This window comes from Roseobacter sp. MH60115 (assembly GCF_015644665.1).
Classification (GTDB): domain Bacteria; phylum Pseudomonadota; class Alphaproteobacteria; order Rhodobacterales; family Rhodobacteraceae; genus Roseobacter.
Genome location: NZ_JADOBQ010000010.1, coordinates 1 through 57,671, shown reverse-complemented (window position 1 = coordinate 57,671; position 57,671 = coordinate 1). Strand labels below are relative to the sequence as shown.

Here is a 57,671-nt window from a genome sequence, read left to right as displayed (position 1 = left end):
AGTAAATCGTTTGCTGTCATATTCCGGTGCATGATCCGAACGGGGCCACACCTGTCTGCGACGGATGTTTATGTATGAGGACCGCAGAATGAGATTGCCGATGTCGTCCGTGTCTCCCGTCGGAATGGCAAGCGCGCTGGGGCTTGTCATCGTGCTGGCCGGTGCCGAACTGCTGGCCCTTTCGCTGCTCTACCAACATGGGTTCGATTTCACCTGCCGCGCAGCAGCGCCGGTGTGGTTCTGTGCCTTTGCCGGGCGCATTGTGCCGCGTGTCCTGGCCATTCTGGCCGTGCTTGTCATCTTCATCGTGGCGCGCCGCGCGGCCGTTGCCCGGCTTCTGGCGACCCCGGGGCGCCCTTCGGGCGTTGCCCTGAACCTGGCCGGGTTCGCGCTGATCCTCGCCCCCTGGTTCGGCCTGAGCGACAGCAGCTCAAGCGCGATGGTCTCTCTGGCCGCCGCCTCCTGGTCCGTGGGCGGCATTCTGGCGGCCGCGGGCCTCGCCCTGGCGCTGGCGCCGTGGCAGGCCTGGCGGGAACTGATTGCGGGGAACGGTCTTGTCCTGACGGTCCTGCTGGCGGTCGGGCTCGGGCTGCCCGAGCTTTCCGACCAGTTGCAGCCGCTCTGGCGGGTTGAGGCCATCACCGATATCACCTTCTTTGCCACCCTCTGGACATTGGGGATGCTGGGATATGCGGTGCAGGCGATCCCCGCGGATAAGGTCATCGGCACCGAAGAATTTGCCGTGGCCGTCGGGCCGCAATGCTCCGGCGTTGAAGGCTTCATGCTGATCACCGTGTTTCTGGCGCTTTATGTTGGCCTCTTCCGTAAAGAGCTCCGGTTTCCCCATGCGCTGCTGTTGTTCCCGGTGGGCCTGCTGCTGAGCTGGGTCTTCAATGTGCTGCGGATCTCGGTGCTGATGGTCATCGGTTTCGAAGGCCAGCCCGAACTGGCCATCGGCGCCTTTCACAGCCACGCGGGCTGGCTGTCGTTCACGCTGCTGTCGCTGCTGCTGATCATGGCGTCCCGCGCGGTGCCTGGACTGCGGCGCGCGGATGCACCCCGGAGCGCCGTCTCCTTGCCGCCGTTCCTGAGTGATCCTGCGGTTGTGCGCATCCTGCCCTTTATCGTTTTCATGGCCTCTGCCCTGCTGGCCAGCACCGGGTCGCAAGCGCCCGGCACGCTCTATCTCTGGCGCGCGCTGGCGATGGGGGCGGCCCTGGCACTGGTCTGGCCGGGCATCCGCGCCCTGCCTTGGCGTGTTTCCGCGCAGGCGGTCGGGGCCGGCGCCGCGATTGCAGTGCTGTGGATCGTGACCGGGCCGGACAGTGGCGATGCGCCTTATGGCACTCTGGCGGGTACCGCATTTGCGCTCTGGCTGATGGCGCGCATCATCGGCACGAGCGTTTTTGTGCCCATCATCGAAGAGCTGTTCTTTCGTGACTACCTGATCACCCGGATCGCCCCTGCAGGGCGCGGCATTATGCTGGGGGTCGCCCTGATCCTGTCCACGGCGGCCTTTGCCGCGCTGCATGACCGCTGGATCGTCGCGGCCATTGCGGGCGCGGTTTTTGCAGGGCTGTTCTGCTACAGCAGAAATATCACGGATGCGATTGTCGCGCATATGACCGCCAATGGGATCATTGCCGTCTTTGCCCTGCTTACAGGCGCCTGGCACATTCTCTGACCAATACGTCGGGTTTTCCTACACCCTTAGAAGCTTTGTGGATGACAGCCGCAGGGGAGCTTGGTATTTGGGCCGCGAATGGCCGTCGTGTAAGGGTATAAGTGGTGCAGATTGAAAAAACGAAACTGAGCGGTGTTTATATTCTGACACCCAAACGCTTTGGCGATGCACGGGGGTTCTTCAGCGAAAGCTGGAGCAAGCGCCAGATGGCCGAGGCGGGCCTCGACTATGATTGGGTTCAGGACAACCACTCCCTGTCGATGCAGGTGGGCACGGTGCGCGGGCTGCATTTCCAGTCGCCCCCCCATGCGCAGGACAAGCTGGTGCGCTGCGGGCGCGGCGCGCTCTTTGACGTTGTGGTCGATATCCGGCGCGGCTCGCCCACCTACGGGCAATGGGTGGGTGCCGAGCTGAGCTTTGAAAACGGCCAGCAGATACTGGTGCCTGCGGGCTTCCTGCACGGGTTTGCCACCCGGGCGCCTGAGACGGAAATCATTTATAAATGCTCGGATTACTATGCTCCGGAGTGTGACGGCGCGGTGCGGTTTGACTGCCCGACCATCGGGGTCGACTGGGGTCTGGGCGATCTGGAGCCTGTTCTGTCCGAAAAAGATGCTGCAGCCCCGGGCCTTGCCGATTTTGACAGCCCATTTGTGTACGAAGGATAAGCCATGAAATTGCTTGTAACCGGTGGGGCGGGGTTCATTGGCTCTGCCGTGGTGCGGCAGGCCATCGCGCGCGGCCATGAGGTGGTGAACCTCGATGCGCTGACCTATGCCGCCTGTCTGGAGAATGTGGCTTCTGTCGCGGGCAACCCGTCTTATGCCTTTGAGCAGGCCGATATCCGCGACCGCGCAGCCCTTGACCGCATCTTTGCCACCCATAAGCCGGATGCGGTGATGCATCTGGCGGCAGAAAGCCATGTGGACCGCTCCATCGACGGACCGGGTGATTTCATCGAAACCAATATCACCGGCACCTATCAGCTGCTGGAGGCCACACGGGCCTATTGGACACAGGCCGGCAAGCCCGAGAGCTTCCGCTTCCATCATATCTCGACGGATGAGGTCTTTGGCAGCCTCGGCGAGACCGGGCAATTCACCGAAACCACGCCCTACGACCCGCGCAGCCCCTATTCGGCCTCCAAGGCGGCCTCTGATCATCTGGTCCGCGCCTGGGGCGAGACCTATGGGCTGCCCATCGTGATGACCAATTGTTCGAACAACTACGGGCCTTATCACTTCCCCGAAAAGCTGATCCCCGTGGTGATCCTGAACGCGCTGGCGGGCAAGGATATCCCGGTCTATGGCGCGGGCGAGAATGTGCGCGACTGGCTTTATGTGGAGGATCATGCCGACGCGCTGCTGACCGTGCTGGAAAAGGGCCAACTGGGACGCAGCTATAATATCGGCGGCGAGAACGAGGCGAAGAACATCGATATCGTGCGCACGATCTGCGCCATCCTCGAAGAGAAACGCCCGAAAAACAGCCCCTACGTCGAGCAGATCACCTTTGTGACCGACCGTCCGGGCCATGACCTGCGCTATGCAATCGATCCCACGCGCATCGCCACGGAACTGGGCTGGCGGCCGTCGGTGACGCTGGAAGAAGGTCTGGAGAAAACCGTGCAGTGGTATCTCGACAATGAGGATTGGTGGCGCGCGCTGCAGGACCGCGACGGCGTGGGCCAGCGTCTCGGGGCCAAAGCGTGAAGGTTCTGGTCTTTGGCAAGACCGGGCAGGTGGCCAGGGAACTGGCCCGCTTTGACGGCGTGACCTGTCTGGGCCGCGATCAGGCAGACCTGAGTGACCCGGGCACCTGCGAGCGCATGATCGCCGACTGCGATGCGGATGCCGTCATCAACGCCGCCGCCTATACCGCCGTGGACAAGGCCGAGGAGGACCGCGACACGGCGATGATCGTGAACGCCATGGCCCCCACCGCCATGGCTGCCGCCGCCGCCGCGCGCGATCTGCCCTTTGTCCATATCTCTACCGATTACGTCTTTGAGGGCGGCGGCACGGACCCCTGGCAGCCGACGGATGCCACCGGCCCCCTGGGCGTCTACGGCGCCAGCAAGCTGGGCGGCGAAACGGGTGTCGTCGGGGCAGGGGGGCGACATGCCATTCTGCGCACCTCCTGGGTGTTTTCCGCCCATGGCAATAACTTTGCCAAGACCATGCTGCGTCTGGGGGCAGAGCGGGACAGCTTGAGCATCGTCGCGGATCAGATCGGCGGGCCAACCCCGGCGCGCGATATCGCGGCAGCCTGTATGGGGATGGCAAAGGCGCTGAAAGAGGAGGCGGGCAAGGTCGGCACCTATCATTTCAGCGGCGCGCCGGACGTGAGCTGGGCTGATTTCGCTCGTGAAATTTTTGCCCAGGCAGGCTTGAGCGTCGATGTGACTGGCATCCCGACCGCCGATTACCCCACGCCGGCGACGCGTCCGCTGAATTCCCGGCTCGACTGCGCCACCACCGAGGCCGTTTTTGGCATCGCGCGTCCCGACTGGCGCGCCGGGCTGGCAGAGGTTCTTGCAGACCTGAAAACCTGACGAAGGAGACTTCACGATGAAACGCAAAGGTATCATTCTGGCGGGTGGCTCGGGCACGCGGCTCTATCCGATCACGCTGGGGGTCTCCAAGCAGCTGCTGCCGATCTATGACAAGCCGATGATCTATTATCCGCTCTCGGTGCTGATGCTGGCAGGCATCCGCGAGATCGCGATGATCACCACCCCCGCAGATCAGGAACAGTTCCAGCGCATGCTGGGAGATGGGTCGCAATGGGGCATCACGCTCACCTATATCGTACAGCCCTCGCCGGACGGGCTGGCGCAGGCCTTTATCCTGGCCGAGGACTTTCTGGACGGTGCCCCTTCGGCGCTGGTGTTGGGGGATAATATCTTCTTTGGCCACGGTCTGCCCGACCTGATGGCCGCCGCCGATGCGCAGGAGGCGGGCGCCACGGTCTTTGGCTATCAGGTGGCTGATCCGGAACGCTATGGCGTGGTGGATTTTGATGAAAGCGGTGTGGCGCGTGGCATCATCGAGAAACCCGAGGTGCCGCCTTCGAATTTCGCGGTCACGGGTCTTTATTTCGTTGATGGCACGGCGCCTGAGAAAGCGCGTCGCGTGGAACCCTCGGCGCGGGGCGAGGTGGAAATCACCACCCTGCTGGAAATGTACCTGACCGAAGAGACCCTGACGGTACAGCGCATGGGGCGTGGCTATGCCTGGCTCGATACCGGCACCCACGGCAGTCTGCTCGATGCGGGCAATTTCGTACGCACCATCGAAAAGCGGCAGGGGTTGCAGATCGGCAGCCCCGAAGAGATCGCCTTTGAGCTCGGCTGGATCAGCCGCGAGGATCTGCACCGCGAGGCCGCGAAATATGCCAAGAATGACTACGGGACCTATCTGAGCAAGCTTTGACAGCGACAGGGGGGCTGCGCGTGTCCGTCAAATTCGGAACAAGCGGGTTGCGCGGGCTGGTGACAGCCATGACCCCCGATCTGATCACCGCCCATGTGCAGGCCTTTCTGGCGGCTTGTGACACCGGCGGCGTGCTCTGTGTGGGCCGTGATCTGCGCCCTTCTTCCCCGCGGATCGCAGGTGACGTGATCACCGCGGCCCGTGCCATGGGCACCCGCGTGATTGATTGTGGTGAGCTGCCCACGCCTGCACTGGCGCTCGCGGCACAGGCGGTGGGTGGTGGTGCCGTCATGGTCACCGGCAGCCATATCCCGGCAGATCGCAACGGGCTGAAGTTCTATGTTCGGACCGGCGAGATCAGCAAGGCCGATGAGGCCGCGATCCTGTCGCGTCTGGATGCCCCCCATGGGGCCGCGCATCCCGGGACGTTAGAGACGGATAAAGGCGCCAATGATCGCTATATCGCACGCTTCGTCGCAGCCTTTGGGCCCGGTGCGCTCGCAGGTCAGCGCATCGGGCTCTATGCCCATAGCGCCGTGGGCCGCGATGCCCTGGCCCGCATCCTGACCGACCTCGGCGCCGAGGTGATCGAGCTGGGCCGGTCAGACGACTTCATCCCCTTGGATACCGAAGCGGTTGATCCAGAGGTCCGCGTGCAGATTGCAGAATGGGTGAAGACCCATGGGCTGCACGCGCTGGTCTCTACCGATGGCGATTCAGATCGCCCGCTGCTGGCCGATGAAACCGGACGCGTGATCCCCGGTGATATCCTGGGCCAGATCACCGCCGAGACGCTGGGGGCGGAGGTGATCGCGACGCCGATCTCCTCCAACAGCGGCGTGACGATGAAAGGGTTCAGGGACGCGCGCCTGACGCGGATTGGCTCGCCTTATGTCATCGCCGCAATGGAGGCGGCGACGGGCCGGGTGGTTGGCTATGAGGCCAATGGCGGCTTTCTGCTGGGCTTTGAGGCGCAGGGGCCTGCCGGGTCACTGGCGCCGCTGATGACCCGTGACTGCACCCTGCCGATCCTTACCGTGCTTTATGCAGGTCGGAAAGAAGGCATCGCCGTCCGTGTCGCCCAGGAACCCCCCGTGGTCACAGTGGCGGACCGGCTGCAGGAGGTGGATCAGGCCAAAAGCCATGCGTTGTTGGAGACCTGGCAGAACGATCCTGCCGCGCGTGCCGCTTTTCTGGAACCTTTGGGCAAGCAGGAACAGCGCATGGACCTGACAGACGGGCTGCGCATGGAGCTCACAGACGGGGACGTGATCCACATACGACCGTCCGGCAACGCCCCCGAACTCAGGCTCTATATAGAGACAAGAGACCCTGTTTCAGCTGAAAATCTGCTGAGCCAGGCACTGCGCAGGCTCAGGCAGACATTATGAACGGCCAGTCTATTCTGCTGCGCTGAATTGCCGGTCATAGAGGGCGCGGAATATACCGTTTTGCGACAGCAACTCGCTTTGAGTTCCCTGTTCCACCACCTGGCCTTCCTTGACCACCACGATCTTATCCGCACTCAATATGGTGGAGAGCCTATGGGCGATGACAATTGTGGTGCGGCCCTTGGACAGTTTCTGCAGGGCCTCATTCACGAGATATTCGGATTCTGAATCAAGCGCGCTGGTGGCCTCATCCATGATCAGGATCGGGCTGTTGCGCAGGATCGCGCGCGCAATAGCAATGCGCTGACGCTGCCCGCCTGAGAGATTGCCGCCGTTTTCACCCGCATCCATTTCATATTGCTCCGGCATGCCCTGAATGAAGTCATGAGCATTGGCGGCCTTGGCTGCTGCGACAATCTCTTCATCGCTGGCATCTTCACGCCCCAGAGAGATATTCTGCTTTAGCGATCCATCGAACAGAAACGTCTCCTGACCCACGAAGGCAATTTTATCCCGCAGGGATTCAAAGGTCGCGCTGCGCAGATCGAACCCATCAATTTCGATTCGTCCCTCGACAGGATCATAAAGCCGCAAGATCAGGTTGATTATTGTAGACTTGCCCCCGCCGGAAGGGCCTACCAGCGCAGTGGTCTTGCCTGCCTCGAAGGTCACATTAAGATCGCGCAGCAGTGCAGTATTGCCTTCGTAGTTGAAAGTGACATTTTTGAAAGCAACCTCTCCCGGCCCATCAGGCAGAGGATGTGCATCGGGCTTTTCGTTGACTGCAATCGGGGTATCGAGAATTTGATACATCATTCCCACACCGACAAGGCCCGCTTCGATACCAACACGCATGCGAGCCAACCGTTTTGCAGGATCATAGGCCATTAAAAGCGCGGTCACGAACGACATCAGCTCACCTGGTGAAGTCGTGGCATCACCAAAAATGCTGACGGTACTCAACGCAACCACGGAAGCAATTGCAAAGCCGGACAACGTCTCCATCAACGGACTGGTCGCCCCTGACAACCGGGCCATCGCATTTGACCGGCTTTCCACTGTTGTAATCGCCGAATTCATACGTGACGCCATGTGCTTTTCCAGTGCAAAGGCCTTAACCACACGGATACCAGTCGATGTTTCTTGAATAACTTTGATGATTTCAGCGCCTGACATCATGTTTGCTTCAACGATGCCTTGAACGCGTTGGAGGATCTGGCGCACTCCGAGAATTGCCAAAGGCCCGAAGATCAAGGCGAACAGCGACAGGGTCGGCTGCTGATAAATCATGACAACAACCAGCCCGATCAGAGTCAGCAGGTCACGCACAAAACCCATGATCAAAGTATCTATGACACCGCGGGCCGCATGGGCGGAACTGGTCACACGCATCAGGATATTGGACGTATTAAGAGTGTTGAAAAAGGCGACACCATGCTGCAGCAGCTTATCATAGAGCTTGCGTTGCTGGTTCGCTACGATCCGGTTACCTGCCCGGCTGAGGGCAACCACCTGCACGTAGTTTGCAAGGCCTTTGACAGTAAAGATGAGCGCAACCGCTCCCGCAACAGCGAAAACTCTGACACGATCACCAGTCTGCACCATGGAATCGATAATGTCTTTCATGATCCAGGCTGTCAGCGCTGTTGTGACAGCGATCACGACCATGGCAACAATGGCAACGCCGTAGTTGAATGCCTGTGAGCGCAGGTTTTCCTGCAGCAGTCGACCAAGCATTTTGTTGCTATTGTTTGCCCGAAAACTATTGATCATGGTGAAGATGCCCGGATCCTATACAGTCCCTTTACGTAGGGGGGATCACCAAGCCTGTAAAGGACCGTCAAATAAAACCGATACTCCGATCATATAGGCATCCAAAGAACCGATATAGAGCAATTTTTGCGGATAAATCCCCAAAAATCGCGCGCCGGTTGAACCTACCGTGCGATTTTCCTAAGACGGCTTACAGATAAGCTTTGTCCGTTTCAGATTGCTTGTCTCTAAACCTCGTAGAACGCATGTACTAAACCGTGCTGGGCGCGCAATACATAACAGTTGGAAATCCAAATATGCCACAAGTATGGAAAATCAGGCGCGAACTAACCCGTCTGGTTCAGCAGATAGTAGGGTTGCCAAGCGATGCTTTCAGTTATTTTTTAGGATCACGTTACTACGATCTCTTTCTCTCCGGGAAGCGTCGCTCGCTGTCAGGCGCCCAGGGCTCTTCAGAGCGAAAGGCAGTGTATCTTATTTTCCCAGTAAACGGCCTACTACCAACACATATCAGGACACTTGAGTACCTCACCTCCAAAGGTTTGAGCGTCACTGTTGTTTCTAATAGGCCACTTGGCCAGGAAGATGAAATGAAGCTGTTGAAGCTATGCTACCGGTATATCGAAAGATCGAATTTCGGATATGATTTTGGAGGCTACAGAGATGGTATTTTGTCTCTGCGGCAAAACCTTTCAAACACAAAACAGCTCGTTCTGATCAACGATTCAGTGTGGTTTCCAATCAGTTCGGAAACCGATTGGCTGGATGATGTAGACACACTTGGAGTGGATTTCGCGGGAGCTGGCTCCAATTACGGTATCCCCAGGGTAGAGCCGACAACGTTTCGGGATCTGACTTTCAACTACCGGACGGATCACAAGAACTTTCACTATTGCTCCTTTGCACTCAGTTGTGGTGAAAACATCCTGCGCCATCCTGGGTTTTTGCAGTTCTGGCAACATTTCCCGCTCTCCAGCAAAAAGAAAAGAACCGTGCGACACGGCGAAATCGGATTGACCTCATGGGTCCTGAAGCATGGTTTCACACATGGCGAAACATTGGGTGTCGCCAATCTGAGGCAATATCTGGATGCTCTGGATGACGGTCGGCTTTTAGAAGTGGCATCGCAAGTGATTGTCCCGGAAGACCGTCGAATGAAGCGGGTAAAGGATAACTTGCGGCCCCAGATGGAGAGGCTGTCACGTGATGACCTGACGAATTTCATCCTGACGGCAACCGCCCGTCAGGGCGCAAGCTACGCACTTGCCTATTTCTCAATCTTCGAGCTGGGGTATCCGTTTTTAAAAAAATCTCCTCTGTGGCTTGACCTGGAAACTTCCGATATTTCGCTGCGAATTTTGGAAAAGGTTGACACACCCGCCGCGCGAGAAGCCCTAGAAGAAGCCAAACTTCTGAAGCTGCGCGCCTAAAAGGGCCAGCAAACATTCTACACCGGCCCTTCAGGGTCTTTCTAATTGTCGAGACGCTCTGCCCAGTTGGGATGGAATTCCTGCAAGTACTGATATCCTGAATCCAGCCCCATATCCTTGCCTAGAAAAGAAACTTCCGGATGCCTTCCCCAGATACCGGCGTCAATCAGAGCGAGGGGGGCTCTATCCGGATCGGCACGCCATATTTCGGCGACATCGTCATAGTGCTGCTCCAGCGCTTGCAAGGACACACCGCGATTTGAGGAGATAGATACGCGCTCCCCGACGTCGTCTATCATGGGTGTGATGGCAATGACCGTCAGTAAAAGAAATACGCCCGACAAAGCGTACCCAACCCACACATTCGGCCGGACAACATCGTCACGGTGATATGACGTAAGATAGATCAGCGCCGTCGCCGCCAGTACAAAAACAGGCGCATAGTATCTTGGAAAGCCATCCCCGGGCCAACCAGTCGCCGCTGCCCCGGCACATTGAACAAAAGCGGCGCCGCTGACGACCAGGACACCGGGCGCTGTTTCCAGAATGTGACGCCGTCTGAGGAACAGTAAGACACCCAGCAATCCCAGCAAAAGTACAGCTGCAATGACAAATTCATCATCCCTTTTTAAAAGGATCAGGGGGTTGACGATACCTGTCACACGCTGCTGGACGGCAAAGCCCGAAAGATATTCAGAGGGTGAAAGCGCAAAGGACAAGACGGTAGTAGCGATCAAGCCAAGACAAAAGAATGCTCCGATGCGCAAGCTCAGATACCATACGTCACGGCGCGCCTTGTAGGCCAGCAAGGCCAGTCCTAAAATAACTCCTGCAGCCAGAAATGAGATGACCCATTCGTGACGGCCAAGGCCAATAAAAGCCCCGGCAAGGAAAGTACAGAACTGTCGATGCTTGAGGGAGCGTTTCTGGGGGCCAAGCGTGAGCAATAGAGAGGCCAACCCTAGCAGGCAAATACCCAGAGCCCCATCAATCTGCGGTTGAATGGAGGCGCCGACAGCAAGGGGCGTAACACAGGCAAAGAGCACAATCACCATCGGCAGGTAATTCTGGCCTGCGGCTTGACGCGCGCAGCGCCACAGCACGCCGGCCACACCCATGAGATAGAGAGCAAGATAAGCGCTGCGAATAATCACATATCGCCATACTTCAGAATAATGCTGGATGTCCAACGCACGGATGACAGCACCAGGTCCGTTTTCCAAAAGAACGTAGGGTGCGATAGTGCGCTGAAACGGATAAAGAGCCGGAGTGCCGTCTAGCATGCCAATCATCATTTGCGGTAACCCGTCGGGTGTCAGTGTCGAGGAGGCTGGCTGTCCAGCGATAAGATAGGCGAATGAGCCTTCCTCACCAACGAAGGGCTGGGAGAGAAAAGGTATTCTGACCAGTACGACAACGGCAAAGAGGCCTAGAAAAAAAATCCAGATCAAGCGCCGTCTAGGTGCGCTGTGTGATACAGGTTCAGTGCTCTTCACGACCAGAGCCCATGTAGAGGAGCCCGCCCGCCCCCGGCAGGCTGGCAAAGAGGAAACACAATCCAAACAGGATCGATACCGCAAATGCGGTATCTTGTGCTACTCCGATTGAGCCTAGCAGAAAAATAGCTGCAGCTTCACGCGGTCCCCAGCCAGAGATGGAAATAGGGATGACCTGCACAAATGTAATCAATGCTCCCACTGCAAGAATGGCCGAAGGGCTGGCCTCAATCCCCAGACCCTGTGCCAGCACAAGGAAGGCAAACAGCGATAGCGCATGAATCAGCATGGAGATCGACAGGACCGATAGTGCGATAACTGGATAATCCAGAACAACGAGGAGATCGTTAACCTTGCTCAGAAACGTGCGTATCCAGCCTTCAGACATACGTGCGGTCAGTCCTGGCAGAACTTTTCGCGCCACGACCAGACCAATGCACAAACCCGCGGCACCAGCCACGAAAAAAGCTATCACCCATGCTGGCAAATCCACATCAATGAAGGGGGAAAAGGCCGCCATGATCAGAATCAACGCGACCAGTGCAAAGATCCTGTCCAGTACGACAGACCCAATTGCGATGGTTGCGGTTTCGCCGTGCCGGGACAAGGCAAACATCCGTATGGCGTCGCCCCCAACAGAAGCGGGCAAAATCTGATTAGCCGCCACAGAGAACCAGGTTATCCCCACCGCCGCGCGTTTGCTGAAACGGGTGCCGTATAGGCCCAGCAGTACATGCCAGCGCAACCCGATAAGAACCGGCTGGAACAGCAGCAGCGCCGTTGCAAACAATGCATCATCCCGCTCAATCCGGGCAATTTGGCTCAAGCCATCACGAAACTGCCAAAACAAAAGCCCAACCAAGCCGATTGAAACCAGGTATTTGGCAACAGAGCCGACGCTTGACCAACCTGATTTCGGTTTAGCGGCTCGGGTCCCAGGCATGTTTTCGGGCCTCTTAATCTGACCCATCCGTCAAACTTGACTTGTCACGACGCAACTCGGTCCAGAAGGCTTTGATAAAGCGCAGGCCGGTCGGGATTGCATGGGCCTGTGTATCGCCTGCCACACGCTGTCCTTCGTTTGTCGGAAATTCTGCAATCTTGAGACCAGCCTGAAACGCGCGCATCGTCATTTGGTATTCGATAGTGTAGTCAGGGGCGTCAAGCAGCAAACGGTCGGCGGCGGATTTGGTAATTGCTCGATACCCGTTGATGGAATCGCTGATGTAGGGATGTTTTCCCCGGAAAGCTGTATTGGCCATGAAGTTGAATGCATTGTTTGCCCACTTGCGCAAACGGATCAGCTGATCGTCTTCTTCGTTGTGGGCCCCTTTCATCATCCGTGAGGCGATGACAATGTCATTCCCAGCCTCAAGTAATGGTCGGAATTTAGGTAAATCCGCAGGATCCTCGTTGCCATCGGGCGAGAAAAACAGGTAGGCATCCGCCTCCACGCTCTCAAAGGCAATCTGGAACGCGTGGCCGCGCCCTCGGCGGCTTTGCTGACCGACCACGCGGATATCGTTCTCTTCGAACCACTCCACAGTGCCATCCGTCGAGCCGCCATCAATCACGACAACATCGTCATACCCCGCACCAGGACCCGGCGCTGGCACGTCGGGCATCACGATTTCTACACAGTCGCGCTCATTTCGCGTGAGGATTATCAGTGCAATTTTCATTGTCTACATACCATTCTATTGTGCGGCGCAGCCCGGTACGCAAAGGCACAGCTGCTTTGTATCCCAGCTCGGTTTGCGCTTTGGTGGTATCACAGGCGCGGCGCGGTTGTCCTGTCAGGCCTTGCGGGTTGAACGTCGGCACAATACTGCGCCCTCGCTGGCGGGAAACCTCTTCAGCGATAATGGTTGCCACCTCGCGGATAGTACATTCCATCGCCGCCCCGAGATTGACGGCTTCTGCCTTTGGAAACCGCGCCGCCACTTCGATCAGACCACGTGCGAAATCGTCCACATAGAGAAAATCGCGCGAGTGCGTACCATCACCCCAGACGTCAAAGGTATCGTCATCGGTCAGTAAAGCTTTGCGGATCAAGGCAGGAATGACATGGGAAGAGGCTGGGTCAAAATTATCACGCGGTCCATACGCGTTGTAAGGACGACCGATTGCAACTGATAACCCGTATTCCTGCGCCGTGGCTGCGCCCAGAAACTCCTCCATCCGCTTGGCCCAGCCGTATCCGGCATTGGTGGGTTCCGGTTCGTCCATGAACCCTTCGGTTTCAGGCGTGGGCACGGAACAATGTCGTGGATAGACACAAGCAGAGCTTGTGACCAGATATCGGTCAATACCCGCCTCTGCCGCAGCGGAAATGGACGACATGAATACGGATAAATTATCCATAAAGATCGAGGCCGGGTGAGTGGCGTTGTATTCCAGACCTGCGACATTTGCGGCAAGGTTCATGACCACACTGACGCGTGCCATAGCGTCTTTGGTAAAGGCCTTGTCGGTCAAATCGCCATGCAGACACTTTATCTGGTCTGCGACACTATGCAGAAAAACAGGATCCTTTTGCCGTGTCACGACAAAGGGATGTGCCCCGATTTGCAGCAATTGCTCCACCACGTGCGAGCCGATGAAGCCGCTGCCACCTAAAACCAGTACGTCACGCCCTTCAAAGAAAGCACGGGTATCCGGATGGATGTCAGCGGCCGTAACCAGAGTCCGATAGCCGGTCATGAAACGATGCGATGCAACTGCTTGTGGTCTTCCAGATCAGAATCGACCATCATTTTCACAAGATCGTCAAAACTAGTTTTAGGAGTCCAGCCTAATTGTTTACGTGCCTTTGAGGGATCACCGATCAGCAGTTCCACCTCAGAGGGGCGCAGGTAGCGGGGATCGAATTCCACATAGTCTTCCCAGTTCAACCCGACCCGTTCGAAACATTTTCTGAGGAAATCCTTCACACTCCAGGTTTCTCCGGTGGCAATCACATAATCGTCCGGAGTGTCCTGCTGCAGCATCCGCCACATGGCATCGCAATAATCACCGGCAAACCCCCAATCGCGTTTTGCATCCAGATTACCCAGATACAGCTTGTCGTCGAGACCCGCGAGAATCCGTGCAAGACCCCGGGTGATCTTGCGTGTTACAAAAGTTTCGCCACGCCGCGGGCTTTCGTGATTAAAAAGAATTCCGTTCGACGCATGCAACCCATAAGCCTCGCGGTAGTTCACCACCTGCCAATAGCTGTAAACTTTGGCGCAGGCATAGGGACTACGTGGATAGAAGGGCGTTGTCTCGCTTTGGGGCACTTCCTGGACAAGGCCAAACATTTCCGAGCTAGACGCCTGATAGAACCTTACGGTTTGGGCGCCACCTGCATTTCGGATAGCCTCCAATGTACGCAACGTACCAAGACCTACGACATCCGCTGTGTAAACTGGCTCGTCAAAAGACACCCGCACGTGGCTCTGCGCTCCGAGATTATAGAATTCATCAGGCTCCACTTTCTCAATCAGCTTCTCCAGCCGGGTACCATCGGTGAGCTCCCCATAATGCAGGTGAAACTTTGCATCAGGGTTTTGAACTTCTTCAAAAAGATGAATGATGCGTCCACTGTTAAACGACGATGACCGACGAATGATCCCGTGCACCTCATAGCCTTTGGACAGGAGAAGCTCCGCAAGATAGGAACCATCCTGTCCGGTGATGCCGGTAATAAGTGCTGTTTTTGTCATGTGAGCCCTTCAATCACGCGCGTAGCGATATAGTCGATATCCTGGGATGTCATGAAGGGATGCGTCCCCCAATATAGCCCGCAATCCATTATCCTGTCGGCGCCCGCCAGATCATTCGCACATCGGTGTGGGATGTGAGACATGGCCGGTTGGCGCGCGAGGTTGCCACAGATCACTGGTCGGGTTTCAACACCCGCAGCCTCCAGGTGCGCTTGAAGTTTATCGCGCACTGCTGTGGACTGACAGATCACGGGATACCCGAACGGTGCGGGAGACACCCGTGTGTCAAACTGCATGATCTGTAATATATCTTTCTCGGTGATGGGACGTAGCGCCTCGGCCAGCTTCTCTCCGACATCACGTCGTGCTTCATTGAAAGAATCCAACCGCTTCAACTGAATTCGACCGATTGCGGCGTTCAAATCGGTGGAGCGCAGATTGAAGCCCGTTGTATGAAACAAGAAACGCGCATCGATGTGCGGATATTGGCTGGCAATGTGATCGCCACCCTTCATATGCCGAACCCATCCATGCGCGCGCATGGCCCGCATAAGATCTGCAAGATCATCATCATCCGTGACCACCATACCTCCTTCGATGGTCGTGATATGGTGGGCAAAATAAAAGCTATAGGTCCCGATATGGCCAAAGGTACCGCATTGCTGGCCATCCAACTGCACTCCCAGGCTCTCACAGGTATCTTCGAAGAACCATAGATTGTGCGCTCTTGCGATATCACGGGTTGCCGCTGCATCCATCGCGCCTCCCAACACATGCACTACTGCGATCGCAGCAGTTTTATCCGTGATGGCGGCCTTGATCGCAGCAGGTTGCATTTGCAATGTCGCAGGATCACAATCCACAAAAACAGGCACAGCTCCAACCTGAACAAACGGCCAGATTGTCGTCGACCATGTGAGCGCCGGAACAATGACCTCATCTCCTGGCTTGATGGGCTTCAGCCCTGAAGGTACGGGACAAATCGGGTTGGCGAGAGCAAATGCACCCAGCAGATTTGCAGAAGAGCCTGAGTTGACCATCAGAGCGTGGCGCGCGCCAACATAGTCAGCAAATTCCGCCTCGAAAGCCGCAACTTCCTTACCCATTGTCATATAGCCGCTGTCTAGAACGTTTTTCGCCGCGGCAATTTCCTCCGCTCCGAGTGTGTTGACGTTCAAGGGAACATGGCGCGCGTCAGTCATGGTTTGTGTCTTTTCTGCTGGAGTACCGCTGAAGTGGTACATCGCTGGTTTTTTCCATTGCAGGTCGGTTAGCACATAGGTTCCACGGGATTCTAGCCCACAACCTCTGCCGCAATCCCTTTGAGACTGGTTCCGCTGTTCCCTTGCAGATGTAGAGCATCCTGCCACGACTGTGCAGTATCGCAAGATACAAGAACACGATCCGGCAAAACGGCAGCCAAAGGCTCTATTGCCTGTGCAGGTAGCGCGGCGGGAGACTGGAAATGCCACATTCTATAGGCCAGATGCCCCGCCTCAATCAAAGAGGCACCAAGCGCATCAGCCAAAGCAGGTAGCGCGGTGGGCAATACTTCGGACAGACCCAGCATCTCGAAGCTGTCGCGGATAAACGCAGACGACTTTGCCTGTTGTGCGGCGTGTTCACCAGAAACCGAACTGTCACTGACGCGATAGGAATACAGTGCTGCCTCGACCATGGCCGGTTTGAAAAAACGCAGCCAATGGCTCCACAGGGCATAGTCTTCACAATGCCGCACTTCTGCAGAATGAGGATACCCTCCAAGCACTTGATAGATCTGTTTCCGCGCGATCACGCTCCCATGCGGAAACGGGCAGCCTCCCTCGACAAAAAACTTAAGAATGCCGCCCCAATCCCCTGGACGTATATGTGTATCAATCTCATCGCCTGTGGAATTAATCCGTGTCATACCTGTTGCACAGATCGTCAGATCAGGATCTGACTTGAAAAGCGCCATCTGCGCGGCAAGCTTCCCATCCAGCCAGAGGTCATCCGCATCCATACGTGCGATCAACGGATGCCGGGCCGCATCAATCCCTCTGTTCAAAGCCCCTACGATGCCTTGGTTCCGATCAAGGCGCAGCCAGGTCACTTGAGCGGCAGCGGAACCCAGTTCACCCGCGAGGCTTTCAACCGGAACAGGACTACCGTCATCAATCAGGAGAACTTCGCAAGGCGCATCATAAGACTGGTCGAAAACCGATGACAGTGCATCGCGCAATAACCGGATGTTGTCTTCAGACACATGACGGAAAAAAACTGGCAAAACGACACTGATGCCAAGATGTGTGTCGGCTGACATTACAGAGCACCCTTTTGCGACTTTCTAATCAGTTCCCAAGCTATCTGCATATGTATGATCTCTTCTTCCTCAAAGGGCGGCCGCTGCACCCCGGGGAAAGAAGCAAGCTCTGCCCAGAAACGTTTGGCCGGGAAACGTGTTGCGATCGCTTTGGCACGGTTTTTAACCTTGGTCTGACATACCTTGAAGTGTGGTTCGTCCTGTTTAATCTCCGCATTGCCGTCGCCAATAAGGCGGTATTCACAAACAGCTTCTGGCAAAGGTTCCATCCGGAATCCAGCCTGCAGCATTTTCAACAAGAAGTCATAATCCTCCATATAGTGAATGGTTTCATCAAACCTGATACCCGAATTTAGAATGGCATCTGTGCGGACGATGAAGCTGTTAAAGGTGATGAAATTCCCGGCAAGCAGCCCAACTGCGGGTCGCAACCCATGCTGCACAAACGGTTCGCCAGAGACGGGCAGCGCATTTGAGATGCCAAAGGCAAAATCTGCAGATCGGTCACGCAGGACATTGGCCAGACGTTCCCCAAAGCCCGGCAAATAGTGGTCGTCATCGTCAAGGAAACAAAGCAGATCGTATTTGCTTTGATTTTCGCACAGATAATCCAGCCCGACGTTACAAGGATATCCCCGCCGCTTTTCCACCTCATCGGCATGCAGGACCACCACAGGGGAGGAGCCGGATTTTTTGTCCGCTGCGGCCAGTCGCCTGCTGACGAACCCAAATTTGTCCTGATCGCCATGTACGATCACGCAAGGCGTCATAGCGATGGACTGGCTACGCACTGAGGCAATCGTTTCGTCCAGCAACTCCATCCGGTTGCCTTGGGTGCGAATGACGCACAAGGCGGTTGGCGCGTGCGGCAATCTCTTGGTGCTGATTGCTGGCGGGCATGGCTGCTCGGACAGATTTCGTAAAAACTGCGCGCGTACGGCATAAGACCGGGTTTCCTGCCACGAAGATTTGCCCACAGATTGTGTTTGGTGATGCCAGCGATACCGGTAAAGATATTGGTCAATACCCTTGATGGGCTCACGTATCGCTGTGCGAAGCGCAAAATCGAAGTCTTGAACACCGGCAAATCGCGTATCGAAGCCGCCAAGTTCTTCGAAAAGGTCCTTGCGAAAGGCAACCATATGGCCCGCCAGCATGCCTTTGTCGAACATATTCGTCAGGGCATGTTCACGTTTACGCTGCCGGATTTGCTTACCGTTCTTGTCCATGTCGATCATCAGGGATGTAAAATATCGACACCTCGGGGCCTTGATAATTTCGCTGTTGAGCGTTGGCAGCGCCTGAGGTTCCAGGGCATCATCACAATCAAGCAAAACAATCCAGGAATGTCGCGCCGATGCGATTGCAAGATTCTGTGCCCCTGCAATCCCATGATTTTGCCCATCGGAAAGAATTGTCGTTTGCGCAAGCAGTTTCTCAGGTATGAGTGCGCGCAGATCGTCATCTGCAACATTGGGGTCGTCATTGAAAATAACCCATTCAACGGGCTGCTTGCAGTACTCGAGCGTAGCAAGAACGCTCTGCGCACAGGTTTCAAAATACGCCACATGTGTGTGAAATGGTGTAACAACTGAAAAACTTGCATTGGTGCGCGCACCCGCTGTCTCCGGCACCCTGACAGCCGCGAGCATCTGCTGAACCACGCTCCCACTGCCAACGTGCATGTGCAGCGGCATTGCGGATAACCCAGGGTCCCCAAATTTCTGAATCATCTTCTTGCTCTGTCGCCGGTACTTTCGAGAGCCGCGATCATCAAACTTCGTTGAAGCTGATAGAAATCTGTCAGGATTTCGCTTTTTCACGGAGCGTTGCAGGCCTCCCACTTTTCCTGGAGCGACATGTTTTGCGATGGCTGCACCGGCAAATGCGAGCTTGCGCTTGAATGTTTCCAGAAGTGGTTTCCAAGGACGCCGAAGTATCCTGGTAAGCTCGATCTCAAGCATTTCGACGCGCGGGCGCTCACCTTTCCGCTCTACCTGTCGATTGGTGCCGGAACTTTGACGGTCTATCGCTTCATAGCCAACGATCTCGAAATCGACGTCCAGTGAATTTTTCGCCTCTTTGAGCGCATTTTCGTTCATCCGCTGGGATAGAATACGCTGCAGATAATCATAGCCTTCTAAATTAGATGGATGATCTTTGCTCATGAAGGACCTCCCGGCAGCTGAGACGCAGGATCTGGCAGATCTATCGCCATTGAAATCAGGTTTTCGCCCAGGACGATGAAATCCCGGTCTGACTGAACAAGACGCCTGAGTACAGGCTGCGCAGTTCTAGCCTTGGGCAGCATCCAGTCGTGAAGCTCCACGATAATGAGCGGGGTTTCATCGATCCATTTCGCATCGCAATTAAAGACGCCTTCTTCGGCACCTTCGATGTCGATTTTAACAATATAGGGAACACATGTCTCACGATGTGCCGCGAAAATTTCATCTATTGTAACTGCAGAAACCGCCGCTGTTTCAACATGAGTTTCATCAAGAGATCGCGTTCGATAAGCCCATTCACCATCTCCCGGGTCCTCAACAACCACACAACCCGGCTCTGCGGCCAAAGCGACGGGCAGGGGCAGAACTGGCAGCGACCGCGTGTTGGCAAGCAGCAATCCGTAATTGCTCGCTTCAGGTTCAAGCGCAACAATCAGTGCGTCCGGCGCCTGTGCAGACAGAACGATACAGCTCAACCCGATGTTTGCCCCCGCATCCACGATCAGAGGCCGCCGCGGCGTTGCCCTGCAGCGGTCTAACCAATCCACCAATTCACTTGCACGGTGCGTTCTTGAAAGATGCAGTGCCTTATCAACAAATATGTCACCAACCAGCATTGTGTCACTGGAATCATTTCGAAGATACACATCCCGCGTCGCTTCACCGGTGCGTAGCTTCATGATCTTGAGATCTGGCTTTTTCATCGTCTTGGGCTTCCAGCGGCAACGATCATCTTCGTCAGTCTGTGCAACATGATCGCTTCGGCGTTTGCAAGCAGGTTTTGCGCGAATACAGGTTCGACCGTTGTCTTAAACGCGTAAGTTACTGGCAATTTCGCAGAATATGAATAGAGGCCCCAACCGTGGTTTGTTCCGCACATCTGGCACGCATCTGCTGCGCAAAGAACGCCAGATGGCGGTTGGCCCATTCAGGTGCGCCAAGTGTAACTGGGTCACGGAAAACAACGATATCTGATGTCACCAATCGCTCCAGCGACTGCTCGCGCGTCATATCTTTTGTGATGTCATAAACCACTGTATCCAGCGCGAGTTGATTGTATCTCTCGTGGTTGACTTCGCGCGCCAGCAGGATCGTTTCGACATTAAAGGCTGGCTCATCGCTTGCAAGGGTCACGGAAAGTGGCTGATTTTCAGAGATTTCGTTTAGAAGAGCATCAGCCCCCATGACAGCTGTCATATCGAACCTGACCGCTGCCGGTAACGCCAGCAATATCGCTAGGACCGTACCTGCCAGTATTGGTGTCGTCCCAGAATGGGTCGAGGAGGCGCTTCGCGGTGAGACAAAAGCTGCCAGGCAAAACGGTAGTGCTGCCCAGACTGGCCAGAAAAAGCGTGCATCTTTATTAGGGCTGCCAGCGGCGATCCAAAGGTATCCCAGCACCGCCAGGCATATGAACAGAGCCGCAACACGCTGGTGTTTGGAGGCAGGAAACAAAAAAGCCATAACAATCAGGCTGGTCAGGAGGCCCCAATACCATATGCCGAGTTCCGGCAACGTCGTGGCAAGATACTCCCACCGACCCAGTCCATCGTTGTAAAATGCCGAAAGACTGCCGAAGGAAGAAGTCGAGGCATGCGCGATGTAGTTATCAAGATACCTTAAGAAGATGAGCAGAGGGATGAATATCGAAATTGAGCATCCCAACAACTTTTGCCTGCTGGCAGCCCATCCACCGTTATAAAAAGAGAGCGCCAATCCGGCTGCGCCGGCAACGCCGGCAAAATATAAGAAGGTCAGTTTGCTAAGCAGGCCCACGCCAAGGATCCAACCCCAGACAAGTCCCCGAAGAATATTGTCCCTTCGAGAAGGCGTTCGGTCTCGATCACCTGCCTCGGCGATCACCAGCAAAAGCAGGCAGGCTACTGTGAGGCTCAACAACCCATCTACGAGAAAAGGCGCAGGAGCCATTGCCAAAGGTGCGGCCACAAGCGTTGACAGGGCAGCAACCACCATCGCAACGCGCAATATCTCAACCTTTACCGCAAGGCGAATGAGGATCAGAATTTGCACAAAGCACAGAAGCGCAAGACTGGCTGAACCGAGAGCTAATTTATGCGGCGCACCTTCGACAGATCCGAAAGGAACCAGAAGCATAGCCAGAACCGGCGATTTTGACATGGCGCCCAGGCATCTATTCACATCGCTCAGACTGAGGTCATAAATAGCGCGGTTTACGCAGACAGCACGGTGTAAGAAGTATAGCTCATCCCATGAAGGCACTAATCTTTGGTAAGATACCGCAATAGGCGCCAACAAAAGCACCATCAACAGCACCCAAACAGTTTGGGGTACGACTTCTGAAAAAATCCTGTTGGTCCGTACGGGCGATCTCATAATTTATACGCTTTTGCCCATGCCTGATTTTGGTGAGGCGGTTTTTTCACACTTTCCCGAATGTGTCGAGCAATACAAATTAAAGGGGCACTTTTCATTTTCTACCCTTCGAGTAGTCTTCCGTTTCGATAAAATTTACACTTTAAAATGTGCCCAAGTTGAGAAGTGGTTGCAGTCAGGTAAAAACGTCATGTACAGCTCACTAGAGCCCATACGTCATGAAATTGAGAAGCCCTGAAAATGATCGGTGCGGGTAGGGTTTTTGCAGATATTCGGCATATCCAACCAGTACGGAACCTCCATTCAAGAGCGGGTTGATGCTTGAAATTCCTGACAGGCTGGCTGCCTTCCTAGAAAGCCATCCAAAGAGTACGACAAGCTTGCCTAGGCGGAATTCGATGACTATCAAACCAAAACAGCCTCAAGGATGCCTCCCTGTGTGCAAATAATCTTATGCTTTCAGTGAATTGGACTAGATAATGCCTCTCAACAGAAACGTTTTGGTTGCGGGGGGCGCGGGCTATATCGGCTCTCACACGGTGCTGGCGCTGCAGGAGGCGGGGTTCAATCCGGTTGTCTATGACAATTTCTCCAGCGGTCACCGGGATGCGGTCTTCTCGGACCATGTGGTCGAAGGCGAACTTTCCGACAGCGCGCGTCTGAGGCAGGCGATGACCGACCATCAGATCGGCAGTGTGGTGCATTTCGCTGCGCTCATCGAGGCGGGCCAGTCCGTGGTCGAACCGCTGCTCTTTTACCGCAACAACGTGGCTTCTACCGTATCACTGCTGGAGGCGATGCAGGCCGCGGGGGTCGACCGGCTGGTGTTCTCCTCCACCGCGGCCGTCTATGGCAATCAGGCCGATGCCGGGCTGCTGCATGAAGGGTTGCCCGTCCAGCCCATCAACCCCTATGGCCAGACCAAGGCTGCCGTGGAAGCGATGCTGAAAGACGTGGCCGCCGCCTCCGGCCTCAAGGCCATCGCCCTGCGCTATTTCAATGCCTCGGGCGCGGATGCGCGCGCGCGCACCGGGGAACGGCATGACCCCGAAACTCATCTCATTCCGCTGGTTCTGCAGACCGCAGCCGGGGACCGCACGCAGATCACGGTTTTCGGGACCGATTACCCGACCGAGGACGGCACCTGCATCCGCGACTACATCCACGTCACCGATCTGGCGCGCGGCCATGTGGCCGCCTTGGAAAAGCTGCTCTCAACCGACGAGGCGGCAGGGGGGGTCACACCCATCAACCTCGGCACCGGGCAGGGCTATTCCGTGCGCCAGGTGATCGAGACCGCCAAACGGGTCACCAACCGGGCCTTCACCGTAGTGGAAAGCGACCGCCGTCCGGGCGATCCTGCCGCGCTTGTCTCCGATCCATCGCGTGCGCATGATGTCCTAGGCTGGCGCGCCGAGCATTCCTCACTGGAAAACATCATCACCGATGCCTGGAATTTCATGCAGCGCGGCATGTCCTGAGGGCCATCGCAATTTCTCAAGTGAGGCGTTGCAAAGATCAGCACCCGCTCGGAACTCAAATTTACCGATGCCAGAGGTCAACCGAAGGTCAGCTTCAAAGCACACGGGTAGAACATATTGCGGGGAGGCTTGCCCTTGTGATATGCAAGCCAAAGATAATCAAGATTATGTAAATTTAAAGCTGAATATCCGCAGGATCAATCGCGCCCGCCTTGGCAGTGAGGGCGCTTTTAAACCTGCCACGCCTGCACGGCTCACCCTTCGCGAAAGGCGCGCGTGAAGTAATCGGTGAGCGGTTTGGCCAGATAATTGAGCGGTGATCTCTCGGCCGTCTTGATGAAGGCTTCGACCGGCATGCCCGGCAACAGGATCTGGCCGTTCAGCTTCGCCATCTCACCCTCCTTCGGGATCAGTTCGACCTGGTAGTAGGACACGCCTGTGGCCTCATCGATGAAGACATCCGCAGACAGCTTTGTCACCTGCCCGAAAATCTCCGGTGTCATACGCTGGTCGAGGGCGGCAAAGCGCAGGGAAGCTTCCTGTCCCACATAGACCTGATCCACATGGATGGGATCGACCCGCGAGGACACAATCATCGGCTGGTCCTGCGGAATGATATACATGATGGCCTCGGCCGGGGAGACCACCGACTGCAGGGCAAAGACACGGCTGCCATAGACCACGCCACTGACCGGCGCACGCAGGTCCATGCGCGACAGGGTATCCTTGGTGCTGAGGCGCCGCTGCACCAGTTCCACTTCCTGAAACTGCAGGTCGCGCAGGGTGGTGATCGCCTCTTCGCGCAGACGCGAGGTCAGGGCGATGCGTTCGATGTTCAGCGCGGCGATCTGACCGCGCAACTGCGCCACGCTTGCGGTGATGCTGCCAATCTCGCCCAGCAGCCGCGCCTGCTCCCGCTGCAGGGCAGAGACGCGCGACACGGGCGCCAGGCCCTTTTCAAAGAGCTGCTGGCTGTCGGCCAGTTCGGTCTCGATCAGACCTTTCTGCGTCTCCAGCGCCTCGAGCTGTGCGGACGCCCCATCAATCTGATTTTCCGCCTGCGCGATCTGTTCGATGATCTGCTCGGCACTTTGCTGCAGGGATGTGGCGCGCGCCTCGAAGAGCTGCGCCTGACCGTCGATCAGGGCCTGCACCGCAGGGTCCTCGGCAGCCAGTTCCTGCAATTCCTCCGACACCGGCAGCTCTGAGAGCCCGTCCCGCTCTGCCTGCAGGCGGGCCTTGCGGGCAAGGATTTCAAAAAGCTGCCCCTCGATGATCGCAAGCTCGGACCGCAGCTGCGTGTCATCAAACTTCAGCACCACGTCCCCGGCCGCGACCTGATCCCCGTCTTTCACCAAGAGCGCGCCGACGACGCCGCCCTGCGGGTGCTGCAGCACCTGGCGGTTCGATTCCACCTGGATCATGCCAGAGGCGATCACAGCCCCTGCGATGCGGGCCTGCACGCTCCACACGCCCAACACGCCCACCAGCACCAGCAGGGCAAAAGCCCCGATGAACAAGGGGCCCTTTGCGGTCCATTTCCGAGGTGTCTGTGGGGCTGCGCTCATGATTTCTTTGCCGTTGCGATGGATTGCTTGATGTTCTGGACGTTGCTCACCATGGATTTGAGCACCTCGTCGCGGGGGCCGTCGGCCTTGATCTGTCCGCCGTCAATGACCACCAGCCGGTCACATTCGGAAATCGCGGAGGGGCGATGCGTGGTGATGATGACCGCCCGGTTGCTGGCCTTGAATTCACGCACCGCCCGGTTCAAGGCTACGGAGCCGTCGTTGTCCAGTGCGGAATTGGGCTCATCCAGGATCAGCAGGACCGGGTCCCCGTAAAAGGCGCGTGCTAGGGCGATGCGCTGGCGCTGCCCGCCCGACAGCTGGCTGTCATCCCCCTGCACAACCGTGTCGTAGCCGTCCGGCAGGGACAGGATCATCTCATGGGCATTGGCGCGCTTTGCAGCTTCGACCACCTTTGCCTCATCGGGCTCGGTCGACATGCGGGCGATGTTCTCCGCAATCGTGCCCGAGAAGAGGACGACATTCTGCGGCAGATAGCCGATGTAGGCGCCCAGATCATCGGGATCGTACTGATCCAGCGTCGCCCCCCCGAACCGGACCTCTCCGGTGGCCACATGTGTCAGGCCCAAAAGGGTTTTCGCCAGTGTCGTCTTGCCCGACCCGCTTTTGCCGATGACCCCCAGGGCCTCCCCTGCCCCCAGGTAGAAGGAGACGCTCTTCAGGGTCGGGAACTTGGCCCCCGGGGACATGACCGACACGCCGGCAAAGGAGACATTCGCCTCCGGCTGCGGCAGGGTCAGTGCTTTCGGGGCCTCGGGTGTGGTTTCCAGCAAGGCGCCAAGCGCGGACCAGGCTGCCCGCGCGCGCTGCACCATGGCCCATTGCCCGATGGTCTGTTCAATCGGCGCCAGCGCGCGACCCAGCAGAATCGAGCCTGCAATCATCGCCCCGGCGGTCATTTCCCCCCGGAGCACCAGATAGGCCCCCACGGCCAGCATGGCAGACTGCAAAAACAGCCGGAATGACTTTGTCGTCGCGGAAAACAGACCTGTCCAGTCGCTGGATTTCACGGTCTGCTCAAGAGAGACGTCGCGCATCTTGTGCCAGCGCGCGGAAACCGCAGGACCCATCCCCTGCGCCCGGACAACCTCGGCTGACCGGCGGGCCTGTTCGGCAAAGCCGCTGGCATGGCTGGAGGCGTGCTGTGCCTCCATTGTCTTACTCCGCGTCAGAAACCCATTCAGCAGCGTGATGATGACCAGCATCCCGCCGCCAAAGATCGCCACCCAGCCGAGCCAGGGGTGGAAGATGAAGATCGCGCCCAGAAAGAACGGCGTCCAGGGAATGTCGAAAAGCGCCAGCATCACCGGCGAGGTGAAAAGACCCTGCACCGATTCCAGATCCCGCAGCCCGCCGGCAGGGTTTGCCCGTTCCTTGGGCAACAGAGCGCGTTTGAGCACGGCCCTGAAAACCCGGTCATCCAGTTGCGCCTGAAAGCGTGCGCCAAAGCGCGCCAGCACCCGCCCGCGCGCATAATCGAGCAGCGCCATCAGCCCGTAGAGCGCCCCCACCAGGGCAAAGAGGGCCACCAGGGTCTCTTCGGAGCGCGATCCCAGCACGCGGTCATAGACCTGCAGCATGAACAGCGGGCCGGTCAGCATCAGCAGGTTCACGAAGATACTGAACAGGAACACGGCCCACAAAAGCCAGATGCCTGCCCGACGGGCTTCGCGCAGCTCGGGAAAACCCGGTTTGGTATTCGCTTTCATCTGTTCATCGCCACATTGAATAATTTCCGCGCAACCTGATCGCCGACGGCCCAAATGTCACGGTCTTATTGCATGACCGAGCATATTCCCACCGAGTGGTCCCGCGGGATTTTCGCTGAAAACCTGTAAAGAATGATAAATCCACCCCTTATCCGCAAGTCCTTCCGTCGGTGCCCGCTCAGATCACCTGCGTCCTGCGGATAAATGCGCGCAATTCTCCCCGAAAGCAGAGCGGTTCGCCCCCGGTGCGGACCGCGCGCAGGCCTGTCAAAAAGGGGTATTGGCGGCGCCAGAGCACGCACGGTTAACGGGACCTTGAGATGGCCCGCGTATCACACAAGACGGCCTGCGGGCTGACCTCATAAAGACTGACCATGAATTCCAATTGTACTAACCGGACGGCGCTTCTCATACCGTCCGGCGCCGCATCAGGCAAAGTTCGATCAACGTCCACCAAGACAAAGGAATTTGAATGCCTCGGTTTTCTTTACGAAACACACTGACAGGCACCAGAACAGAAATAGAGGGTCCAACACCCCTGCAGCTGCGCGAATGGCTTTCCAGCGGGGCCTATACCGTGCAACGCCTGTCCGCCGAGGCACCGGCGCCCCTCTTTATCCCGCCCGGGTATCACCCGGAACGCACGCTCGCACAGCCGATGCAGCACAATCTGCCGAAGGGCACGCAGAACATCGCCACAAACAGTCTGGACGGTCAGGGCAGCCTTGTCGTTGCCTTCGATTTCTCTGATCTTGACGGGTCGGGTGGCGGGCTGATCCTGGAACAGGGCGGTGTCACGCTGGGGCTTTACATCGGCTTTCGGGCCAATGGCGATCTGGTTTCGCGCTGCGGAAGTGGTATGTCTGAGCTGGATGACGATTGTGCAATCGCAGTGGTCAAGGCGGAGGATGTGCCCGCCGCGGGACAGTATATTGGTGAATTCACGCAATTGGGTGATGGCAGGGTGCGCGTTCGGGTCTGGATCAACAGAATTTGGCTTGCCTCGGTGACATCGCTTGCGGCGGCGAGCGGGCTTTTTGGCTCCGACAGCGGGCGCTATCTGTCCACCGGCGGCACAGGTGCCGTTGTGCAAGAGATATCGCCTGGTGTTCCGGAAGCCACGCATCTGCCGGGCGGGGCCTTTGGCAATGCCCGCATCTACGTCAATCAACCGGTCACCGAAGACGCCGGCACCCTGCCGCTCTACGATGTGCCACGCCAGGTCCAGAATGTCACGCTGATCCCGGCCGCCGGGGTGCTCGGCATCTACTGGCGCTCTGCCATATCGGAGCAGGAGCCGCCCCTGCAGGGCTATCAGGTCGAGATAAACGGCACCGTCCTGCCCGAGTTCTTTGATCACACAAGCGCCTATCTGCAGGATCTTGCCAACCTGACCTATGACGTGCGGGTCCGGGCAGTGAATGCACGCGGCAGGCCCGGCGCCTGGAGCGAGCTGCACCGGGCCACGGTGACGCAAGACCTGCCGCCCCCGATGGCGACAACCCTGTCGGATACCGTTTCCTTCAACGGTGTCACGCTGACGCTTGATCGCCCCATGCCCGTGGGCCAGACCGTGGACGGCAGGCCGGTGATCATCTCCGCATCCGATTTTGCCATCACAAGCGTCACCCCCGCCTCGGGCGTGCAACCGGGCGGCAATACCATCGGCAACGGCATGATGCGCGATCCCAGCTGGTTCCGGCAGGGCCGGACCCAGGGCTTTGACGAACTCATCGCCAATGGCAACGATGCCACGACACGGGTGCCCTATGTGCCTGAGCTCAATATCGACCCGGCGGTGAGTGGCCCGCTGCAGATCACGCAAGGTGCCGCCACCTCGCTGGTCAAGTCGATCCGTCTTGATCAGGCCCAGCGTCCCTGGGCCGATGCCCCCTCACAGCAGTGGGCGATCGGGGATTATGCAGTCTTCTCCGTCATGCCGCGCCCGCTGCCCGCAGACGCCTTCCGCCCGGCCATCACAGCGCTGGACAAGACCCGGCATCTGAAGTTTGCCCGGACCCTGCACATGGACGTGCTGCGCGATCTGACGCCCCCGCAAAGCTATCTGTTCGATTATGACACGGTCCTGGCCAATACCGCCCTCGATCATGCGTTCTACGGGACGGATAACGGCGAATTGCAGAATGTTTTCGGCCCGGATGACAACTATTCCACCCAATGGCAGGACCGGCGCAAACTGGCCTGGGCGGCGCTGCACAGCAATGTGCTGACGCTGGAGCAGAAACGTGAGCTTGCCTATATCATGATCACCCACGCGCTGGACCTCGAAGCCATTGTCGATGCGGGCTGGATCGGACGGCAGGGCGCGGGACAGGCGCTCGGGTTCATTCCCTACATGTATTTTGGCGGCTTTCTGCTGCAGGACCCCGGTCTGCTGGAAAAAGCCCGCAACACGCTGTCATCGGAGCTGGGGCCGGGGCGTCACGCTTATGTCCCGCAATCACGGATCGGCAAATCCGGCGCCTATCCGGACAGCAATGATCAGTATAACGCGCCGTTCCTGCCGGAGCATGTGGGGACCGCCCATATCTACGGCGACGCCAAGGGCGCCGCGATCAATGCACGTTACTCATCCCTGATCCAGGATGGGGCCGCCCTGGCAACGCTGGCAATGATCCTGCTGCAGAACGGTCCCGATGGCGAGAACGGCATCGAGGCGATCACCGGCAACGCCGAGCCCATCGGTCCGGACAACCCGACCTCGGCGCCGATTGCCACCCTGGATGCCTACCGCGAGGTGCACACCCGGGGCGATGCGCGCCGGTATTATAACGCCTGGCGGGATTTTGCGGGTCCGCGCTATACCGAAGCGCCCAAGCAATTGCCCAAGCTTGGGAGCGATGCGGAGTTTCTGGCCATCAGGAACGGCGTGTCCTGGGACTGGAGCGATCAGCGCGACGGGGTCTCGGGCACCTACGCGCATGCCGACATCCGCTATTCCCTCGACCAGCGGTCCTGGACCGAAATGACCGGTCTGGACAAAACCGGCTGGTGGACCGGTCTCATGGCCGGGGCGAAATACTACATGGGCATCCGCTATGTGGACACACAGGGCCGCAAGGGGATCTGGACCGAAAACCGCGGTGGCGTCGGCCCGGAGGTCTATGTCGTCACCCCGACCGGCGGCAGCCCCGCCGCCGCCCCGGTCAGCACACGTGCGCCGGCCGTGACCTACAGACCCTTCCTCGACGCCGGGATGCCCTTTTTCAATGTCATCCCGGACGGCGGCACAATTCCGCGCGAGGCGGTCGACATCTACCCCTCCATCGGCGACTGGACCGGCTCCCCCGTGCCGACCTACCGCTGGAAGCTGCGCCGGAACGGCATGGATATCACCGAATACGCGCCTTTTGCCCTGGATCAGGGCGGAGACTGGGCCGAGGTCAACAAATACACCCGCACGCAGGAAGACTATTCGACCTTGCCGAATGACACCTGGCTGGAGGTCGTGATCGAAGCCAGCAACGCCAATGGGATAACAGAGGCGGTCAGCCCGCGTATCTTCATGCCGCAACGCGTCACCCTGTCCGCCAATGTCCTGATGGACACCGAATTTACCGATGCCTTCCGCCTCGATCATCGCGACCTTTGGGATGACATTGCCATCGCCAATGGAACCAAATCCCTGTCGAACGACTTCTACAGCAGCGGGGCCTCAACTCCGGGCTATGTTTTCAACAGCAAGGACGGATCAAATGCCACACTCCGTATTCAGACCCAGGAGTTCGGACGGGCCGGAGACCGGTATCGCGTCAATGCAGAAATCATCACGGGATCAAAAGGCAAGACACGCGCCAGTATCCGCGCAGGGTCTACCATTTCCGAGATTGGCACCTATACCGCCGGCGTCGATCCGCGGGTCGTAAGGATCAAGGATGCTATCCATACCGTTCCCGCCTCCGCTGAGGGCAAGCGCATCACCTTCGATCTGTTCCTGTCGAGCGTGGGCGGTGGCACGGCCGGGGCGGGACTGGGGATCATCAGCCTCAAAATCGAGCGCATATAAACAGGGCGGCGGGGACCGCGTGACAGCAGTTCGCCCCCCGCCCTGTTACTTTGTGTTGACACAAATTGATGTCACAAGCATCTAGGCACCGGATGAGCCAAAGGATGTTACTATGCGTATTACGATGATCGGTACTGGGTATGTGGGGTTGGTTTCAGGGGTTTGTTTCTCAGACTTTGGCCATGACGTCATTTGCGTCGACAAGGATCAGTCCAAGATCGAGATGCTGGAGCGCGGCGAGGTGCCGATCTATGAGCCGGGTCTCGATACGCTGATGGCCAAGAATGTCGCCGCAGGCCGGCTGACCTTCACCCAGGACCTCAAGGCTGCTGTTGACGGCGCGGATGCCGTGTTTATCGCTGTGGGCACGCCGACACGGCGCGGTGATGGCCATGCGGACCTCACCTATGTCTATGCCGCCGCCGAAGAGATCGCCCATGCGATCACCGGCTATACGGTTGTCGTGACCAAATCCACCGTGCCGCTTGGCACCAATCGCAAGGTACAAGAGGTGATCGAAAAGGCCCGCCCCGGGCTTGATTTCGATGTGGCCTCGAACCCTGAATTCCTGCGCGAGGGGGCGGCGATCGACGATTTCATGCGCCCCGACCGGGTTGTGGTGGGCGCCGAGACCGAGCGCGCCGCCGAGGTGATGTCCGAGATTTACCGCCCGCTCTTCCTGCGGGACTTCCCGATCATCACCACCGATCTGGAAAGTGCGGAGATGATCAAATATGCGGCCAACGCCTTTCTGGCCACCAAGATCACCTTCATCAATGAGATCGCAGCCCTCTGCGAACGCACCGGCGCGGATGTGAAGCAGGTCTCCAAGGGGATCGGGCTTGATAACCGCATCGGCAACAAGTTCCTGCACGCAGGCCCCGGCTATGGCGGCTCGTGCTTCCCCAAAGACACCAAGGCGCTGGCGCGCATCGGGCAGGAGCATGCGATCCCGATGCAGATCACCGAGACCGTGATCAAGGTCAACGAAGAGATGAAACGCCGGATGATCTCCAAGATCACCGACCTTTGCGGCGGCTCTGTGAACGGGCTGACCGTGGCGGTGCTGGGCGTGACCTTCAAACCCAATACCGATGACATGCGCGACGCACCGGCCCTGACCATCGTGCCCGCCCTTGTGGGCAGTGGTGCTACCGTGCGCGTCTCGGACCCGCAGGGGCGGCATGAAGGCCAGGCCCTGCTGCCCGGCGTGGAATGGATCGAGGATGCCTATGCCGCCGCCGCAGACGCGGATGCGGTGATCCTGCTGACGGAATGGAACGAGTTCCGCGGCCTCGATCTGGAACGGCTGGCACAGGCGATGCGCACGGCGCGGATGATCGATCTGCGCAATATCTACAGCCACGAGGATGCCACGCGCGCGGGGTTCGCCGCCTATGCCTCCATCGGGCGGCGGGATGCCGAGGACGCGGCCTGAGCTTGTAAAAGTGCAGGCTTTCTGTTGAGGTTTTACCCATGCGCTGGCTCTTTCGCCTGTTCCTGATCCTCCTGCTGGCCCTCGGCCTTGTGGGTTTCGGTATGGTGGAGCGCGATCCGATCATCGCCAAGACCGAGCCGCCCAGTTCCAAGGACGTGCGCGAGGCGCGGGCGCTGGTGCAGAGGATCCGCTTTCTGTCGCGCAGCCCAGAGGCCTCGGAGCAGGTGCTGGAGGTGCCCGCCGCCACGGTCGAGGGCGTCTTGCGCATGGGCGCACGCATGGTGCCGGGGTTTCGCGGCAAGACCGAGTTGGAAGAGGGTCAGCTGCGGGTTCTGGCCGCGGCGCCCATCCCCAAGACCAAGGGCGCTTTCTGGGTCAACCTCGATGTCTCCGTGCCTTCCTACACAGGCGAATTGCAACTCAATGAGGTGCGGATCGGTCGGATTTCCCTGCCCCCTGCGCTGGCGCTCTGGATCGGGCGGGTGGGGGCCGATCTCTTCATGGGGGCGGGCAGCAGCGAGGCGATCATGACCGCCGTCGAACAGTTGGACGTCACACCGGAGCAGATCACCGCGCGGCTTGATCTGGATGTCTCACAGCGCAGCGAGATCGCGGCCCGGGTCTTTGGTACCCTGCGCGGCGGCACCCTGCCCTCTGCCCCCGAGATCGACCGCTATTACGTGGCGATCCGGGAAGCGCTGGATGACGGACGCCTGCCCACACGCGGCAGCTTCATACCGCATCTGCGCTTTGCGCTGGAAATGGCCGCCGAGGACACAGGCGCAGACAACCGCGCCAATGCCTATACGGCGGCGATCTTTGCGCTGGCCGAGGCCTGTGGGGCCAGCGAGTTCGGCCTGATCTCGGAACGGCTGGTGCCGGACTGGACGGACGCCGGGCGCGACTGGCAGAACGGCTGCTCCAAGGTCACCTTTGCAAACCGCATCGACTCCAAGCGGCATTTCGTGACCGCCTCGGCCATTCAGGCGGCCAGCAACCGCGGCGTGGCGGTCTCCATCGGGGAGTTCAAGGAGCTTTTCGACAAGACCCGCTCGGGCGGGTTTGATTTCACCGATATCACCGCGAATAATTCCGGCATCCGGCTGGCCAACCGGATGATGGGTGCGCCCGCCGACGACTGGCCGCGCCTGCTGGGCCGGATCCAGACCGAAAGCGACGTGCTGGCCTCCTTCGAGGGCATCCCCGGGTTGATGCCGCGCAAAGAGTTCGACGACCGCTTCGGCTCCGTGGACAGCCCTGCCTATCGCGCGATGCTGGACCGCATCGAGACGCGCATCGACGGGTTGCCCCTGCACGCAACACCCTGAAATTGGAAAGCAGGGATCCTAGGCCCTGCGCCTTCTGCCCACCAGCAGCAGAAAACCTGACAAAAGCAGCAGCGCCGAGGCGGGGAGCGGCACAACCGCCGCATCAATCGGCCGGGTGGTACAATCATATACGTCCAGAATCTGACCCTGATCGTTATACACATAACAATCGACCATCCGGGTTCCGAGCCAGAAGCCCCGCTGGGTGCTGTAGATACTTGTGATGGAAGATAACTCCCCTCTCACCTGCTCGAACACCTTGAGCGGCTTGCCGTCCACGAGAAGCGGACCACTGCGCGGCGTCAGAGCATCTCTTGCAGTGCTCGAACTGGAATACCGGCTGCCATGGCCAACATTGGAGTAGATATCCCATAGGACAATTGCGCCGTTGCGATCAAATTTCATCTGCCCGACGACGCTGTCATAGCCTTGAAGGCCGTAAGCCCCGGACACTCCGGGCACGCCGACATCCTGAATAACGCCGACGTCGAAAGAGATCGTTTTCTGAGCCAGCGGTGATGTTTCCCAAACGCCGTCTACAGAAAATGCGATATACGAAGAGGACCTGAGGGTTGTTTTGTCCCGGAACCGCACACCTTCGCCGGACGAATAGCTGACATCATAGCTATATGAGTAGTATTCATAGGTGAAGCTGGTCAGTGGTTCAATTGTCACTGCGGAAACGGGACGGCCCTGCCCCAGCATGAGCAGCGCCAAAACTGCCGATATGAAAAATCTCATAAGTCTTTCCATTTCCAATGAGCTTCGGCACGCGCCAGAGGCTTGCCACTCTATCAGCATCGTTCAAAGGGTCAGCGATGTCACATGCAAATAGCCGCTTACCAGCCCTCGGCCTGCAGATGCTGGGCCAGACCTGCGCCGACCTGTCTGGCCGCCTGACCGGAAAAATGGTGGCTGTCCACATACATCAGCTGACCATCCTTCACCGCGGTGCAATGGGCCAGATCAGAGCAGAGCAGGGATACCGTGTCGATCACCCGCATGGTCTTGGGCACGTCCAGCGTGGCGACGGCCTCGGTGAAGTCCTGCCATACGGTCGTTTCGGGGGGCAGATTATGCAACCGTTCCGGCCCCTGCATCAGAAAGGCGTTTTCGAACCTGGGAAACTCGAACCGCGGCGCGAGCAATAATGTCTTGGCACTGCGGGGCGCCCATTCCTGCATCACATTGCGGATATAGCTTTGTGTCGCCTCGTCGCGCTGGAACTGATTGGCGAGAATGACCCAGTCATCGGCCCGCAGGTGTTTGTCCAGCAGGGTGCGGACAGCTGCGCAATTGGGCGGGAGCCCCGCCTTGTCCAGAAGGAGCGGACAGGCGGAACTGGTGATCTGGATGTGGTCTATGCCATTCAGGGTCAGCGCACTTGAAATATCCGCCGCATGGCTGTCCCCGACCACGATGAGGCGCGGCGCCCGGGCGCCCTGTTCCTCGGGCGCGCAATCCCAGTGGCCCAGGAAGTCCTCCAGCGTCCGGTGCGGACCCTTGCGGTTGAAATTGCAGACCCCCGACCGGATGTCGGCATGACGCACCGCGCGCAGCTCTGCCAGCCGCTCCTGCCGTATTTCGTACCCGGCAGGCAGCCGGTTCGGAAAGCCATTGGCGAAATGCCCCACAAGCCCGACGGCAAGGATCAGGGCACTGGTCAGAGCGCTTGCCGTGAACACCTGCGGGCGCGCTGCCAGCAGCGGCCCCGCCCGCCGGAAGGGCTGTTCCACATAGCGCCAGCTGATCCAGCCCAGAACCAGGCTGACCGCAGAGAGCCCCAGCATGGCTGCAGGCGTCGGCGGGAGCCAGAGCTGCAACCGCGCAAAGACGAAAAGCGGCTGGTGCCACAGATAGGCCGAATAGCTGATCAGGCCGATACCGACCAACGCCCTGGTGGAGAGCAGCGCAGCAACCCAGGTGCCGGGCCCGGCAAAGAGGATGACGAGGCAGGTCCCCCCCACCGGCAGGAGCATATAAAGCGATGGCACCGGCGTGCTGGTGTCATAGAGGAAGACGGCAAGCAGGATCATCCCCAGACCGGCCGCCGCCGGCAGGTTGCGGGCCCGGGCCGGCCCCCCCTGCAGCACAAAGGCACAGAGGCTGCCGGCCAGCAGCTCCCAGGCGCGCGACGGCAGCAGGTAGAAATTGGCATCCGGCAGATGCCGCCAACCCCACTCGCTCCACGCCAGGCTGAGCAGCAGGATGGTGATCAGAACCTGCACGACACGGGACCGGCCAAACCGCCACAGCGCCATCAGCAGCAGCGGGAAGAGCAGGTAGAACTGCTCCTCAACTGCCAGGCTCCAGGTGTGCAGCAGGGGCTTGAGTTCCGCTGACCCTTCGAAATAGCCGCTTTCAAGCAGAAAGAGGATATTGGAGGAGAAAGTGGCGACAGCAACCAGGCTCTGGGAGAAATCGACAAACTGGGCCGGCACCATCAACACCCAGGCAAAAGGCAGGCAGACAAGCGCCACCACGATCAGGGCAGGCAGGATGCGGCGCGCCCGGCGTTCGTAGAAATGCAGCAGGCTGAAGCGTCCGGCCGACATGTCTTTCAGCATCAGTGACGTGATCAGATAGCCCGACAGGACAAAGAAGACGTCCACGCCAATGAAGCCACCACTGAAAACCACGATCCCTGCATGGTAGAAAATGACGGATAAAACAGCCACTGCCCGCAGGCCGTCTACGTCGGGGCGATAGTGCATCCTGGCTCGCTATACGAATGTAATCTCAACTGATTACACGCATAGCACGAATCAGTAGCATTTTTTTAGGACAGATTAGCGTTTCATTAAAGTTTACGGATCATTTTCTTAAAACCAATCACACCTGAATTACGCGGAAATCGGCGCTCATTCCCGTAAAACGAGCAGCCATCCGCCCATCTACTGCGGTTTGTCACAAAAGGATTGGGCATTTCTTGCAGGTAGGGTTATCCGCGCCGCCGGAAGTCTGTTCAAGTCCCGATTACTGTTGGTCCACTCTACGACAAACAAGAAAGACCTACCCCTCTTTATGCATCATCGCGACTTTGGCTCTGCTGAATGTGAGCGCTCTCACATTGATCAGCGGAAGGTACTCCTTTGCATCCGAAACCCAACCAAGGCAGGACGTCACCGTCCCGCCCCGATTGCGCCGCAAGGTTCTCAGATCAGCCCGGATTGCGTCCAAATTAACCCTTAATCCTCTCGTAAGACTTGGTCACACGATCAGCATGATCAACGTCATCTCGTCGAAATCACGACTAAGAAACACGACTAAAAAAACTGATAGGCAATGTTCAAAACACTCACAAATCTCACACGCGGATCAGCCATGACCCTGCTTCTCGCCGCAAGTACTTCGGCACTTGCCGGCGGCACGGATACTGGCACTGAACCGCCCGTCTATCTGATTTGCGGCCACGATCAGGACACACCGGTCTGCAAGGCACTTGCAGATGTGTTGGTCCTGACGGCCAAACAGCGCGATGTCAGGGTGGTGTCCGAGGACACACCCGTGCCTGATCCGCACTACATGACAATCCGCTTTGTGCAGAACGTACAAACTGATGACAGCATTTCAGGGTATCTCGTCTGGCAAGCCGCTGGGGGCGCGCTTGAAACCGGACCCACTCTGGAGCTTTCCGCCATGGACACCGTCCTGACGGATCAAATGCTGAACGACTTCGCCAAACAACTTCTGCAATCCAGCAACATCCCGATGTAGGCCAACGCCTCACGTCAGGTGCGCTTTGAACCGCGAAAGACCCCTATAATGTGTACCCTCTGCCAGACACTGAACCCCACTGTTGAAACCTATGACTACCACGACCTGGAAAGCCTCGAAGACGGCTCTTCCATCGACCATTCAGGCTCTGCCTCATCCGGGGATGCCGGTGGGCTGCCGACCTATTCCTACGATGAAATCGCCGATTACCTGACCGAAGGGTACTGGAGCGATACCGGCCGCGCGCCGCGGTCGTTTGACGTCCAGACCGGCGACGTCCTGACCGTGGACCTCTCTGCCCTGGGCACAACCGGTGCCGCGACCGCCCGTCAGGCGCTGGACGCCTGGACAGCCGTCAGCGGCCTGGAATTCGTCGAAATCAGCAACCAGTCGACCGTCGACAGCGCGCCAACCGCGATCCATCAGGAAGGTTCGGACGCCGCCGGCAATGCCAGCACATCGGCACAGCTGGATGTGGGCGAACAGTTCAAGGGATCGATCAGCAGCGCCAATGAAAAGGACTGGATCGCAGTCGAGCTGGAAGCCGGCGAGACCTATACCATCACCATGTCGGGTGACGGATCCGGCGGTCAGATCAGCGACACTTTCCTGAAGCTGATCAACCCCAATGGCGACAGTGTTGCCCAGAATGACGACCGCGCCGCAGGCGACCGGTCCTCCGAGATCGAGTTCACCGCCGGTCAGAGCGGCACCTTCTACATCGAGGCAAGCGGCTACGGCACGAACACCGGCAACTACGAGCTGAACATCAGCGGCGGCCGCAGCATGTCGACGGCGGATATCACCTTTGGTGAGAGCAATGCCGGCGCCTATGCCAGCTCGACCACGATCGGCAACACGATCCAGAGCGCCTCCATCAACATCGATGACGGCTGGACGAAATACGGCTCCTACTACCTGCAGACCTACATCCATGAGATCGGCCACGCCCTGGGCCTGGGTCACTCCGGCAACTACAACGGCAGCGCCGGCTTCGGCTCGAATGCGCATTTCGCCAATGACAGCTGGCAGACCACGGTCATGTCGTATTTTGACCAGAACGATAACCCCAATACCGATGCCAGCAAACTGCGTCTGGCGACCCCACAGCTGGGCGATGTCGCGGCGATCCACAGCCTCTACGGCACACCGACAAGCGTGCATACCGGCGACAGCGTCTATGGCGATGGCAACAACACCGGCCAGTTCGCCATGGACCTGCCCAGCTCGCGCTCGGTGATGATCCACGACAATGGCGGCATCGACCTGATCAACCTGGGCTCGCGCTCTGCCGATCAGCGGCTGGACATGCGCCAGGAGACCTATTCCGACCTCAACGGCAAGAAGGGCAATGTCTCGATCGCCCGCGATACCGTGATCGAGAATGCCATCACCGGGTCGGGTGACGACAACATCACCGGCAACGCCGCCGATAACGAGATCTCCAGTGGTCTCGGGAACGATATGATCTACGGGATGGGCGGCAACGACAAGCTGAACGGCGGTGGCGGCAATGATACGCTTGACGGCGGCGAAGGAACTGACAGCGCCGTTTTCAGCAACGTCATCGAGAACTTCCAGATTGTTTATGACGCGGAGGCTGCCAATGGTGGACCCATCCGGATCTTCAATCAGGCAGGTGATGAAAACACGCTGATCAATATCGAAAAGCTGCAGTTCAACGATGCGACTCTGGACGTGGCCGATGTGATTGCCCAGTTGAAAGCAAACTACGGGAACATCTCTGCCTCCAGCAATGAGTCCTACACGGTCAACATGACGGAGATTGACAAGGCCCCCGCAGCGGACCCCGACCCTGACACCGGCGCGGATACCGATCCCGACCCCGTGGATCCGGTAGATCCTCCTGTAGATCCGGTGGAAGGTTCCGACGCGCATATCGAGATCGGGAATACGCGGGTGGAACAGATGGATGCCAACCAGTGGCACAGCATCAGCTTCGACCAGGCCATCGAGAATGCCGCAGTTGTGATGGGTCCGGCCTCCTCCGACGGAGACCAGCCGTTGACAGTGCGTGTGCGTAACGTGACCGAGAACGGTTTCGAATTCCAGATCGATGAATGGGATTACCTGGACGATTACCATATCCCCGTGAACATCAGCTGGATGGCCGGCAGCGTTGGCGACCACGTCATGACCGATGGCACAAAAATCTCCTTCGGCAAGGCGGATGCCAAGACCACCGATGGCGGTACCGTTGCCCTGAACGGGTTTGACGACAAGCCAATGGTGTTTGCGCAATTGACCGGCGATGCGGAAGACCGTGCCATCACGCACCGTCTGGACGATATCTCGGCGGATTCCTTCGACTTCAGACTGCAGGCCCAGGAAAGTGATCGTAACACCGTCAGAGATATCGACGATGAGAACCTCTACTGGGTCGCGCTGGATATTGCCGACGGCAGCTCCATCTTCGAGAGAGGCTTTGTGAACGCAGATCACAACTATACCAACACCGGCACGGTCCTGGACGGCAATGAAGCCTTCTTTGCCGACATGCAGACGCTCATTGGGACCGACCCTTCGGGACTGCGCTATGACAGAGGCTCCGATGGCCGCGTTTCGGTGCGCGTCGAGGAGGAAGAATCCTATGACAGCGAGATCACCCATGCGGTGGAAAAGCTGGCATGGTTCACAATGACAGAAGGTGTCTTTGATCTGGCCTGATCCGGCCCGGCACCCCAAAGACCATTTTCAGAAACCCCGGCCCTTGCGGTCGGGGTTTTTTTGTCTGTCACGCCCGTTTGGGCGGCCCGGCCGGGTCATAGCCAAACCGGTCGTAATCTTCCTTGTAGAGACTGTAGACCAGACTGCAGGTAGTATCGTTCACAGGGGGTTTGTCGGCCTGCAGCCGCGATCTGATCCACTCTTTCCAGGGTGTCCGCGATTTCCAGATCACGTCGTCGGTCTTGTTGGCTTTGGGGATTTCCCGGGGACCCGCGTCATTACCTGCCAGCGTGTCGAGCCAGGGCACGATCGCCTTCAGCCCCTCCTCCTCCATCTTGAAGACATGGGCGCCATCGGGGACAATTTCCGTCATCCGGCGCAGATGGTTGTCAAACTGGTAGGGCGTCGTCTCGCGGTCACGGGCATATGTGGTGAGCCAAGTCTCGAAGGTCATGCGCAGCGGGATCAGCCGCCGGGCCTGATGAAACCCAAAGGCACTGACCATCCGGGACACCGGGTGGCGCACCACGGCAAAAGACGTCTCGAAAAAATCGGGGGGAAAGAGGCCCTGCAACGTGGACACATCTATATGCTGCGGGGATGTCGCGGACCATCTTTGCGGCCCAGGCGTCTTGCGGTCCCCGTTCAGAAAGGCAAGCGGGCCAAATCTTTCGATCAGATAATGCTCAACGGAGGTTCCGGCGCATTTGGGCACATGTGCGTAGTAAACCAGAGACGACCCGATACGGACGATTGGCATGTTTCATCCCTTTTTTGCGGCGATCCGGTTTCACGCGATACAGATTGGACCGTTTGCGGTCTACCCCGCCCTGCCCCTGCGCAGCAAGTTTTTGACCGTTGATTTCAATCCGATACGGGCAAGGGCGGCCTTTGCGTAATATTTCGCCTTTATGCCCAGCTGCCACGAAAAATCCTCCGCCGCTTCGGTGCCATCGGCCCGCACCCGGCTGGCGCGGGCGGCAATCCTGCGCACCCGGATCCCCTGCCCGTCCAGCCGGTATTTCAGCATCCGTTCGGAATGCAGTGGCGCGGCGCGATCACGGCAGTAGTTCAACGCATCCTCGGCGCGCTGGCCGTAGGCGGCAATGGCCCCTGCCCCCACCGCGATGGCAAAGCGGTCGTTATACCCGAACCAGGGCTGCCAGCGCGGCAGGAGCACCGTGCCCACAGGCGCCGTCAGGGCCGCACGCAGCGGCACCGCGAGGCTGTCATGATAGCGCAGGTCCGGCCGGACAAAGACGCAGATATCGGTGTCCCCCTCCTCCAGCACCAGGCTGCTGACCCGGTGCAGCGAGTGCTGCTGGTGCACCAGGTTGCGCAGCGAGGCAAACCCGTTGCGCCAGAAATCCCCATGGGTCTTGAGGGCCTCGAAATCCCAGTGTTCGAGACAGTTTCCCGGCGCTTCCAGCTCCAGGCGGTCGGCCTGCAGCAGTTCGTATTCCAGCGGGTCCAGCGTGCCCGTTTCCCCCGTCCGCGGGTTCTCGATCTGGTCCTGACGAAAGAGATGCGCATAGATCCGCACCTGCCCAAGCGCACGGGCCGGGGCCAGCACATGCGCCTCGATAGAGGGCAGCGTATGCGGCAGCGAGCGGGTGATCCCGAAAAAGCAGATTGCGATACGCGGCTTCATTTCACACCTCACTCAGACGGGGCAGATGGCGGTATGGCATGTCCCGCGCCAGACTTCTACGCGGCATCTCGAATCGACCTTTGGAAAAATTCAGCCGTAAAGCCCAAATAAAGCTACATCCCATTGGTAAGGCAGTCTAGAACCGCCCCAATGGCCCGTTTTGTAAGGGGCGCGGAGCACGAAACATGAAAACCGCCGCTGTTGTTATCTGGTATAATCCCGAACCGCTGTTCGTTGAAAATCTGAAGAGTTACGCAGAGCATGTTGACCATGTCGTCGTCATCGACAACTCGAATACCGACAACGCCGCCCTGCTGGCAGACGTCGCAGGTGTCCATTATCAGGCCCTGCATCAGAACCTTGGGATCGCGGCAGCCCTGAACCGCGGCTTCGAGACCGCCCGGCAGCTTGGCGCGGAATGGGTCCTCTCCATGGATCAGGACAGTTCTTTTGAAAGCGAGAACGTCTCCTTGCTGCTTGCAAACATCGAGACGGCGTCTTCAGACATTGCCGTCATTGGGTATTCAGAAACCGGCAGCACGTCAAAAACGGGTCTGAGAGACGTCAACAAGGTCATTACGTCCGGCTGTCTGAACCGCATGTCCGCCTTCTCCCGGATCAACGGGTTCAATGAAGACCTGTTCATTGATCAGGTCGATTTTGAATATTGCTTCCGGTTGAAAGAGGCCGGGTTCCGCATCATGCAGGATCGGGCGGTCCAGATGCGTCACAACAGGGGCGATCCCGAACCCAAGGAATTCCGCGGACGCTCTTACACGACCACGAACTACAATCCGACACGCCGCTATTATCAGGTGCGCAACCGCCTCTATATGCGCCGGAAATTCCCGCAATATGGGATGCAGCACATCAAAAACATCGTATACGCCACACGGAATGTGATCCTGTTCGAAGACAACAAACTGTCGAAACTTGCCGCCATGGCGCAGGGGGCATGGCATTTCGTGATCGGACGTTATGGACCGCGGTAGTCTGAAACGGTTGTGCCCGGCGGGGCAGCCGCGCGACATAAGAGACCCCCACCTCCTGAAATCCCCCTCCCTCGGCAAGGCATAATCAATAATGAAGCGTATTCTCATCACCGGAACCGCAGGTTTCATCGGGTTTCATCTGGCGGAACTGCTGCTGGACGAAGGTTTTACCGTACATGGCTTTGACGGGCTGACCGATTATTACGATGTCACGCTGAAACAGCGCCGGCACCAGAAGCTGCTGCAGAAACCGGGCTTCTCCATGACCGAGGCCATGCTGGAGGACAACGAGACCTTCCAGGCCATGGCGGAAAACTTCCAGCCCGATGTGATCGTGCATCTCGCGGGCCAGGCCGGGGTGCGTTACAGCCTGGAAAACCCCCGCGCCTATATCGAGAGCAATGTGGTGGGTACCTTCAACGTGATGGAGGCCGCGCGCCAGCTCAAGGTGCAGCATTTGCTCATGGCCTCGACCTCCTCGGTCTATGGCGCCAATGAGGAAATGCCCTTCGCAGAGACGGATAAGGCCGACACGCCCCTGACCATCTATGCGGCCACGAAAAAGGCCAATGAGGCGATGGGGCATTCCTATGCGCATCTCTACGACCTGCCCACGACGATGTTCCGTTTCTTTACCGTCTATGGCCCCTGGGGCCGCCCGGATATGGCGCTTTTCAAATTTGTCGATGCCATCCTCGAAGGCCGGCCCATCGACATCTACAACAATGGCGAGATGTACCGCGATTTCACCTATGTGACGGACCTCGTGCGCGGCATCCGCCTGCTGGTGGATGCGGTGCCGCAGCGCCCGGCCCCGGGCGAGAGCGTCCCCGAAGGCGACAGCCTCAGCCCCGCCGCCCCTTTCCGTGTCGTCAACATCGGCAATTCCGACAAGGTGCGGCTGCTGGATTTCATCGAGGCCATCGAGGACAGCCTCGGTCAAAAGGCCATCCGCAACATGATGCCGATGCAGACCGGAGACGTGCCGGCCACCTGGGCCAATGCCGATCTGCTCAAAACCCTGACAGGTTACCGGCCGCAGACCGATTTCCGCGACGGGGTGCAGGCCTTTGTCGCCTGGTTCAGAGACTATTACGGGAAATAGGGCCGCTTCATTCCTTGCGCGACCGCACCCAGCCGACAAAGGCCTTGTCTGGAGAGCGCAGCCGGGGCCTGCCGGAGCTGGCCCAGAAGCGCCGCCATTCGGCCTCCAGCGCATAGACGTCCCGCCCGGGGGCCAGGGCACGGATTTCCTCGAAGACCTCCGGCGACAGAACAGGGCCCGCCCCGCTCTCGATCACCTGATCGCGCAGGGTAAACCGGATCAGGTCGCCCGGTTCCTCGGTGATGTGATAGTCCGGCAGGATGTCCGCCTGGATGATCTGGCGCAGCATGGCGCGGAACACCCGGCGCGGGCTGGCAGAGCCTGATTTCTTGTGCAGCGTGTCGACGGAAATCCGCCAGCTGCTCTGCCGCCCGCAGTGTTTGCGCGCCAGCTCATAGACCCGCCGCTCCAGCGGCTTGCGCAGGCGGAAGTAATCCCGGTTCAGGGTCAGCACGGATTTGCCCAGCACCGCGCGATAGAGCCACTCTGACAGGGTCACGGAGACAGAGATCATCCGACCCTTGCGGGAATGGCGAATGATCTCCCAGCTCTCAATCAGGCCAAAGCCGCGCGTGACCTCTATCTGATCGTCTTTCGGACCGGTGGAAAGGTTGGTGGTGATCCGTGTGCCCGCCAGACGCTCAAAGGCATCGCGCAGCCGCTTGTACCCATCCCCGGAGGTGTCGCGGTTCGTGGCCACCAGCAGGTCATGCGCCTTGAGCTTGACCGTGCGGCTGATCTCGCGGCCCGCGTTCAGCGCCGCCATCAACTGGCTGATACAGAAGATCAGGATGTCCTTGTCGTGGATTGTGGCCAGCCCCTTCACCGAGGGGATCACCGAGATTTCCACCCCGTTGTGGGCGTAGTCCAGAATGCGCCTGTCCGGCCGGGTGGAGAGCGAAAATACCGGATGTTCCATCGTGCCCAGATCGGCCTTGGGGATGGCATCAAAAATATCGCAGACAAAGAAATCCGCCGTCGGATAACGGTCGGGCAAAAGCCCCTGCCCCGCTGCCACACCCGTTTGCCTTGGCCCCATGATGTGCCTGCCCCGTTCTGGTTCTGCTCAATGGATCACCGGTTGATCCGGCGAATCGTATCGTGGTTTTATTGACGCCCACCTTAGAGATATCCACAGGGTCGGTCTATTCCACCAACGTGGGATCGGAGTCGGGTGAACGTGGGACCAGAGTCGCTCTTTCGTGGGATCAGAGTCACTTGTTTGAAATGGAACCTAATAAAAGCTTCAATTACAAGGGAATAGAGAAATAGGGTTATCCCGTAACTACTATATAACAAATATCTAACTGATATTTTTTTGGAATTTCCCGAATATCCATGGGTCGTTCTTTGGATTCAGCCTTGATTTTGCTTAGAAATACAGATGTGTGCCGTTTTTCATTCCATGTAACGTGTTTTCAGGTATATTATAGAAAACAGCTAACATCGAGCATGATATGGTCCGGTCTCCCAGCGATCTTCCCCCCTATTTCAACATCGCCCCCGATGCTGCTTTGGCGGCCCTAGACGCCCCTGTGGATACATCGGGCTTTGCGCAGATTGCGGCCTCCTGTGCCGCGGGCCGTGAGGATCTGGCAAGCCGGGGGCTGGATGGCACCGGCCGTAAAAGCCTGCGGCTGTTCTCGACCTGGGAGATCACAAAATACCTGATCCCCGTGGCCCCCCAGCATTTTCGCCGCGTCCTCAAGAACACCCCCAGCCTGCCCCAGGGGCGGTCGGAAAGTGAGGGCGGGGCCAAATGGTTTTCACTAGATGAAGTCCTCAGGCTGCGGGCGCATTTCGGGGCGGAGGGATCAAAGGCCAAGGAATACCTACCCTACCGGCCCGAGGGGCTGCCAGCAAAGATCGTGGCGGTGACCAACTTCAAGGGTGGTGTGGGCAAGACCTCCACCGCAGCACATCTGGCCATGTCTGCCGCGCTGGACGGCTACAAGGTGCTGGTGATTGATCTGGACAGCCAGGGTTCCATGACCTCCATTCTGGGCGGACAGGTTGCGGATGAATGGCAGACGGTCTTTCCGCTGATGGCGCGCCACTACGGCGCCCGGCTGCGCGATGAGAACCAGCGCCGGATCGACCGGGGTGAGCCTCCCCTGCCCTTTGACGACACGCTCAGCGATGCGATGAAGCTGACCGCGCAGGATCTGATCCAGACCACCCATTGGCCGAATATCGACCTCATTGGCGCGCAGCTCAACCTCTATTGGGCCGAGTTCCAGATCCCGGTCTGGCGCACCGGGCTGCGGCAGTGGAAGCTGTGGGACGCGCTGGCCGAGACGTTGGAAGAAGACGGCGTGCTGGAGGAGTATGACCTGGTGTTCCTCGATACGCCGCCTGCCCTGGGCTATCTGACCATCAACGGGCTGGCGGCGGCGGATATTCTGCTGGTGCCGCTGGGGGCGTCGTTTCTGGAGTTCGACAGCACGGGGCGGTTTTTCGATATGCTGCATTCGACCTTTGCCTCCATCGAAGAGGGGGAAAACGTGGCCTCCCGCGCCCTGGGGCGCGAAGAACTGGCCTTTGAGTGGGATGCGGTGCGCGCCGTGGTCACCCGGTACGATGCCGCCCAGCAGGGCGAGCTGGCGGCCCTCATGCAGTCCTATCTGGGCCCTGTACTCTCGCCGCACCGGCAGGATTTCACGGCACTGATCGGTCAGGCGGGCGAACAGGTCTCCGGCATCTACGAGGCGGATTACCGGGACTTCAACCGCGACACCTATGTGCGGGGCCGCGAGGTGTTTGACGAGACATATGCCGCGTTCAAGCGGCTTTTGCTGGGCTGCTGGCGGCGGGATGAACTGGCGGCTGCAGAAGAGGAGAGTGCCGATGGCAAAGCGTAAGAGACTGACCCCTGCCCGCGGCGATGCAGGCTCTGTGGAGCGCCCGCCGCAATCACCTGCCAGCCCGCTGCGAGCCCCCATCGCCCATGTGGCGGGTGAGGCAGCCACTCATGCAGCACTGGAGGAGGTGGCCGACGCCTTTCAGAGCGCGCGTGACGCGGGCCGTCTGCTGCTGGAACTGCCGCTGGAGGCCATCGAGGGTGATCACCTGATCCGCGACCGTGTGGCCCTGGATGACGATGAGATGCGCAGCCTAATGCAGAGCCTGCAGGAGCGCGGCCAGCAGACCCCGATCGAAGTGCTGGAGCTGGCCCCGGGGCGCTATGGGTTGATCTCCGGCTGGCGGCGGCTGCAGGCGCTGCGCCAGCTGCAGGCCGACACGATCCTGGCGATCATCCGCAAACCCGACACCGCCGCCGATGCCTATCTGGCCATGGTCGAGGAAAACGAAATCCGGGTGGGCCTGTCCTATTTCGAACGCGCACGGATCGCTGCGAAAGCGGCAGAGCTTGGACTTTATCCCACCACGGCCAAGGCGGTGCAGGCGCTCTTCAGCACCGCGAGCCGGTCCAAACGCTCCAAGATCAACAGTTTTGTCACCCTGCATCATGTGCTGGGAGACATGCTGCGGTTTCCGACGGCGATTGCAGAACGGCTGGGGCTGGCGCTGGCAGCACGGCTGGACAAGGATGCGGGCTTTGTCGTGCGGCTCAAGGACCGGCTGCGCAAGGCCGACCCGTCAACCGCCGAGGAAGAGATCGCGCTGTTGTCGGAGACCCTGGCCGACCGGCCGCAGAAAACCGCCCCGCGTAAACCTGCCGCCGAAGAGGTCACCGCGGGCGTGTTTCTCAAGACCAGCGCCGGGCGGTCCGGGCTGACCCTTTCCCTGAGCGGCAAGGCGGTCACCCCCGAGTTCCAAAAGCGCCTGCAGGCATGGCTGCAGCAGCAGTGAAATGTTTCGCACGCGAAACAAATTTCCCTATACCCTTGATAGAATTCACTTTCTCCCCGACAGATTCGGAATTCCCATGCCCCGCGATTGTCTCTGGTATCAGAGGGGCGGCTTGGGTAGGTAGAGGCGGGCGAGATCAGAATAGAGCAATGATATGACAGACAAGACCAACCGCAGGGTTCTGATCGTCGTTGAAAACCTGCCGGTGCCTCTGGATCGTCGTGTCTGGCTTGAGGCGACCACGCTGGCCGGGCAGGGCTACCGCGTCAGTGTCATCTGCCCCACGGGGCGCGGCTGGGATGCGCAGTACGAAGAGATCGACGGGGTGCACATCTACCGCTACCCCGAACCGCCCGAGGCGCATTCCGGGGCGCTCTCCTATGCCCGTGAATGGGGTGGCGCGCTGTGGCACATGTTCCGCCTGGCCCGCACCGTCCGGCGCGAGCGCGGCTTTGATGTCATTCACGGCTGCAACCCGCCGGATCTGATCTTTCTGCTGGCGCTGCGCTACCGGCTGTCGGGCGTGCGGTACCTCTTTGATCACCACGATGTCTGCCCGGAACTTTTCGAGGCGAAATTCGGCAATAAGGGTGTGCTCTACAAGATCATGAAGCTCTGGGAACGGATGACCTTTGCCACCGCCCATGTCTCCATGGCGACCAATGAAAGTTTCCGCGAGATTGCGATCCGGCGCGGGCGCATGTCGCCCGATGATGTCTTTGTGGTCCGCTCCGCCCCGCAGATCGAGAAGTTCAAGCCCGGCCCGGCAGACCCCGAGGTGAAAAAGGGGGCGTCGACGCTGATCGGCTATGTCGGCGTCATCGGCCAGCAGGAAGGCATGGATCTGCTGGTGCAGGCCGCCGAGCATCTGATCCACAGCCTGGGGCACAAGGATGTGCATTTCGCCATCGTCGGCTTTGGACCGGAAGTGCCGAATGTGATCGAGGACGTGAAAAGCCGCGGATTAGAGCCGTATTTCACCTTCACAGGCCCGCTTTACGGGGATGATCTGCTGCGGGTGCTCAATACGGCCGATATCGGCGTGGCGCCGGATCCGAAGAACGAGATGAATGATATCTCCACCATGAACAAGGTCATGGAATATATGACCCTTGAAAAGCCCAGCGTGCAGTTTGACCTCAAGGAGGGCCGGGCGTCAGCGGGTGACGCCTCGTTGTATGCGATGGCCAATGATCCGCAGGATTTCGCGGCGAAATTGGCCGATCTCATCGAAGATCCCGAGAAGGGGCACCAGATGGGCCTGCTGGGGCGCGCGCGCGTGTTGGAGAACCTGTCCTGGGATCATTCCGCGCCGCATTTGCTGGCGGCCTATGACCGGGTCTTTGAGCGCTAGGGCTGCGGGGACGGTGGTTCGCTGTCCTGGGGCCGTCTGAGAGCCCGGGCGCAGCACCAGGCGGCGATCATGCCCCCCAGATGGGTCTGCCAGGCCATTTCCCCGGCGGCGATCCACCACCCGATGAGATTGCACAGGCAGACGGTCAGCAATTTGGCCCAGATGATCCCGAGGGGCAGGCGCTGTTGTCGGCGTTCCCGGTAGTCCCAGTAGATCCAGGCGGTGGCCAGCCCGTAGACGGCCCCTGACGCCCCCACCATCGGGCGGATGCTGTCGGACAGCAGAACAAAGACCAGACCGCCGCCCAGGACAGAGATCGCATAGATCAGGGCCAGACCCGCTGCCCCGACCTGCCGGGCCGTCAGCGGTGCCAGCCAGAGAATGCCGATGATGTTGCCCGCCAGATGCAGGAAGCCTGCGTGCAGGAACCCGTAGCTGAGGAACATCAGGGCGGGTTGGCCGGTGAAATTGGGCTGCCAGCCCGCCAGCAGACCTTTCCAGAGCGCGCCATAGCCATAGGCCGTCAGACGCCAGTGTGCGGCACCGATCCAACCGGCTTCGGCCATCTGCAGAATGGCTTCGGGAATGACATTGACCGCGATCAGGAGGAGGATGAGAAGGCGCCACCCGGTCTGCGTATTCTGCATTGGCATCATCGCCTTGTTCTGACACCGGGCAGGGGGCGGCGCAAGAGAGCGTACGCAGCCCTCGCCACTCGTTAATCCAATCTTCCTATGGTCCGCCGTCGCAGGCTTTCTCTCGGGCAAAGTGCTGCTGGCATTCTGATCCCAGACCGTTCCCCTCGCACAGGAGACTTTCATGACCGATTTCTTTGAATCCTATCAAGCTGGCCTGGACAGCCCGCCTGCGTCTCTTGCAGCGATCGTTCCCAGCGACAGCACCGATCTGGCACGCGCAACACGCGCCATCAACGTCTCCTCTGCCGGTGTCGTGCGGGTCACGACGGTCAACGGCGATGAGGCGCAGGTCTATGTCGCCGCCGGCATCGCCTTCCCGCTGCGCGCGCGCCGGGTCTGGGCGACAGGCACGGATGCAACAGGCATTGTCGGTCTGAGCTGATGCAGCTTGGTCTCTCAGTTGGGGTAAACGCCCCGGGCGGTGTTGCGGCCCCGTCCCTGCCGGCCATCGTGCTTGGGGCGGCCCCGGTGATTTCGGGGGATGAGACGCTGAGCGGGACGCTCACGCTGCAGCCGGTGCAGGTCGCAGCACCCGCAGATGCGATCGTGACGCGCCAGTGGTTGCGCGATTCAGTCTCTATTCCGGGCGAAACAGGGTCTACATACCAAAAAACGCTTGCCGATTCCGGGGCCGACATCCGTGTCCTGGTCCGTTGCTTTCGGGCCGGGTACGCGCCGCTTTTTGCCTATAGCAACACCATTTCCGTGATCACGGGCGACTGGCTGCTGAGCGGATTGATCATCCTGAACGTTCCGGGGGTGCCCTCCCCACCGGCAGTTACCGCTTCCATAATCGAGGTCTGAAACCCATGATAGATTTTCTTTTTCGCAACACCGTGACAGGTGCGTTGATCCGGGCATCGGGTACCGTGCCCTTTGACGCGTCAGGGGTTGTGGGCGAAGGCACATGGCAGGTGGCCACCGTCAGCCCGTGGGCGGATAACGTGCTCACGGTCTCTTCCAACCGCACAACCCATGTTTTCCTGCTGGCAGGCCAGTCGAACGCCACCAGCCGTGTTGCGTTTGACGGCGGGGCGGACTGGCCGGGCAACGTGCGGCAGTGGAGCAGAAGCCCGGACAATGCGGATGCGTCGTTTTTGACGTCACATGACGATCAGGTGCTGATCCCCGCGACACGGCCACTGGATCACGGCACGCAGAGGCTGCCCGGCGCGATGGGCTGGGCGCTGCAGTTCAGCATAGATTACCTGGCGCAGCATCCTGATGTGGATCTGGTGCTTGTCCCCGCTGCACGGGGCGGATCCGGTTTCCAGAACAACCGCTGGAACCCGGGCAACGATCTGTTTCAGGATGCTGTAGACCGGAGCAACGCGCTGATGGCGGCGCACCCGGATTTTCTGTTCCGCGGCATTCTGTGGCATCAGGGGGAGACGGATGCGGAGACAGCCGGGGACGCTGGCGCGCACGCAGCGGCGCAGGATGCGATGATTGCCGCGTTGCGCAGCGGGATCGCGGCCGCAGATGACAGCACGCCCTTTGTTCTGGGGGGGCTGGCGCCGCCCTGGGTCGCGGGGAACTCAAACCGTCAGACCGTACAGGCCGGCATTGAGGATACGCCCAACCGGGTGGCCTATTCGTCTTATGCCGCCAGCACCGGGCTGAGCGTCTTTGATGGCATCCATTTCGATGCGGCCTCCATGCGCACCCTGGGCGCGCGCTACGCCACCGCTCTGGCAAACGCGGACCAGAACGTGCCGGACGGATGGCAGATCGCAGATCAAACAATTCACTCTTACACCGACGTTCCCACGCCAATTGTGGTGGGTACAACTGTCATGGAAGGAAGCTGACATGCCCACTTTTTCATTTCGCAATACCTCGACCGGTGCGGTGACGACACTGGCGGGGAATGTCCCTTTCAACGTCAGCGGGCTGCTGCCGGATGGCACATACACGGTGCAGGCCCTCTCTGACGAAGCGCCGGCCACCATCACCATCGCGACCGCGAGCGCTGTCTTGCCGGATCAGGTCGCGGATCTCTCGGTGACCGAGGGCGATGGTGAAATCACCCTGACATGGTCCGCGCCTGCCGATGGCGGCAGCGCGATCACGGATTACCTCATCGAGGTCGACAGCGGCAGTGGTTTTGCCGCCGTGACGGATGGCGTCTCCGCAAACACGGGCTTCACCCACACCGGCCTGACAAACGGCACGGCATATACCTACCGGGTTGCCGCGGTCACGGCGGTCGGAACAGGCAGCTTCTCGGCCACCGCTTCGGGCACACCTTTCTCGCTCGCCATCCCGGCGGAGGCGGAAGCCGATGCGCAGGGGCATTGGTTCTTTGGCACCGACAATGTCACGGACAGTGACATGATCACCGGGCAGGCGCTGACCGCCAATGGCGCGCAGCCCACCCGGTCAAGCGGCTACCTGAGCATTCTGGGCCAGGGGAACGGTTTGCTGAGCCATGTGGCAGATAGTGCCGATATTACCTTCTGTGCCGTTGTACGGCGCCCTCAGGGGGCCTCACGGGCCATTCTGGGGGGTGTCATGGACAGCGGGGCAGGGGTCGAGCAGGCAGGCTGGTCTCCGTTCACCTGGGACACCAACGATCTGCATGTGCGCAACAAGGGCGGGACCGAGATTGTCGAGCTGGACAACAGCTCGCCGCTCGACGCCTTCTATTTCCTGGCGGTCTCGCTCAGTGCGACGGGGGAGCATGTCTATTTCCGCGGGACGCTGGGGACCAGTATCGTCAGCTCAGGCAATGCGGGCAGAGGTACGGTGCGGGCGGTGAATGTCGCCCTGGGGGATGTGCATTTCGATGCCGGATCCTTTGTGGGCAGCTTTGACTGTGCCGAGATGATTGTCTGGCAGAGCGCCAAGAGTGTTGCGGAACTCGAGGCGATCCTGCAGCGCTCCCGCGACCGGCTGGCGGCGCGCGGGATCACAGTGCTGGCGCCCTGAGGCGGATTATTCGGGCACGAAGCGGGGCAGCCGTGCCAGGCTGACCCCCATGAACCGCTGCAGGCGGGCGTCCGCGTCCGCCTCGCTCTCGTCTTCGGCAATGGGCGTCACATAGCGCACCATCGCCCCATCGGTGCGGCCTTTGACGAGGCTGTCATAGACAACGGTCGCTTTCGCGGCGAAATCATTGGTCATGCGGCGCCCGCGCTGTTCGAACCAGTAATAGACCAGCTGCTTGGACAGGCCTTTCTGGATCACTGCCCGGTTCACGTCGAAGGTGCCATAGACCGTGTCTGCGATGGTGACCTGATGGGTGTCGAGGCTGAAGACTTCCCAGCCACCGACCGGCAGACAAACCTCCGGGCTGTGAATGCCGGAGCCTTCTGTCTGCTTGTCGTAATAGGCGACAAAGAAGTTGACGTAGGCCGCTTCATCGGCGTTGTGGTAAGTGCCGTTCACGTAGTCACTGGCGCCCAGAACGCGTTCGATCTCCGGGTCCAGTGACCGCATGGAGCCCGACCAACCCGCCAGATCGCGGGGGAACAGCTGGAAGCTGTCGCGGTCCACATGCTGACGCTGCGGGGAGGGGGCCAGCACAAAGGCCAGGCCGATCACCGTGGTCATCAGCGCGGTGACCACGAGGGTGCGTGCGCTGGAGAGGGCAAAGAACTTCTTGAACTGGCCGCCGAAGCCCTGGAAGTCCAGATCAATGGCATCCGCCAACGGCAGCGGGTTCGGGGTCAGCCGCTGCAGGGCAATGGCCATCAGGAACAGGATGCCGATGCAGGCCAGGAAGATGATCCAGCCCTCGAAGAAATGCATGAAGCCCTGGGCGTGTTCGATCCCGTAGCTGTTGACCAGAACGCCGATCACGCCGATGCGGAAGGAATTCATGAAGACCGTGATGGGGGCGGCGGCCAGCAGCAGCAGTGCCTTGTGCCACATCGGCCCGCGGTAGAGGATCGCCGTCAGGTAGGAAAAGCTGAGGATCGGGAAGAGGTAGCGCAGGCCGGAGCAGGCCTCGGCCACATGCAGCTTGTAGACCCCCAGATCGATGATGTTGCCTTCCAGGTAGACGGGCACCCCGGCAAGGGCCACGAACCACACGCCCAGTTCCGAACTGACGCCCTGCAGGAAAATGGTCAGTTTCCAATAGAGAAACTGTGGCAGGGGCAGCATGAAGACCAGATGCAGCACCGGCAGCTGGTGGTGTTTGCCGCGCTGCCAGCCAAAGCAGGTCAGCACCACGCCACCGACCCAGATGATGAAGGCATAGGTGATGATGTCGGGGATCTGCACCAGATTGCCGAAGATGCCCAGGATCAGGGAGGCCAGCACCACCAGCAGCCCGGGGCGGCGATCCACGGGCGCATGCAGCCTGTCGGGTGGGGCGTTGCGCAGCTCTCTGAGGAAAAGATACAAAGAAATCAGCGGGATAAGCGGCCCGTGGCTGTATTCCGGTGTGCTCCAGGCCGACAGAAGCGAGGCCAGGCCCATCCAGAAGACGGGCAGGGCGCCGATCACCAGCAGCCCGAACCAGAAAAGCCCGGTCGGGTTCACACGAAGATCTGTCAAAGACGGCGCTGGATTGAAAATCTTTGTCATCATTACAAAAAACCTTGGCAGAAGCAGAAATAAAATCGGGGTCGCTACAGAACTTCTGCAGGACCATATCCTAAATACGATTTAAAGGCGAGAAATTAGGTTGCAAGGCCCATGGCAGACGGCATCCGGTATGATCAATATTCCGTGTAGTGCGGGGCAGGGGTTTCCGACCCCGGCGTGTCCTCCGGGGCGGATGTGAGAGGGTCAGAAGGGCAGGTCGAACCGGCGGCTGAAGCCGACGAAAATCTGATGTGTGTCCGCCCGGGAGCTGTTGTCCTCGTCCAGCGTGGAATAGCTGTATCCGGACGTCAGGTTCCAATCCTCGGTCAGGGCATAGTTGTAGTTGACGCTCAGGGTGGTGCGGTCGGAATCCTCATTCTGGCTCAGGGCGCCCCGCAGGGTGACAGATGAAATCTGGTTGATGTCATAGGTGTGGCTCGCCGAGGCGCTCAGGAATTCCTGGTCGTTGCCGTCTTCTTCGACAAACCGGATCGACCGGTCCAGCGAGAACGCCATGCGGCCATTGGGCAGTCTCTGGTTGTACCGCAAACCGGCGGTCGTATCGGTATTGCCCTCCTCAAGGCGCGTAAGGCCTATCCGGGCAGAGAGGGACCCGTTTGGCAGATCCAGACTGCGCTGCAGGTTCAGCCGCCGGCGGTCGCCGTTCACATTGGTGCTGTTGGAGAAATTCAGGCCGATATCCCCATTGGGCCGGGCCAGGGTCAGGCCCAGGGAGCCATCGGTCCCTGTCGTGCGGGTCGTGCCGTTTATGGTCTCGGTCTCGATTTCCGTGCGGCCGATCGAGGCGCGCCCGGTCAGAACCTTCGACAGCGCCTTGTCCACGCTGAAGGTCACCCCTTGCCGGTCCCGGCGGGTCTGGTCCTCATCATCGGCCCGAAACCGGGATTCCGTCAGCGACAGCCTGCCGTCGAACTCCGGCCCCAGCTGGAACCCGGCGGTGACGCCATAGCGCGTGGTCCGGGTGTCGAAAAGATCGGGGTCGGTCACATCGCTGTAGTCCCGCCCATTCACACCAAAGTTGAACGTCAGCGACACCGGCGCGTCGCGCAGCAGGTTCAGCGATACGTCCGAGCGATAGCTTGTGCGGGTGCCGGATGCGTTCAGATCATCGATGTCATCGGGGATCTCAAGCTCGCCCTCCTCGTTCACGAAATCATCAAGCGGCTGCAGGAAATCGATGTCATCCCTGCGGATATTGCCCGAAATCGAAAAGGTGCTGGTGGCGCCGGAGCGGATGTAGTTCAGGTTCAGCCGGGGATTGTCGAGCTCTGATATGTTGTCTTCATCGGGGCGTTCGCTGAAGCGCAGGGCCGTGGAGGTGGAAAAATCGAGCTGGTTGAGCGGGTTGCGCGTGACCGCGGTAAACCCCAGCCGGGTTGTCGAATTATAGGTCACCCCGGCGCTGTCGGGATCGCGCGCCTGATTGTCCGTTGCGCTGAACCGCTGATCCAGGGTCAGGCCAAACCGTCTGGTGGGAGCCTCGCCCTCTTGGGCGATCGACACCGTCACCGTCGAGGCGGCCAGGACAGCTGCCAATCCAATTTTCCTGTTGAACAAACTGCCCAAAACACTGCCCCTGCTGTCAGATGCACATCACCCCTGACGTGCATCGTGCTTTTTATTCAAAAAGCCGTCGTTGCGGCACGACCAGCGTATCACCATCCTTCATGACGATGTTCGACTTGATCGGAGCACCACGCTCAATATCGCGATAATTGATGATGAATATCTGTTCGCCGCCCTGGGAGGACGGGCGCCGCAGCTGCAGACGTTTGATGGCGGCAAAGCGGCTGAACCCGCCGATCTCGCCCAGAAACTGCAGCAGGGTTGTCCCGGCTTCGATCTGACGCTTGCCCGGGTTCGCCGCTTCACCGGCGATATAGACATCGATCAGATTGGCCTGTTCGATGGCCTCACCCGACCCGCCAAGCCCCACGACAGAGACAAAAACGGTGGGAGGCGCGGCAAAATTCGGGGCCAGCGCCGTGGTGATGTTCGCCTGAACCTGGCTGACCGTGCGGCCCCCGGCAAGGATCGAGCCGGCAAGCGGGACGTTGATGCGCCCGTCCGGCAGGATGAATTCCTGTCTGTTCAGAGAGGAATCCTCAAGGATATCAATCCGCAAGACGTCACCGGGTCTCAGTCTGTATTGTTGCTGTGCGGTGGCAGTGGTTGCAGTCAGCAACAGCGCGACAAATAGGGCAAATAGGCGGCTCATGATCAGGACCTCTGAGGCTACAGGCGTATGTATAGCCGTCTTTTTATGTGGCTTTTATTCTGCTTACCCAGATTTTCCCATCGATCAAAGCCGTTTTTACCGGGCCGGCGGGAACCCGACGTGTCCGTCGCTCATTTGCAACATTCAGTTCTGATCGGTTTGAGGCTGCGCCTCGGGCAGGCTTTCGAGCACCTCGCGTGCCTGATCATAGCGGGGCAGGGTGCTGTCGCCCGCCATTTCCAGCGCCCGGATCAGGGTTTCGCGAGCCAGATTCACCTGCTCGGTTGCGGCATAGGCAAGGCCAAGATGCGCCTGCACCAATGGATCATCCGGCAGGCCGGCAGCAGCCGGTTCCAGATACTCGACCGCTTCCTCGAAATTTCCGCGGCGATACTGAATCCAGCCATAGGTATCCTGGAACGCCGGGACCTCGACGCCGCGCAGGCGGCGGGCGACGGCATCGGCGCGTTCAAGGCTTTCGGCATCGTCGCGATGGGTCGTGATCAGGCTGGCGAGGTTGTTGGCCAGAACGATATTGTCGGTGTTCTGGGCGTAAAGCTCTTCATAGATCGCGATGGCCCCGTCGAAATCGCCCTCTTCTTCCAGCTGAGAGGCCTTCACGGCCTTCAGACGCGGGGGAGGCCCTTCCATTCTGTCGAGCGCCTGATCCAGCAGACGCGTTGCCGCCTCTTGCTGACCATCGTCCCGCAATATCACGAAAAGGGCGAGGACCGGGGCATCGTTCTGCGGGTCTTCGACAATCAGGTTGCGATAGGTTGCCTTGGCCTTTTCAACCTCTCCGCTTGCCGAGTAGAGCGCCGCCTGCACATAGCGCAGCGGGATGTTGTCGGGGTTTTCAGAGATGATCCCGTCCAGGAAGGACTGCGCCTCTGAAATATTGCCGTCGCGCAAATGGGTCTGCACGATCAGGGCAGAGGCTTCGAGAGACGCGCTCCCCTCGTCGATCAGACCTTGCAGAAAGGCGATGCTCTCTTCGGTCTTGTTCTGGCGCAGCAAAAGCTCGGCCTGCAGAGCCGTGGCCACATTTCCTGCCGTCGGGGTTCCGACGCCCTCAAGCTGGCGTATCACGCCCTCGGTGCGGCCCCAGTCTGCCTGCGACAGATAGGCGACACCAAGGGTCTGAAGGATCTGAATGTTATTCGGTGAACGCCGCAGAGCGTCGATCAGAACACTTTCCGCAGGGGGGAAGCGGCCGTCCTGCAGCAGAAAATTCGCATAGCGCACGGATTCGTCCGGCGCGTTGTTCGACACCTCGACTGCGAGGGACAGGCGCTCGCCCGCCAGGCTCCGGCTGCCGTCCCGCAGATGCGCCTGGGCCATCAGGGTCAGCGTCTTGGCATTCTTTGGTTCCTTGTCGAGCGCACTGCGCAGGAGCTGGATCGCTTCGCCCGCCTCATCGTTCTCGATATGCCAGCCGGCTTTCATCTGCAGGGCGAGGATCTGGCTGTCATCTTCGGAAAGCACCTCTTCGACCAGCGCGCGCGC

Annotated in this window: 45 protein-coding genes; 22 read left to right on the top strand and 23 right to left on the bottom strand. The window is 59.1% G+C overall.

The window, feature by feature from the left end; translation table 11 throughout:
* Positions 1–100: 100 nt before the first annotated feature.
* From xrtE to ISX84_RS21395, 6 genes are all read left to right on the top strand, one after another.
* Entirely contained in the window at positions 101–1,684 is a 1,584-nt protein-coding gene (gene xrtE, locus ISX84_RS21420; protein WP_195822462.1) for an exosortase E/protease, VPEID-CTERM system, read from the top strand.
* Between the two features lie 104 nt (positions 1,685–1,788).
* Positions 1,789–2,352: a dTDP-4-dehydrorhamnose 3,5-epimerase gene (gene rfbC / locus ISX84_RS21415; protein ID WP_195822461.1), complete on the top strand. Its 564-nt coding sequence runs from the start codon at positions 1,789–1,791 to the stop codon at positions 2,350–2,352.
* A 3-nt stretch (positions 2,353–2,355) separates the two neighbouring features.
* Complete coding sequence (gene rfbB, locus ISX84_RS21410) at positions 2,356–3,396, top strand: dTDP-glucose 4,6-dehydratase (RefSeq protein ID WP_195822460.1); 1,041 nt, start codon at positions 2,356–2,358, stop codon at positions 3,394–3,396.
* A complete protein-coding gene (gene rfbD, locus ISX84_RS21405) occupies positions 3,393–4,238 on the top strand; it encodes a dTDP-4-dehydrorhamnose reductase (RefSeq protein WP_195822459.1) in 846 nt (281 codons plus the stop codon). The genes rfbB and rfbD overlap by 4 nt, the downstream gene beginning before the upstream one ends.
* A 16-nt stretch (positions 4,239–4,254) precedes the next feature.
* Complete coding sequence (rfbA, locus tag ISX84_RS21400; protein ID WP_195822458.1) at positions 4,255–5,118, top strand: glucose-1-phosphate thymidylyltransferase RfbA; 864 nt, start codon at positions 4,255–4,257, stop codon at positions 5,116–5,118.
* 20 nt (positions 5,119–5,138) lie between these two features.
* Positions 5,139–6,509 carry a phosphomannomutase gene (locus tag ISX84_RS21395; RefSeq protein WP_195822457.1) on the top strand — a complete coding sequence of 457 codons (1,371 nt, stop codon included), beginning with the start codon at positions 5,139–5,141 and terminating at the stop codon, positions 6,507–6,509.
* A 9-nt stretch (positions 6,510–6,518) separates the two neighbouring features.
* Here the strand turns inward: ISX84_RS21395 and ISX84_RS21390 are convergent, their stop codons facing one another.
* Positions 6,519–8,282, bottom strand: a complete 1,764-nt coding sequence (locus tag ISX84_RS21390; protein ID WP_195822456.1) for an ABC transporter ATP-binding protein — start codon at positions 8,280–8,282, stop codon at positions 6,519–6,521.
* Between the two features lie 296 nt (positions 8,283–8,578).
* On the opposite strand from ISX84_RS21390, the gene ISX84_RS21385 reads away from it, so the two are divergent.
* Positions 8,579–9,712, top strand: coding sequence for a rhamnan synthesis F family protein (locus ISX84_RS21385; protein WP_195822455.1), 1,134 nt, complete (start codon positions 8,579–8,581; stop codon positions 9,710–9,712).
* A 41-nt stretch (positions 9,713–9,753) separates the two neighbouring features.
* On the opposite strand, the gene ISX84_RS21380 is transcribed toward ISX84_RS21385, so the two are convergent.
* From ISX84_RS21380 to ISX84_RS21335, 10 genes are all read right to left on the bottom strand, one after another.
* The gene (locus ISX84_RS21380) at positions 9,754–11,163 is read right to left on the bottom strand and encodes a hypothetical protein (RefSeq protein WP_195822454.1); all 1,410 of its coding nucleotides are present in this window, start codon (positions 11,161–11,163) and stop codon (positions 9,754–9,756) included.
* Between the two features lie 31 nt (positions 11,164–11,194).
* Positions 11,195–12,151 carry a lysylphosphatidylglycerol synthase transmembrane domain-containing protein gene (locus ISX84_RS21375; RefSeq protein WP_195822453.1) on the bottom strand — a complete coding sequence of 319 codons (957 nt, stop codon included), beginning with the start codon at positions 12,149–12,151 and terminating at the stop codon, positions 11,195–11,197.
* 13 nt (positions 12,152–12,164) lie between these two features.
* On the bottom strand, positions 12,165–12,890 hold the full coding sequence (locus ISX84_RS21370; RefSeq protein WP_195822452.1) for a glycosyltransferase family 2 protein: 726 nt from the start codon (positions 12,888–12,890) through the stop codon (positions 12,165–12,167).
* Complete coding sequence (locus tag ISX84_RS21365) at positions 12,856–13,911, bottom strand: NAD-dependent epimerase/dehydratase family protein (protein ID WP_195822451.1); 1,056 nt, start codon at positions 13,909–13,911, stop codon at positions 12,856–12,858. The genes ISX84_RS21370 and ISX84_RS21365 overlap by 35 nt, the downstream gene beginning before the upstream one ends.
* Positions 13,908–14,915, bottom strand: a complete 1,008-nt coding sequence (gene gmd / locus ISX84_RS21360) for a GDP-mannose 4,6-dehydratase (protein ID WP_195822450.1) — start codon at positions 14,913–14,915, stop codon at positions 13,908–13,910. Before gmd ends, ISX84_RS21365 begins: the two co-directional genes overlap by 4 nt.
* On the bottom strand, positions 14,912–16,192 hold the full coding sequence (locus tag ISX84_RS21355) for a DegT/DnrJ/EryC1/StrS family aminotransferase (protein WP_195822449.1): 1,281 nt from the start codon (positions 16,190–16,192) through the stop codon (positions 14,912–14,914). Before ISX84_RS21355 ends, gmd begins: the two co-directional genes overlap by 4 nt.
* Positions 16,193–16,209: 17 nt before the next feature.
* On the bottom strand, positions 16,210–17,217 hold the full coding sequence (locus ISX84_RS21350) for a glycosyltransferase family 2 protein (RefSeq protein ID WP_195822448.1): 1,008 nt from the start codon (positions 17,215–17,217) through the stop codon (positions 16,210–16,212).
* Positions 17,217–19,385, bottom strand: coding sequence for a glycosyltransferase (locus ISX84_RS21345; protein WP_195822447.1), 2,169 nt, complete (start codon positions 19,383–19,385; stop codon positions 17,217–17,219). Before ISX84_RS21345 ends, ISX84_RS21350 begins: the two co-directional genes overlap by 1 nt.
* On the bottom strand, positions 19,382–20,149 hold the full coding sequence (locus ISX84_RS21340; RefSeq protein WP_195822446.1) for an FkbM family methyltransferase: 768 nt from the start codon (positions 20,147–20,149) through the stop codon (positions 19,382–19,384). Before ISX84_RS21340 ends, ISX84_RS21345 begins: the two co-directional genes overlap by 4 nt.
* A gap of 118 nt (positions 20,150–20,267) precedes the next feature.
* On the bottom strand, positions 20,268–21,584 hold the full coding sequence (locus ISX84_RS21335) for a hypothetical protein (protein ID WP_195822445.1): 1,317 nt from the start codon (positions 21,582–21,584) through the stop codon (positions 20,268–20,270).
* A 695-nt stretch (positions 21,585–22,279) separates the two neighbouring features.
* Between ISX84_RS21335 and galE the strand changes: the two genes are divergently transcribed.
* Entirely contained in the window at positions 22,280–23,281 is a 1,002-nt protein-coding gene (galE, locus tag ISX84_RS21330; protein ID WP_195822444.1) for a UDP-glucose 4-epimerase GalE, read from the top strand.
* A gap of 254 nt (positions 23,282–23,535) precedes the next feature.
* Here the strand turns inward: galE and ISX84_RS21325 are convergent, their stop codons facing one another.
* Positions 23,536–24,849, bottom strand: coding sequence for an HlyD family type I secretion periplasmic adaptor subunit (locus ISX84_RS21325; RefSeq protein ID WP_195822443.1), 1,314 nt, complete (start codon positions 24,847–24,849; stop codon positions 23,536–23,538).
* Entirely contained in the window at positions 24,846–26,579 is a 1,734-nt protein-coding gene (locus tag ISX84_RS21320; protein ID WP_195822442.1) for a type I secretion system permease/ATPase, read from the bottom strand. Before ISX84_RS21320 ends, ISX84_RS21325 begins: the two co-directional genes overlap by 4 nt.
* Positions 26,580–27,051: 472 nt before the next feature.
* Between ISX84_RS21320 and ISX84_RS21315 the strand changes: the two genes are divergently transcribed.
* The 3 genes from ISX84_RS21315 to ISX84_RS21305 all read left to right on the top strand — a co-directional run bounded on the left by ISX84_RS21315 (position 27,052) and on the right by ISX84_RS21305 (position 33,372).
* The gene (locus ISX84_RS21315; protein WP_195822441.1) at positions 27,052–30,606 is read left to right on the top strand and encodes a hypothetical protein; all 3,555 of its coding nucleotides are present in this window, start codon (positions 27,052–27,054) and stop codon (positions 30,604–30,606) included.
* Positions 30,607–30,718: 112 nt separating this feature from the next.
* Positions 30,719–32,044, top strand: coding sequence for a UDP-glucose dehydrogenase family protein (locus tag ISX84_RS21310; RefSeq protein WP_195822440.1), 1,326 nt, complete (start codon positions 30,719–30,721; stop codon positions 32,042–32,044).
* Between the two features lie 38 nt (positions 32,045–32,082).
* A complete protein-coding gene (locus ISX84_RS21305; RefSeq protein ID WP_195822439.1) occupies positions 32,083–33,372 on the top strand; it encodes a hypothetical protein in 1,290 nt (429 codons plus the stop codon).
* A gap of 18 nt (positions 33,373–33,390) precedes the next feature.
* Here the strand turns inward: ISX84_RS21305 and ISX84_RS21300 are convergent, their stop codons facing one another.
* Together ISX84_RS21300 and ISX84_RS21295 are read right to left on the bottom strand one after the other, a co-directional pair.
* Positions 33,391–34,113 carry a hypothetical protein gene (locus ISX84_RS21300; protein WP_195822438.1) on the bottom strand — a complete coding sequence of 241 codons (723 nt, stop codon included), beginning with the start codon at positions 34,111–34,113 and terminating at the stop codon, positions 33,391–33,393.
* A gap of 98 nt (positions 34,114–34,211) precedes the next feature.
* Positions 34,212–36,086 carry an acyltransferase family protein gene (locus ISX84_RS21295; protein WP_195822437.1) on the bottom strand — a complete coding sequence of 625 codons (1,875 nt, stop codon included), beginning with the start codon at positions 36,084–36,086 and terminating at the stop codon, positions 34,212–34,214.
* A gap of 610 nt (positions 36,087–36,696) precedes the next feature.
* On the opposite strand from ISX84_RS21295, the gene ISX84_RS21290 reads away from it, so the two are divergent.
* Both ISX84_RS21290 and ISX84_RS21285 read left to right on the top strand, forming a co-directional pair.
* Positions 36,697–37,089, top strand: a complete 393-nt coding sequence (locus ISX84_RS21290; protein ID WP_195822436.1) for a hypothetical protein — start codon at positions 36,697–36,699, stop codon at positions 37,087–37,089.
* A gap of 48 nt (positions 37,090–37,137) precedes the next feature.
* Positions 37,138–39,777 (top strand): M10 family metallopeptidase C-terminal domain-containing protein, encoded by a 2,640-nt coding sequence (locus tag ISX84_RS21285; RefSeq protein WP_195822435.1) that lies wholly within the window; start codon positions 37,138–37,140, stop codon positions 39,775–39,777.
* Between the two features lie 67 nt (positions 39,778–39,844).
* Here ISX84_RS21285 and ISX84_RS21280 read toward each other — a convergent pair whose 3' ends face one another.
* Entirely contained in the window at positions 39,845–40,537 is a 693-nt protein-coding gene (locus ISX84_RS21280) for a sulfotransferase family 2 domain-containing protein (protein ID WP_195822434.1), read from the bottom strand.
* Between the two features lie 60 nt (positions 40,538–40,597).
* Positions 40,598–41,428 (bottom strand): hypothetical protein, encoded by an 831-nt coding sequence (locus tag ISX84_RS21275; protein ID WP_195822433.1) that lies wholly within the window; start codon positions 41,426–41,428, stop codon positions 40,598–40,600.
* A 185-nt stretch (positions 41,429–41,613) separates the two neighbouring features.
* On the opposite strand from ISX84_RS21275, the gene ISX84_RS21270 reads away from it, so the two are divergent.
* Together ISX84_RS21270 and ISX84_RS21265 are read left to right on the top strand one after the other, a co-directional pair.
* On the top strand, positions 41,614–42,420 hold the full coding sequence (locus ISX84_RS21270; RefSeq protein ID WP_195822432.1) for a glycosyltransferase family 2 protein: 807 nt from the start codon (positions 41,614–41,616) through the stop codon (positions 42,418–42,420).
* 91 nt (positions 42,421–42,511) lie between these two features.
* On the top strand, positions 42,512–43,525 hold the full coding sequence (locus tag ISX84_RS21265) for an NAD-dependent epimerase/dehydratase family protein (RefSeq protein ID WP_195822431.1): 1,014 nt from the start codon (positions 42,512–42,514) through the stop codon (positions 43,523–43,525).
* Positions 43,526–43,532: 7 nt separating this feature from the next.
* On the opposite strand, the gene ISX84_RS21260 is transcribed toward ISX84_RS21265, so the two are convergent.
* On the bottom strand, positions 43,533–44,564 hold the full coding sequence (locus tag ISX84_RS21260) for a replication initiator protein A (protein ID WP_195822430.1): 1,032 nt from the start codon (positions 44,562–44,564) through the stop codon (positions 43,533–43,535).
* Positions 44,565–44,982: 418 nt separating this feature from the next.
* Between ISX84_RS21260 and ISX84_RS21255 the strand changes: the two genes are divergently transcribed.
* The 3 genes from ISX84_RS21255 (at position 44,983) to ISX84_RS21245 (ending at position 48,692) form a co-directional block, all read left to right on the top strand.
* Positions 44,983–46,386 carry an AAA family ATPase gene (locus ISX84_RS21255; protein WP_195822429.1) on the top strand — a complete coding sequence of 468 codons (1,404 nt, stop codon included), beginning with the start codon at positions 44,983–44,985 and terminating at the stop codon, positions 46,384–46,386.
* A complete protein-coding gene (locus tag ISX84_RS21250) occupies positions 46,373–47,338 on the top strand; it encodes a ParB/RepB/Spo0J family partition protein (RefSeq protein WP_195822428.1) in 966 nt (321 codons plus the stop codon). Before ISX84_RS21255 ends, ISX84_RS21250 begins: the two co-directional genes overlap by 14 nt.
* 154 nt (positions 47,339–47,492) lie before the next feature.
* Entirely contained in the window at positions 47,493–48,692 is a 1,200-nt protein-coding gene (locus ISX84_RS21245; RefSeq protein ID WP_195822427.1) for a glycosyltransferase family 4 protein, read from the top strand.
* On the opposite strand, the gene ISX84_RS21240 is transcribed toward ISX84_RS21245, so the two are convergent.
* Positions 48,689–49,339, bottom strand: a complete 651-nt coding sequence (locus tag ISX84_RS21240; RefSeq protein WP_195822426.1) for a rhomboid family intramembrane serine protease — start codon at positions 49,337–49,339, stop codon at positions 48,689–48,691. The two genes, ISX84_RS21245 and ISX84_RS21240, sit on opposite strands and share 4 nt — an antisense overlap.
* Before the next feature lie 172 nt (positions 49,340–49,511).
* On the opposite strand from ISX84_RS21240, the gene ISX84_RS21235 reads away from it, so the two are divergent.
* Genes ISX84_RS21235 through ISX84_RS21220 form a run of 4 tightly spaced genes read left to right on the top strand, consistent with a single transcriptional unit; the run spans position 49,512 to position 52,321 of the window.
* Complete coding sequence (locus tag ISX84_RS21235; protein WP_195822425.1) at positions 49,512–49,772, top strand: spike base protein, RCAP_Rcc01079 family; 261 nt, start codon at positions 49,512–49,514, stop codon at positions 49,770–49,772.
* Positions 49,772–50,194, top strand: coding sequence for a hypothetical protein (locus tag ISX84_RS21230; RefSeq protein WP_195822424.1), 423 nt, complete (start codon positions 49,772–49,774; stop codon positions 50,192–50,194). The genes ISX84_RS21235 and ISX84_RS21230 overlap by 1 nt, the downstream gene beginning before the upstream one ends.
* 5 nt (positions 50,195–50,199) lie before the next feature.
* Positions 50,200–51,201, top strand: a complete 1,002-nt coding sequence (locus ISX84_RS21225) for a sialate O-acetylesterase (RefSeq protein WP_195822423.1) — start codon at positions 50,200–50,202, stop codon at positions 51,199–51,201.
* Position 51,202: 1 nt separating this feature from the next.
* Entirely contained in the window at positions 51,203–52,321 is a 1,119-nt protein-coding gene (locus tag ISX84_RS21220; protein ID WP_195822422.1) for a fibronectin type III domain-containing protein, read from the top strand.
* A gap of 6 nt (positions 52,322–52,327) precedes the next feature.
* Here ISX84_RS21220 and xrtD read toward each other — a convergent pair whose 3' ends face one another.
* The 4 genes from xrtD to ISX84_RS21200 form a co-directional block, all read right to left on the bottom strand.
* The gene (gene xrtD, locus ISX84_RS21215; protein WP_195822496.1) at positions 52,328–53,926 is read right to left on the bottom strand and encodes a VPLPA-CTERM-specific exosortase XrtD; all 1,599 of its coding nucleotides are present in this window, start codon (positions 53,924–53,926) and stop codon (positions 52,328–52,330) included.
* Between the two features lie 204 nt (positions 53,927–54,130).
* Entirely contained in the window at positions 54,131–55,483 is a 1,353-nt protein-coding gene (locus ISX84_RS21210; protein ID WP_195822421.1) for a hypothetical protein, read from the bottom strand.
* A gap of 82 nt (positions 55,484–55,565) precedes the next feature.
* Complete coding sequence (locus ISX84_RS21205) at positions 55,566–56,165, bottom strand: polysaccharide biosynthesis/export family protein (RefSeq protein ID WP_195822420.1); 600 nt, start codon at positions 56,163–56,165, stop codon at positions 55,566–55,568.
* Between the two features lie 144 nt (positions 56,166–56,309).
* The coding region (locus tag ISX84_RS21200) for a tetratricopeptide repeat protein (RefSeq protein ID WP_195822419.1) at positions 56,310–57,671 on the bottom strand (1,362 nt) is incomplete at its 5' end.

What these genes read in the sequence shown, in the direction of transcription:
- xrtE (WP_195822462.1), top strand. Translation starts at nt 101, where the DNA reads ATGTCGTCCGTGTCTCCCGTCGGAATGGCAAGCGCGCTGGGGCTTGTC.
- rfbB (WP_195822460.1), top strand. Translation starts at nt 2,356, where the DNA reads ATGAAATTGCTTGTAACCGGTGGGGCGGGGTTCATTGGCTCTGCCGTG.
- rfbA (WP_195822458.1), top strand. Translation starts at nt 4,255, where the DNA reads ATGAAACGCAAAGGTATCATTCTGGCGGGTGGCTCGGGCACGCGGCTC.
- ISX84_RS21390 (WP_195822456.1), bottom strand. Translation starts at nt 8,282, where the DNA reads ATGATCAATAGTTTTCGGGCAAACAATAGCAACAAAATGCTTGGTCGA.
- ISX84_RS21385 (WP_195822455.1), top strand. Translation starts at nt 8,579, where the DNA reads ATGCCACAAGTATGGAAAATCAGGCGCGAACTAACCCGTCTGGTTCAG.
- ISX84_RS21375 (WP_195822453.1), bottom strand. Translation starts at nt 12,151, where the DNA reads ATGCCTGGGACCCGAGCCGCTAAACCGAAATCAGGTTGGTCAAGCGTC.
- ISX84_RS21370 (WP_195822452.1), bottom strand. Translation starts at nt 12,890, where the DNA reads ATGAAAATTGCACTGATAATCCTCACGCGAAATGAGCGCGACTGTGTA.
- ISX84_RS21365 (WP_195822451.1), bottom strand. Translation starts at nt 13,911, where the DNA reads ATGACCGGCTATCGGACTCTGGTTACGGCCGCTGACATCCATCCGGAT.
- gmd (WP_195822450.1), bottom strand. Translation starts at nt 14,915, where the DNA reads ATGACAAAAACAGCACTTATTACCGGCATCACCGGACAGGATGGTTCC.
- ISX84_RS21350 (WP_195822448.1), bottom strand. Translation starts at nt 17,217, where the DNA reads ATGTCAGCCGACACACATCTTGGCATCAGTGTCGTTTTGCCAGTTTTT.
- ISX84_RS21345 (WP_195822447.1), bottom strand. Translation starts at nt 19,385, where the DNA reads ATGAGCAAAGATCATCCATCTAATTTAGAAGGCTATGATTATCTGCAG.
- ISX84_RS21340 (WP_195822446.1), bottom strand. Translation starts at nt 20,149, where the DNA reads ATGAAAAAGCCAGATCTCAAGATCATGAAGCTACGCACCGGTGAAGCG.
- ISX84_RS21335 (WP_195822445.1), bottom strand. Translation starts at nt 21,584, where the DNA reads ATGTCAAAATCGCCGGTTCTGGCTATGCTTCTGGTTCCTTTCGGATCT.
- galE (WP_195822444.1), top strand. Translation starts at nt 22,280, where the DNA reads ATGCCTCTCAACAGAAACGTTTTGGTTGCGGGGGGCGCGGGCTATATC.
- ISX84_RS21325 (WP_195822443.1), bottom strand. Translation starts at nt 24,849, where the DNA reads ATGAGCGCAGCCCCACAGACACCTCGGAAATGGACCGCAAAGGGCCCC.
- ISX84_RS21320 (WP_195822442.1), bottom strand. Translation starts at nt 26,579, where the DNA reads ATGAAAGCGAATACCAAACCGGGTTTTCCCGAGCTGCGCGAAGCCCGT.
- ISX84_RS21315 (WP_195822441.1), top strand. Translation starts at nt 27,052, where the DNA reads ATGCCTCGGTTTTCTTTACGAAACACACTGACAGGCACCAGAACAGAA.
- ISX84_RS21310 (WP_195822440.1), top strand. Translation starts at nt 30,719, where the DNA reads ATGCGTATTACGATGATCGGTACTGGGTATGTGGGGTTGGTTTCAGGG.
- ISX84_RS21305 (WP_195822439.1), top strand. Translation starts at nt 32,083, where the DNA reads ATGCGCTGGCTCTTTCGCCTGTTCCTGATCCTCCTGCTGGCCCTCGGC.
- ISX84_RS21300 (WP_195822438.1), bottom strand. Translation starts at nt 34,113, where the DNA reads ATGAGATTTTTCATATCGGCAGTTTTGGCGCTGCTCATGCTGGGGCAG.
- ISX84_RS21295 (WP_195822437.1), bottom strand. Translation starts at nt 36,086, where the DNA reads ATGCACTATCGCCCCGACGTAGACGGCCTGCGGGCAGTGGCTGTTTTA.
- ISX84_RS21290 (WP_195822436.1), top strand. Translation starts at nt 36,697, where the DNA reads ATGACCCTGCTTCTCGCCGCAAGTACTTCGGCACTTGCCGGCGGCACG.
- ISX84_RS21285 (WP_195822435.1), top strand. Translation starts at nt 37,138, where the DNA reads ATGTGTACCCTCTGCCAGACACTGAACCCCACTGTTGAAACCTATGAC.
- ISX84_RS21280 (WP_195822434.1), bottom strand. Translation starts at nt 40,537, where the DNA reads ATGCCAATCGTCCGTATCGGGTCGTCTCTGGTTTACTACGCACATGTG.
- ISX84_RS21275 (WP_195822433.1), bottom strand. Translation starts at nt 41,428, where the DNA reads ATGAAGCCGCGTATCGCAATCTGCTTTTTCGGGATCACCCGCTCGCTG.
- ISX84_RS21270 (WP_195822432.1), top strand. Translation starts at nt 41,614, where the DNA reads ATGAAAACCGCCGCTGTTGTTATCTGGTATAATCCCGAACCGCTGTTC.
- ISX84_RS21265 (WP_195822431.1), top strand. Translation starts at nt 42,512, where the DNA reads ATGAAGCGTATTCTCATCACCGGAACCGCAGGTTTCATCGGGTTTCAT.
- ISX84_RS21260 (WP_195822430.1), bottom strand. Translation starts at nt 44,564, where the DNA reads ATGGGGCCAAGGCAAACGGGTGTGGCAGCGGGGCAGGGGCTTTTGCCC.
- ISX84_RS21255 (WP_195822429.1), top strand. Translation starts at nt 44,983, where the DNA reads ATGGTCCGGTCTCCCAGCGATCTTCCCCCCTATTTCAACATCGCCCCC.
- ISX84_RS21250 (WP_195822428.1), top strand. Translation starts at nt 46,373, where the DNA reads ATGGCAAAGCGTAAGAGACTGACCCCTGCCCGCGGCGATGCAGGCTCT.
- ISX84_RS21245 (WP_195822427.1), top strand. Translation starts at nt 47,493, where the DNA reads ATGACAGACAAGACCAACCGCAGGGTTCTGATCGTCGTTGAAAACCTG.
- ISX84_RS21240 (WP_195822426.1), bottom strand. Translation starts at nt 49,339, where the DNA reads ATGCAGAATACGCAGACCGGGTGGCGCCTTCTCATCCTCCTCCTGATC.
- ISX84_RS21235 (WP_195822425.1), top strand. Translation starts at nt 49,512, where the DNA reads ATGACCGATTTCTTTGAATCCTATCAAGCTGGCCTGGACAGCCCGCCT.
- ISX84_RS21230 (WP_195822424.1), top strand. Translation starts at nt 49,772, where the DNA reads ATGCAGCTTGGTCTCTCAGTTGGGGTAAACGCCCCGGGCGGTGTTGCG.
- ISX84_RS21225 (WP_195822423.1), top strand. Translation starts at nt 50,200, where the DNA reads ATGATAGATTTTCTTTTTCGCAACACCGTGACAGGTGCGTTGATCCGG.
- ISX84_RS21220 (WP_195822422.1), top strand. Translation starts at nt 51,203, where the DNA reads ATGCCCACTTTTTCATTTCGCAATACCTCGACCGGTGCGGTGACGACA.
- xrtD (WP_195822496.1), bottom strand. Translation starts at nt 53,926, where the DNA reads ATGACAAAGATTTTCAATCCAGCGCCGTCTTTGACAGATCTTCGTGTG.
- ISX84_RS21205 (WP_195822420.1), bottom strand. Translation starts at nt 56,165, where the DNA reads ATGAGCCGCCTATTTGCCCTATTTGTCGCGCTGTTGCTGACTGCAACC.